Origin of the sequence: Flavobacterium sp. A45 (genome assembly GCF_002001005.1) — a bacterium.
Lineage (GTDB): Bacteria > Bacteroidota > Bacteroidia > Flavobacteriales > Flavobacteriaceae > Flavobacterium.
This window is the reverse complement of sequence record NZ_MUNX01000063.1, coordinates 1-57,671: the sequence shown is the minus strand read 5'-3', so window position 1 is coordinate 57,671 and position 57,671 is coordinate 1. Positions and strand designations below refer to the sequence as shown.

Here is a 57,671-nt window from a genome sequence, read left to right as displayed (position 1 = left end):
CAATCAAAGCAAGACAACTTCTTTGCTTTTGGCAACATTGGCTTTGGGGATTGGATTTGTAGTATTGCAGTTTGTTGGCTTTGGACAAATAGTGGAGAATGGATATTATTTTACTGGAAGTGCCAGCTCTATCACAACAACATTTTTATATATTGTGGTACTGGTTCATTTATTGCACCTTGCTGGAGGTATGATATCATTATTAATTATTATTTATAATCATTTTAAACAAAAATATAATTCAACTCAAACTCTTGGAATAGAACTAGGTGCAATGTATTGGCACTTTTTGGACTTCTTATGGGTTTATTTATTTTTATTTTTATATTTCTTTAAATAAGAAAAAAACGTAAATTTGGAAACTTTTTAACGAATAACTTTTATGGAAGCGACAGTTACTACTGCAAATAGTGAAAAAACTTGGGGAGGCGGCAATGAGCCAATGGGAGCAAGTTATGGTAAATTGATGATGTGGTTTTTTATCGTATCAGATGCCTTAACGTTCTCTGGATTTTTAGCAGCTTACGGGTTTTCTAGATTTAAATTTATTGAAACATGGCCATTAGCCGATGAGGTGTTTACACACTTTCCGTTTTTACATGGAGTATCTGCTCCAATGTATTATGTGGCATTAATGACTTTTATTTTGATTTTCTCATCTGTAACAATGGTTTTGGCTGTTGATGCAGGGCATCAAATGAAAAAGGATAAAGTAGCCCTTTATATGTTTCTAACAATCATTGGAGGTTTGATCTTCGTTGGTTCTCAAGCTTGGGAATGGAAAAACTTTATCAAAGGAGAATATGGTGCAGTTGAAACAACTGGTGGTAGTTTACTTCAGTTTGTTGACAAAGAAGGTCATCGTGTTGCCTTGGCAGATTTTGCTGCAAAATTGCCTGTAGAAAGAGAGCAATTGTCAAGAGATAAAGCAAAATGGTTCATGAGTGAATCTGCTATTCCTACTTACACAGTGGCTGAAGTTCAAGCTGGATTCAAAGCACATCCAGATGTTTTAGTGAGAATTGAAACTTTAAATAAAGACAAAGAGAAAATTGTACTTTCTAGAGAAGAATCTCTTGTGCGTTTAGATCAAGCCAAGATAGTTATAGAAGGAGCTAATCTGACTCATAATGAATACGGAAGTAAGCTTTTTGCTGATTTCTTTTTCTTTATCACAGGATTTCACGGGTTTCACGTTTTTTCAGGTATAGTAATCAATATTATTATCTTTTTTAATGTTCTTTTGGGGACTTATGAGAAAAGGGGTAGTTACGAAATGGTTGAAAAAGTGGGGTTATACTGGCACTTTGTTGATTTAGTTTGGGTATTTGTTTTCACATTCTTCTATTTAGTTTAATTTTAGATTTATCATTATGTCACACGAACATGTTTCTAATACAAAAAGAATTTGGACTGTTTTTGGTCTATTATCTTTAATCACAACTGTTGAAGTTGCTTTCGGTATCGTAAAACCTGATGCCTTAGCGATGAATACTTTTTTAACTATGAGTTTGTTAAACTGGTTGTTTATTATACTAACAATAGTTAAAGCATATTACATTGTATGGGCATTTATGCACATGGAAGGAGAAAAAAGAGTATTGCGTAATGCTGTTGTTTATCCTTTAATATTCTTAGTTTGTTATTTGCTTTTTATTTTATTGACAGAGGGAGACTATGTATTTGAGGTTTTTAAAAATTCTACGATTAAATGGAATTTTTAACAAGATATTAATTCAATGAAAAAGGTATCCGTCTAGACGGATGCCTTTTTTTATTTTAATACACTAAATTTTATAAAGTTCTAATGAAAAAAAATATTGTTCTTTTTGTATTATTTATATTGCCTATTGTTGCTTATTTGTTTTTTGCATCCGGGGTTAATAGCTTTACAAAGCTACCGGTTATAACTCCAAAGATTTCTGATCTTGGAGAATGGAAATCCTTAAATGGTGAAAAAGTAAGTTTGGACAATAAAATTACTATACTTGGTTTTTCGGGTACTGAGATTCTTAAAAATAGAGGAAATTATTTCAACTTAAATCAAAAAATTTATCAGCGCTATCATGATTTCAAAGATTTACAGTTTGTTGTTGTTGCTCCCTTGGGGACCGAAAATGATGTTAAATCTGTTGTTGATGCTTTAGGTGCATTTACCGATGTAAGCCAATGGCATTTTGTATTCGCAAATCCAGAAGAAATTATGACGTATTTTGGTCAGCTACAATTAAAAGGGAAATTGAATCCTGATTTTGGTACTCCTAATGTTTATATAGTTGACAAAGAAAGAAACTTGAGGGGACGAAAAGAAAGGAAAGACTATAAAGAAGGTTATAATACTTTTCATCCGGCAGAATTAAGCAATGAGATGTTGGATGATTTCAAGATTATACTTTATGAATACCGTGCCGCTCTAAAAAAGAATCATAACGCAACAAAACGATTATAAAAATGCTTAAAAATAAATCATATATAGGAATTTCTTTTGTGATACTTGTTTTTGGAATATATGCTGTTCCTAAAATTGTTGATAGAATGCAGAATGACAGTGTGATTCAAGGAGATCGTTTGGATAAGGTAAGCGGTTCTGTTGAAGAGAATGATAAATTAGTTAAAATTGGACCTGCTCCAAAATTTGAACTAACAAATCAGGACAATGTGAAAATCTCTAATGATTTCTACAAAGGTAAAGTATATGTTTTGGAGTTTTTCTTCGCGACTTGTCCTTCTATTTGTCCTAAAATGAATGCCAATATGTTGACACTTCAAAATGCTTTTTTTGGAAATCCAAATTTTGGAATTGTTTCAATAACAATCGATCCTGCCCATGATACGCCAGCTGTTTTAAAAGAGCATGCCAAAGTGTTGGGAGTAAAATCGTCTAATTGGAATTTCCTTACAGGGGATAAAGAGTATATCTATAGTTTATCCAATAAAGGTTTCAATATTTATGTTGGAGAAAACAATAAGGTTGCTGGAGGTTTTGAGCATTCAGGGCTTTTTGCTTTGATTGATAAAAACGGAAACATCCGATGCAGAAAAGATGAATATGGTAATCCGATTTTGTATTATGACGGTTTGGAGAAAAAAGGAATAAGAGATATTCAGCAAGATATTCAAGCTTTGCTAAAGGAATAAAGATAGGTTGCAGAATAGAATTTAGAACATAGAAATTAGAAAAAAAGATTGATAAAATAGAATGGAAGATAATACTATAGAAAAGAAGTATAATAAATGGATTGTGTTGCTGTCAATTGTAATTCCTCTTGCAGTTGCAGTTCTATTTAAAGTGAAACTAAAAGATTTTGGAATTGATGTTGCGCCTCTGTCGTTTTTACCGCCTATTTACGCCACTGTAAATGGAATAACTGCTGTGTTGTTGGTTGCTGCGGTATTGGCTATTAAAAACGGAAATAGAAAGCGTCACGAGCTATTGATGAAGATGGCTATTGGATGTTCAGTTGCTTTTTTGGTAATGTATGTTGCTTATCACATGACTGCAGATTCGACAAAATACGGTGGAGAAGGAGTTTTGAAATATGTATATTTCTTTATTTTGATTACTCATATTATTTTATCAATTGCCATAATACCATTGGTTTTGATAACTTACGTTCGTGCCTTGGCCAGTAAATTTGATAAACATAAAAAAATTGCCAAAATTACTTTTCCAATTTGGTTGTATGTTGCCGTTACCGGAGTAATTGTGTATTTAATGATTTCGCCTTATTATGTTTAAAAAAGTAAATCACAAAATCAAGACCGTTCTTTTTGGAATTTGTTTTTTCTTTATTGGGATTTCGTCTAATGCGCAATGTGCTATGTGCCGTGCAGCTTTAACTGGCGATGAAAACAAAAATCAAGCTGCTGCGGTTAATGATGGAATCGTTTATCTTATGGTGATACCTTATGTGCTTGTTGGAGCGCTTGGTTATTATATTTATAGAATGAAAAAGAAGAAACAGTAGATTAATATCAATTGCAATCACAATAAAAAAGTCAGTCTTGAAAACATTATTCGAGACTGACTTTTTTACTGGCTACTAAATACTGAAAACTGTTTACTCTTATTTCAGTCCATCGATTGCAATGTTTATGTTTCCGTTTACTTTTATAAAAGCAATCATTGCTTGGTTGGTTAGCTCTATTTTTTGAAATTGAATGTCTTCCATTTTTCCATTAATGAAAACGCCGGGCATAGGTGAATAGTTTTTAAGATAAATCATCATATTTTGTTTGGCTTCGTCTAGGTTTTGTTTAATCGAATAGCGGCAATTTTCTTCAATTTTCTTCAAAATAATTCCCTGTGCCAGCCAGTTTGCGGTTCGCATTAATCGGCTTTTGGTGTCCAATACATAATCCAATTTGTCAAAATAAATTTCTTTTGTTGTGTCATTGTACTGCGGAACTCCATTCAGATAAATTATTCCGTTTACAGAACCTAAAAGATCCAATGCGATTACTAATTTTCCGTTTTTGTGCCAAAGTGCCACATTTTTCACTGTTACTTTTTTGCTTCCAGTTCCAAATTCTTGCCCGGCAAAATTGGAAGTCATTATTTTTGAAGCCTCTTGATAGGTTGAAACAGCTGCGATATTAGCCGAAATTTGTTCTGGGATTTTTTCTACTGCTTTTAGCGCAATTTTATTGGCTTCAAATTTTGATTCGGGTTTTTTACCAATCGAAGTTTCCATGTTGCATTTCATACCCATATTGAGTAAAAAAGAATCATTCTTTAGTTTAGCATTGGTCGAATATACTTCTATCGGAACGATTCTGAGCCAGCTTTTATATTCGGCACTCATTTCAAGAGGGGTACATATCTTGGATAGCGCTTCCATTACATTGGGTTTGAAATCCATCGAATTTTCGATTGCTTTGTCAATGTTATTTTCAATTTTTGATTTAAAAAGACCTACAGCAGGATTGATAAGATAGGTTACGGGCATATTTTTTCCAAAAACAGTCATTGTTGGACTTTCAACCCAATCAAGTGATTTTAAAGTTGTTTTTGAGCTTAATCTCCAGTTGTTTAAACTTACGCTACTTAATAAAGTGACTACTCCGTTTAGATTGAATTCTTGAGTTTTATACAAATCAACTCCCATGGTTTTTGTTCCAATTCTGTATTTTACCCAAACTTTTAAAGGCAAAACGGTTTTTATTTTTTCGCCTTCTTTTCCATGGTCATTGGTAATTGTTATTGGAGCCTGTTTCCATACTTTAATTTCGATATTGTCATCTTCAATAGTGTTGTCTTCATAGATTAAACCATTCAGTAAAATGTTGGTCTGGTTTTCAATATCTTTTAGTTTAATATTTACAGGTAAGTTGATGTACGAGGGTACATTTGTGTAGGTAAGTGGCACCGCATCGTCCGGTTCGGGTTTTAAGGCTTCTAATTTTTGGGAAGTTGAGGAACAGCTAGTTGTTAGTGCTAATCCTGATAAGAAAATAATTAGAATAGTTAGTTGTTTTAGCATTTGTATGGTGTTTTGAGTACAAACTTAACAAATCAAATATATTTTTTCGTAAAGGGTGTAACATTTTAATGGGATATAAGTCTTATGAAATGTGCTTAAGAAATAATTGGTTGGAAGAAGTACTAATGATTTGCGAATTATGCGGCCAATTATAAAATAAATAAAAAGGTCTGTAGATTTAATTAGTAATTTTATAATCCATTTTTCTTAGTACTATTTTTAGAAGATAAATACTATTGCATCAAAAAACGAAATCATGATTGAAATTAAAGACTTACACAAATCATACAAAATGGGACATTCCGAGTTGCATGTGCTAAAAGGAATTAATTTCAGTATAAAAGAAGGGGAATTGGTTGCTATTATGGGTTCGTCCGGATCAGGAAAATCTACTTTATTGAATATTCTAGGAATTCTTGATGAAGCCGATTCGGGACTTTATACATTGGACAATGTGCCCATCAAAAAATTAAATGAAACTCTTGCTTCAAAATATAGAAACCAATTTCTTGGTTTTGTTTTTCAATCTTTCAACTTGATTAATTACAAAAGTGCATTGGATAATGTGGCTTTGCCGTTGTATTATCAAGGTGTAAAAAGGAAAGAACGCAATGAGATTGCAATGAAATATCTTGAGAAAGTTGGTCTAGCTTCTCATTCACACCATTTACCAAATGAACTTTCCGGAGGACAAAAACAGCGTGTGGCAATTGCCAGAGCTTTGGCCTCCAACCCAAAAGTGTTATTGGCCGATGAACCTACGGGAGCATTAGATACATTGACTTCTTATGAAGTAATGGAGTTGATTCAAGGGATTAATGATGAAGGTAAAACTATTTTGATAGTAACACACGAGCCTGATATTGCCGCAATGTGCAAAAGAAATGTAGTCTTGAAAGACGGACTAATCATTGACGATAAAATGGTAGAACAAGTTAGAGCTTCTTCTTATGTTTAATATAGAACGCTGGCAAGAAATATTTGAGGCAATCTCCAAGAATAAACTGAGAACCTTTCTTACGGGAGTTTCTGTGGCTTCAGGGATTTTTATTTTGGTGATTCTTCTTGGAGTTGGTAAAGGACTGCAAAATGGAATTGAAAAGCAATTTGAACGTGATGCTGCCGGAATTATAGAAGTTTGGTCGGGGGCAACTACAAAAGCGTATAAAGGGATGAACCCTGGAAGGCAAATACAGTTTAGAAATAGCGATTACGATATTTCGGTTCAAAAATATGGAGATAAATTTGATAAAAACACATCGACTTATAATGCTTGGGGTATAACCATGAGTTATGGTAAAGAGTCTGGGAACTACCAATATCGAGGCGTAAATCCAGATTATCAAGGTATTGAAAATGCTACGGTAGTTCAAGGTAGATTCATAAATGCAAATGACCTTTCAAATGACGAAAAAGTTGCAGTAATTGGGATGAAATTAAAGTTGGATCTATTCAAAGAAAAAAATCCCATAGGAGAACAGATTGTGATTAATAATATTAATTTCAAAGTGATTGGGGTTTTTACCGATCCAGGAGGAGAAAGAGAAGAAGCAAGAGCATTTTTGCCTTTGACCACTGCGCAAAAGGTGTATGGCGGAGGAGATAAAATCAACAATATGTTTTATACTCTTAAGAAGAAAGATACCTATGAAGAAGCTTTGGCTGAAGGAGAAAAATTCACTTCAGGTTTAGCACAGCTTTTAAGGGCCAAAAACGGAGTTGCTCCTGATGATGAAAGTGCTATAGGTATTTTTAACACCACTGTCGAAGCCAAGAAATTTTATGATTTGAACCTTTATATTCGATTGTTTTTTTGGTGGGTAGGAATCTGTACCATTATAGCTGGTGTTGTTGGGGTAAGTAATATTATGATGATTATTGTAAAAGAAAGAACCAAGGAAATTGGAATTCGAAAAGCGTTAGGAGCTTCTCCGATTTCAATTATTATAATGATTTTGCATGAATCTATTTTTATTACCACTATATCAGGTTTTCTAGGTTTATTAACAGGATTATCACTTTTAGAATTAATTGGACCCCATGCCCAAAGTGAATATTTTGTGAATCCGCAAGTAGATTTTACGGTGGCGATATCAACCTTAATCGTTTTGGTAGTGGCAGGTGCTTTGGCTGGATTTATACCAGCTTTTAGAGCGGCCAAAATTAGACCTATTGTAGCACTTAGAGACGAATAATTATGTTTGATAGAGAAAAATGGAATGAAATTTTAGAGGCATTAACTGCCAATACCTTCCGAACGCTGCTTACGGCTTTTGGAGTGTTTTGGGGTATATTTATTTTGGTGATTTTATTGGCCGCATCAAATGGTCTTGAAAATGGCATCAGAAAAGGATTTGACGGTATTGCAACAAATACCATGTTTATGTGGACTCAAACTACCTCAAAAGCGTATAAAGGATTACCAAAAACACGCCGATATGATTTTAGAAACAGTGATGTAGATGCCTTAAAACAAAAATTCCCAGATTTATTATATGTATCTCCGCGTAACCAATTGGGTGACTTCAATGGTGTGAGTAATGTAGTAAGAGGAATAAAAACAGGGGCTTATACTATTTATGGAGATTATCCAGAATTAGTAAAACAAGAGCAAATGGATATTGTTAAGGGGCGTTTTGTGAATCATCAGGATATATTGGCAAGACGAAAAGTAGCAATTATAGGCAGTGGCGTTATCAAAGAATTGTATGTAAGTGCTGAAGAAGTCATAGGATCTTACATCAAAATAAACGGTGTCAATTTTATGGTGGTTGGTGTTTACAAAAGTAAAGGCAATAATGGAAATGCAGAACAAGCACAAAAAAACATTTTCATCCCTTTCACCGCTTTTCAGCAAGCGTTTAATTTTGGAGATAAAGTAGGCTGGATGGCTCTTACTGCAAATGATGATGCCTCAATTACTGAACTTAGACCTGGTATTTTGGCATTCATGAGAGAAAGACATTCTATTCATCCGGATGATGAAAGAGCAGTTGGTAATTTTGATTTATTTGCCGAATTTCAAAAGGTGCAGGATTTGTTTAATGTTCTTAAATTCATTGCCTATTTTGTTGGAACTTTGGTTCTGTTATCGGGTATTATCGGGATTTCTAATATTATGCTGATTGTTGTAAAAGAACGAACAAATGAAATAGGAATTAGACGAGCGCTAGGAGCAACTCCTGGAGCCATTCGATCCCAGATATTATTAGAAGCAATTTTTTTAACCATAATTGCGGGAATGTTTGGTATCGCAATAGCAACTGGCTTGCTGGCCATACTGAATATGATTTTGTCAACGATGCCTACAGAAGGGATGATGTTTATTAATCCAAGCGTAGATTTAGTGGTTGTTTTTATTGCTTTACTAATTTTAGTGGGCTCTGGACTATTGGCTGGATTCATCCCGGCACAGACAGCCATAAATATTAAACCTGTTGATGCTCTAAGAGCTGAATAATAACTCAATCAAAAAACAATAATAATCGAATAAAAAACAATACAAAATGAAAAAAGGAGTAACCATAACCATATTGATTTTAATTGCAATAGTTTTTTTCGGGGCACTATATTATTTATATGCCAAAAACCAAGAATCGCCTATCGTTTTTGAAACCGATAAAGTAGAAGTGAAAACTATTGTAAAAAGTACATTAGCGACAGGGAATATTGTCCCAGACGAGGAGGTTTTAATCAAGCCAAATATTTCCGGAATTATTGAAGCTGTATATATCAAAGCTGGAGAATCAGTAAAAGCTGGCGATATGATTGCCAAAATTAAAGTGGTTGCCAATGTTTCAAGTTTGAACAATTCACAAAATCAAGTGAAAACTGCAAAAATTGAATTGGATAACCAAGAAAAATTATTTCAAAGACAAAAAACGTTGTTTGATAAAGGAGTAATTTCTGCCAATGATTTTGATGCAGCACAATTAGCATATAATCAGGCTAAACAAAATTATTATGCATCGACACAAGGATTTGATATCGTAAAAACAGGGACAGCTTCCGGATTAGGAAATTATGCCAATACTTTGATTCGTTCTACTGTAAATGGGATGGTGTTAGATGTTCCAGTAAAAGTGGGGAACCAAGTAATTGAAAGTAATAATTTTAATGAAGGAACAACAATTGCAAGTGTTGCTGATGTAGGTAGAATGATTTTTGTAGGTAAAGTGGATGAATCTGAAGTAGGGAAAATTAAGTTAAATATGCCTATCGAAATTACTGTTGGAGCCATTGAAAACAAAAAATTTACTGCTGTCTTGACCGATATAGCACCAAAAGGGAAAACAGAAAACGGAGCTATCCAATTTGAAATTAAGGCGACTTTAACCAATAGAGATAATACTTTTATTAGAGCAGGTTTAAGTGCCAATGCTTCTATCATTCTGGAAAAAGCGGATAAAGTACAAGCTTTAAAAGAATCGTTAGTTCAATTTGATAAAAAAACATTAAAACCATATGTAGAAATTCAAACAGGACCACAAAAGTTTCAAAGAAAAGACATCACATTGGGTGTTAGTGACGGAATTTATGTAGAAGTAAAAAGCGGTCTTAAAGCTTCAGACAAAATAAAAGTTTGGAATCAAGGATTGAAAACTGAGGAAGCAAAACCAAATTAATCACTGAAGTATTTTCGAAAAGCAAATTAAGTTAAATATATGCAGTGTATTTGCTGCGTTTTATTCCATTACAAATGAGAAAAATAAATTATATAAGTATCGCTTTTGTTTTCCTGATCGGACTTTCGGCTCAAGCGCAAACCAAGGCATGGACTTTGGAAGAATGTGTGAGATATGCCATAAAAAATAATATTTCCATAAAAAATACGGAACTGGATACAATATCATCCAATATTGATAAGAGAGATGCTTTTGGTAATTTTTTGCCAAGTGCTAATTTAAATGCAAGTCATTCATGGAATATTGGTTTGAACCAAGATATCACCACTGGTCTCTTGAGAAATCAGACTACTCAACAAACAGGTATTGGAGCCAATGTTGGGGTGGATATTTACAAAGGATTGCAAAATCAAAACATCATGCGAAGAGCCAAACTCTCGATAGTTGCCTCCAAATACAGATTAGTAAAAATGCAGGAAGATATTGCATTGAATGTTGCGAATGCATTTTTGCAGGTACTTTTTAATAAAGAAAATCTAAAAGTACAAAATGAGCAATTGGCAATTAACGAAAAGCAATTCAAACGTTCTGAAGAATTGGTCAAAGCAGGTTCTATTCCCCGTGGTGATTTATTGGATGTAAAAGCAACGGTGGCTACCAATAAGCAAAATGTTATCAATGCTGAAAATGCCTTGTTGATTTCTAAATTGAGTTTAGCGCAATTACTTCAGTTAAAAGAATTTTGGGATTTCGATGTAATTGATGACACCAATATTAATGACGAAAACAATATTATGTCGGTTAAACCGATTGATATATATGCCAAAGCAAAAGAAAGCAGAACTGAGTTGAAAATTGCCCAAGCAAATTTAGAAATTGCTGAGAAAGATGTTGCAATTGCAAAAGGTGCTTTTCAGCCAACTTTAACAGCTTTTTATGGTTTTAATTCAAGAGTTTCTTATGCTGATGTTGTTGCTTTTGATGACACTGGGATGCCAATAGGGACAAAACCCGCAGATTCTTTTGGGACGCAATTGAATGATAACAAAGGTCAGAATTTTGGACTGCAATTGAATGTTCCTGTTTTTAATGGGTGGTCTGTTAGAAATAATGTAGATCGTAATAAAGTTAATTTAGAAAAGTCTAAAATTGCACTAGAGAAAGAAGACCTAGATTTGCAACGAAATGTTTATACTGCTTTTACCGATGCAAAAGGAGCTATGAATGCTCATGAATCAGCCATCGTTGCATTAGAAAACAGGGAGGAAGCTTATAATTATTCAAAAGAAAAATATGCAGTAGGCTTAATGAATTCTTTCGATTTCAATCAATCGCAAACTTTACTGACCAATGCACAATCAGAAGTAATAAGAACCAAATACGATTATATTTTCAAAATTAAAATTTTAGAATTTTATTTTGGAATTCCAATTGACCAAATCATGAAAAAATAAGACCATGTCAAAAAAAACAATTTACATTATAATAGGATCTGCAGTAGTAATTATTGGACTATTAATAGGGCTTTCAAAAGCAGGAGTTTTAGGGAGTAAAGATAAAGGCAAAGAAGTTGAAATTGCCAATGTTGAAACTGGTACAGTAGTGGAGACCGTTTCGGCAACGGGTAAAATCCAACCCGAAATAGAGGTTAAAATTGCCTCTATGGTTTCGGGGGAGATTATAGATTTGCCAATAAAAGAAGGACAAGTAGTAAAAAAAGGAGATTTGTTGGTTAAGATAAATCCCGATTTATATACATCTGGATTGAATAGAAGTGTAGCTAATTTGTCAGGCTCTAAAGCAGGTTTAAGTCAGTCTGATGCATCGTTTAATGAGGCTAAGGCTAATTATGAGCGAAATAAGACATTGTTTGAGAAAGGAATTATTTCTAAATCAGATTGGGACAAGGCTGTTTCTGCTTTTGAAGTGGCAAAAGCTAGTAAACAATCGGCTTATTATAATGTGCAAAGTGCCTCGGCAACTGTAAATGAAGCTAAAGATAATTTAGGAAGAACAGTGATTTATGCTCCAGCGGATGGGACAATATCTGTTTTGAATGTTGAACTTGGTGAGAGAGTTTTGGGGACACAGCAAATGGCTGGTACCGAACTTTTAAGAGTTGCCAACTTAAACAATATGGAGGTTGAAGTAGATGTTAACGAAAATGATATTGTAAAAATAAAAGTAGGAGATTTGGCCAATGTTGAAGTAGATGCTTATTTGAAAAAACAGTTTAAAGGTGTTGTTACCAGTATTTCTAATTCTGCGAGTACGGCCTTAACTGCCGATCAGGTGACAAATTTTAAAGTAAAAGTTCGAATTCTTAAAGATTCTTATCAGGATTTGATTGCAGGGAAACCACTTTCATATTCTCCATTCCGACCAGGGATGACTGCTACTGTAGATATTATTACCACAACCAAAACAAATGTGGTTTACGTTCCAATCAGTTCAGTTGTTGTGAAATCGGATACGACAGCGGTAAAAATCGGTCAAGTTGAAGGTCCAGATTCTGAAAATAAAAAACCAGCCATTAAAAGTGATAAAAAACTGGAATGTGTTTTTGTGAAAGTAGGTAATAAAGCCAAAATCCGAATCATCAAAACAGGCATACAAGATGATACAAATATTGAAGTGATGTCTGGTTTGAAAAAAGGAGATGTGGTGATTACTGGGCCATACACAACAGTTGCTAAAGATTTGAATTCTGGTGATATGGTTTTTGTTCAATCAGAAGAAGTTAAGAAAAAGTAATTTTTGATTAAATCCATATTTTATTTCCAAATAAATAAAAACACGTCTTGAAGTTTTCAGGACGTGTTTCTTTTTTATAAAAGATATTTCAAAATTCGATGTAAATTTGCAAGCGCAATAAATTATAGATTTATAAATCTAAAACTTGCATTATAAATTCTAAAACCTAAAAAAGTGTCCTATATTCTCAACATTGAAACCGCTACCAAAAATTGTTCTGTTGCCTTGGCAAAAGAAGGGAAAACAATATTATGCAAAGAAATAGCTGAGGAAGGCTATTCTCATGCGGAACGTTTACATGTTTTTATTGAAGAAATTATCAATGAAGCTGGAATTGGTATGAAAGAGCTCAACGCTATTGCCGTAAGTCAAGGTCCAGGATCCTATACTGGCTTGCGTATAGGAGTTTCGGCTGCCAAAGGTTTGTGTTATGCTTTGAATATTCCTTTGATTGCAGTGGACACTTTACAGGCCTTAGCTTCAAAAGTTAAAATTGATAAGGGTTTAATTGTGCCTATGATTGACGCTCGCAGAATGGAAGTGTATAGTGCTGTTTTTTTTGCTTCTTTAGAAAAAAAACGGGAAGTCTTAGCTGAAGTTATTACCGAAAGTTCTTTTGAGGATATAGAAGAAACGGTTTATTTTATTGGTGACTGTAATGAAAAATGCAAAAGTGTTTTAACAAAAGATAATTTTGTGTTTTTGGATGATATTAAATATCCATCAGCTAATGAAATGAGTGCTTTGAGTTTTGATAAATACAAAAAAAGCGACACTGTTGATGTCGCCTATTTTGAACCTTATTATTTGAAAGATTTTTTAATGACTACTCCGAAAAAATAATCCGCTTTCTTTATTGTTACTATTTATTATTGGATAACTCGGAAATAAATGGTTGGAAAGTAATTCCTTCAGCATCAAAGGCCAATTTGCAGTTTTCCAAAGTATCTGCAACTACAAGCCCATAATCATCAATTTTTGACCAAGGTCTTACTGCCAGTTGAATGGCATTGTCAGTTAGGTTTTTAACTGATACTTCCGCAACTGGAGAGGTTAATACTTTTGGATTGTTTGCCAAAACTTTGGTTATGATGTCTTTTGCTTTTTTAAGGTCAGTACCGTAAGAAATGGCAATGGTTAAATCTGCTCTTCTGGTTCCCTGCATGGAATAATTGATAATGGTTCCATTGGATAAAGCGCCATTAGGGACAAAAATGGTTTGATTATTCGAAGTGATTAATTTAGTTACAAAAATTTGAATTTCCTGGACCGTTGCTATAACACCTTGAGCCTCTATCGTATCTCCCACTTTGAACGGTTTGAAAAGAATAATCAGCATTCCTCCTGCAAAATTCGATAATGAGCCCTGCAAAGACAAACCAACGGCAAGTCCCATTGCTCCTAAAATAGCAACAAATGAGGATGTTCCTATTCCTAATTTGTCGATGAAAGTCACAAACAATAATACTCTCAAAACCCAAAGTAAAATATCTGCCAGAAACTTGGTTAGGGTTGGGTCTAAGTCTCTTTTAACCATTATTTTTCGAATGAGTCTGTTGATTATTCGAATGGCATATAGTCCGATAAATAAAATGATAAGCGCAGAAACAACTTTTGGGGAATACTCTATGAGTGTTTCTATAAATGTATTAGCGTAGCCTGCAATGTAATTTGGATCTAAAGTCATGTTTTAATTCATAAAAAACCTTCTCGATAGAGAAGGTTGTAAGTTGAATTGCAAAAATACGGATTTAATATTTTTTACAAAAAGCTATTCGGAATCTTCTTCTTTTTTATTTGGGTTTTCAAGTTTTTTTGAGTCAGAGGAATTTGTTTTATCTTTCAGGTTGTTTATGACTTCAGTACCTTTTGCTTGGACATCTTCTATTATTGATTCCGCTTTTTCGATATATGGTGTTGCTACTTCTTTAGCTTTGGCGACTGCATCTTCTACAAATGCTTCGGCTTTTTCGATGTGAGGAGTTGCTGTTTCTTTGGCTTTGGTTACAGTTTCTTCCAGAAAAGTTTCTGCTTTTTCTAAATAAGGCTGAGCAGTTATTTTGGTTTCTTCAATAGCAGATTCTGCTTGGTCTACAACTTCGTTTGCGGTTTCTTTGGCAGAGCCAAATAAGTTCTTGAAAAATGAGGATAGTCCCATAGTTTATGTTTTTAGTTATGTAATCAAAAGTAATCTTTTTTTTGTGAATTTTAAATGGAATAATTTTTAAATTATTGATAATCAATAGTTTTTGTATGATTTTGGATACGGAAGTAGATTATTTTCTGAAAAGGGTTGTTGCCAAAAGAGTTCTTTTTTGGGAAATAAAAAAGCGTTTCCATATTGGAAACGCTTTTCAAGAAAATTTAAATTTGGTAATGTTTAAATTAAACAGCTTCAACTTTAATCCCTTCATCATTCAACATACTTTTTAACATGTTTTCAATGCCGCTTTTTAAAGTGAAAGTTGATGACGGACATCCATTACAGGCTCCTTGCATAATTACTTTTACTGTTTTTGATGAACTATCGTAGGAATCAAAAAGAATATTACCGCCGTCTGCAGCTACAGCCGGTTTAACGTATTCTTCCAAAATGTTAATGATTTTTTGAGACGTTTCGTCAAGTGAGTCAAATGATTCGTCTTTGGTTTTTTCGTCTTTAACGATGGTTTGAATTAAATCCTCATCCAGGACAGTTCCTCCGTTTTCAATAAATTGTTTGATAAAAGTTCTTAATTCCATCGTAATATCCTGCCATTCATTGATGTCATATTTAGTTACCGAAATATAATTTTCATCAATAAAGATTTCTTTTACATAAGGGAATTTAAATAATTCGGTTGCCAATGGAGATGGCGCGCTTTGATCTATGTTTTTGAATTCAACAGCATTTTTTGTAATCATTTTATTGATAACAAATTTTAGTGCTGCAGGATTTGGAGTTGATTCACCATAAACGGTAATTGGCTTTTTTTTGGTTTTATTTTCATCAACAGTGATTATAACGCCTCCTTTGTTTACATAAGCTTCAATTTGCTCGGCTACGGCTTCTTTTACATCATCCCATTCCACAATGCTGAATCTTTCAACAGCAATAAAATTTCCAGAGATATAAACCGTTTTTACAAATGGTAAATAAAAAAGTTGTTGGGCAAGAGGAGATGATTTGGCTTCATCTATATTTTTAAATTCAAAATTCTCATTTTGAGTGATAAAATCTGGAAATTCAAATTTTATTATGGTTGGGTTTTGCGTTTCTTTTATTGTTATTTTAGTCATGATTTTGTGATTTTATGCAAATTTACTAAAGTTATTTTCCACGATTAACTATATTTGGTATTTTAATGAATAAATTAACAAATGGTTTTTTTGTTCTCCCTAATTTCATAAAAGATACTTCCATGTGTTTTAAAATTAAGTCTATAATTGCGTTATTTTTTATAAGTTCATTTGCTTTTTCTCAAGAAGGAATTCCGGTATATTCTGATTATTTATCGGATAATTATTATTTGATTTTTCCTTCGATGGCTGGAGCTTCCAATTGTCATAAATTAAGACTGACTGCAAGAAAACAGTGGTTTGACCAAACGGATGCGCCTGCACTGCAAACCTTAAGTTACAATGGAAGAGTTGGGGAAAAGTCTGGAGTTGGAGCTATTGTTTTCAATGATGTCAATGGCTATCACTCCCAATTTGGTTTCAAGGCTACGTATGCACATCACATTATGTTTTCCAGAGATGCTGTCGATTTGAATCAGTTGTCATTTGGTGTTAATGTTGGAGTCAATCAAAGTCAATTGGATGAAACCGATTTTATGAATTCGGGGGATTATGATCCTGCTTTGGGTAATATAGTGCAACAAGCATCTTATTTTAATTTGGATATAGGAGCTTCCTATAATCTACTTGATTTTAGTTTTAATGCTGTTGTAAAAAATGTTTTGGAGACTAGGCAGGAACTTTATACCGAATATGAAAGTGATAATTTGCGAAAATTTATTGTAAGTGGAGGATATGTTTTTGGTAATGCCGACAAAATTTTATGGGAACCTTCACTTTTGTATCAATATGTGGATAAAACGAAGGAGAGTGCGTTGGACATGAATATGAAAGTCTATAAAAACTTAGATATGGGACAATTGTGGGGTGGTTTATCTTACAGAAGGAGTTTTGATGGAGCTGAATTCAGTAATGGCAGCGGTACCAATAGTCAAAAATTACAATATATTACACCAGTTTTAGGGTTTAATTATAAAAGTTTTATGTTTGCTTACACTTATACTCATTTATTGGGTGATGTTCAGTATGAGAGCTCAGGATTTCATCAACTTACTTTAGGAATTAACTTTTTGTGTAAACCTGAAAAATACGAATGCAATTGTCCTGCGATTAATTAATAATAAAAAGATAATGATATTAAAGGCTGTAAACGGAAAATCACCGGCTATTCCAGAAGATTGTTATGTAGCCGAGAACGCTACCATTGTGGGAGATGTTACTTTTGGTTCAGAATGTAGCGTATGGTTCAATGCCGTTATTCGCGGAGATGTTCATTTTATTACAATTGGTAATAAAGTAAACATTCAAGATGGAGCGATTGTGCATTGTACGTATCAAAAACATCCAACCATTATTGGGAACAATGTTTCCATTGGTCATAATGCGATTGTGCATGGTTGTACAATCCATGACAATGTATTAATAGGAATGGGTGCCATTGTTATGGATAATTGCGTTATTGAGAGTAATTCAATTATTGGAGCTGGTGCAGTGATTACACAAAATACAGTAGTAGAATCGGGGACTATTTGGGCGGGTGTTCCTGCCAAAAAAGTTAAAGATATTGACCAGTCTAATTTTGCTGGTGAAATAGAACGTATTTCCAATAATTACGTAATGTATTCGAGCTGGTTTAAAGAGGAATAGTTTTTTCCTAAATCAAGTGTTTAAAATCAAATGTTTATTTTTTCAAAGAATGAAGTTTTATAGCTTTCGCTGATTGGAATTCTTTTTTCAGCCATTAAAACTTTATTTTTTTGGATGGATTTCACATGTTTGATATTGATTATGTACGAACGATGAATTCTAGCAAAGCCTTTGGAAGACAATAGGTTTTCCAGTTTTATTAAACTAATTAAGGTTAGTGTGTATTTATTGTCGGTAGTGTGTATTTTGACATAATCTTTCAATCCTTCGATAAATAAAATATCTGCAAAATTGATTTTTACATTTTCATATTCTGCTCGGACAAACATAAAATCATGTTCAATTTCGGGCGTATTTGTTGCTGGAGTTTCTATTGGTAGGTTTTTTGGCGCAAAGATTTGTTGTGCTCTTAAAACAGATTTTAGAAAACGGTTAAAAGGAATGGGTTTTACCAAATAATCCACTGCACCAAGATTAAAACCTTCGACAGCATAATTTGAATAAGCAGTTGTGAAAATGATTAACGGTTTTTTTTCAATGGCATTGATGAAATCAATTCCTGAAAAATGAGGCATTTCGATGTCCAAAAAAATCAAGTCAATCTGGGATTGGTTAATTATCGATATGGCATCAATAGCATTCGTAAATGTGGTAACCAGTTCGAGCGAATCGACTCTTCCGACAAATTCTACCAATAAATCTACCGCTAATGGTTCGTCGTCTATAATGACACATTTCATCTGTTCTTAATTTATGATGTTGGTATAAAAGCTGGATTTGCTTGTAGTTGAATTTGGTCCAATTGTAGAATCAAATGTACCGTATACATTGTATCTGTAGCCGTTAGATTTAACTCATGTGCATTTGCGTAAAGCAAATTAAGTCTATTTTTAATATTAGACAACCCAATTCCTGAGTTTACAGGGTCTTTTTTGTTGTTTTCTATCTTATTCTCTACTCTAAAATCCAAAATATTTCCTTCGATGGTTATTTTGATTTTTACATAAGCGGTTCCTTTATAATCGGTTCCATATTTGAATGCATTTTCAATAAATGAAATCAGTAACATGGGTTCTATAAGCTTATTTTTGGTGTCGCCATGAACATTTATATAAATGTTTTCAATATTGTTGAGTCTTAATTTTTGTAATTCAATATAGTTTTTAATATAGTCAATTTCTTTTTCTAATAAAACGGTTTTATTGTCCGTTTCATAAAGCATATACCGCATCATTTCAGACAAAGTTACAATGGCATCCGGTACTAAATCTGATTTTTTATGTGCCAGCGAGTAGATACTATTAAGTGAATTGAATAAAAAATGGGGATTGGTTTGCTTTCTCAAATAGTTTAACTCAGTTGAAGCTCTTTGACTTTCGGCAATTAATTTGTTTTGTTGATCATTGTAAAACTCTGATAATATTTTGATTATAGTGCTAATGGCAACTATTAAAATATAGAAGAATGAAGGCACAAACTTGAAGAATAAAGGTTGTTCTCTTTTGTGGATTCTCTGCTCTATATTTTTATCTGTGAGAGATATTTTAGGATAATTCATGCCATTAGGTGGTTTCATTTCCCGAAATTCAGGCATGAAAAACTGAAACCTGCAGTACATGAAAATAACTATAAGAACAAGTAGAACGGCAAAGTAATATCCGTATTTTTTTTGCAAAAGTAAATGGGGAACAAAATAGATATAGTTGAGGTAAAATAGTAGTATTCCAGTTATCCATTGTATATAAAAATCGGTGTTGATATGCGATGGACTTTCATAGAATTGAATTAGTGAAGTACTGATAAAAAAACACCAAATGATACTGTGAATAAGTATTTTATTTGAGTCGGTATTTTTTATAGATACAATATCCATCTAGAGTCTTATTTTTAATAAAATTAATTCATTTTTTGTAATAGTTGGCGATTTATTGGCGTTCAATTTTTTTATTACCAATTGCCCTACAGTCATAGCTTCTTTCTCGGTTTGGAAACTTTTTTGTTCACTAATAACGGGGATAACTGTTTGCTTTATAATTACCCGATTATTGTTTGTAATAGTGTATCCCCAACCTTGATTTATCTTTAGGGTCTGTACGTTTAAACTTTTTTCCTTTTGACAAAAAATAAAAATTAAGAGGGCTATTACAAATAGAATTATGGATAAATTAAAAACAGAAGACAAATTCTTCCGGAGTTTCTTCCGGAAAAATTTGCTTTTGCGGTTAGTTGTCGTCGTCATTTTGTTCCTCGTTTGGTTTAAATTCCCACACATCATCAAAGTAAGATGTTCCAGCTTTTCCTAACATGACAAAGCCTCTCTGTTCACCAATTGTTACTCCTATTGCATCAGATCTTCCAGAGCCTTCCAGAGGTGTTTTTTCTTTCCAAATGTCTGTTTTTGGATTGTATTCCCAAATGGTATTTCCACTTTCACCACAAGTAACATATCCTAAACCATTAATTGAAAAACTAGTGGCATTGGCTCTTTTAATGGAGTAGGTATCATGATCACTCTCATCATCATCCAAATCTCTTTTTCTTGTCCAAACATCAGTGCTTGGATCAAATGCCCAAAAATCAGCTTGATTCACCCCGCTGTTTATTCCTGTTCCTAAATAGGCAATGTCGTCAATTACAAAAACGGTAGCATTTCTTCTTTTGTTGCCGCTAAAACCATTGACTTGTGTCCATGAATTATCCGTTGCATTATATTGGTAAAAATCTTTTAGATAATTACCATCATATCCTGTCCCCATAAAGGCTTTTCCTCCCACTTGAAAACCAACGGCTCCATATCTGGCAGTTCCAGCAAAATCTGCTTTTTGTGCCCAAATATTGGTATCTGGGTTGTATTCAAAGAAATCTTTTAATTTATTGGTTCCGTCATAACCCAGACCTACATATCCTTTTCCGTTCAATTCAAATCCTGATCCCGAACTTCTTGCAATACCAATAAAATCGGATTTTTGTTCCCAATAATCTCCATCAGAATTGTAAGCCCATAAGTCATTTAGATATTCATCTCCAGTATAACCAGTTGTAACATAAACATATGTTCCTATCACGAAGCTTGTAGCACTTGATCGTGCCGGTCCATCAAATGCTGATTTTTTTATCCAGTTTCCTAGTTTGTCTTCTTCATCATCATTGCTGCAACTGATTGAAATTAGACTGATAAGTAAAGTGCTAAGAAATATTCCTTTTTTTAAATGTTTCATAATGTGCATGGTGTTTATTAAAGTTTGTATTTTATGCTAACAGAAAAGATGCCTCCGTTTTTTAAAGTTCGATTCATTTCTTTGGTTTTATTTTCATCAGAAAATTTAAATTCTTTGTTCGATGAATATCCTCCTTTGAGGCTTATGTACCAAGACGTGTCCATATTTCTTTCAAATTGTAAAGTGGTTTCCATTTGTGAGAATCCTACTTTCGTCATAGTGCTTAAATCCTCTGTTATAATTGGGGAATTTAGATTGTAACTGCTTCCGCTAAAGTCATTGTTTAAGCTAAATTTATTCCGAATGGAATTGGAATAGGATAGTTCCGAATTTGGGAATCCTAATTTTAAATATGCTTCTTTGTTGAATTGATGATTGAAGGAGAATGTTGGCAATATTTCGGGTTTGCCAAAAATGGTCATCCTTTTTATTCCCAAATCAATACTGTTATTTTTGTTTAAAGATTGACTAAGCTCAATTCCTCCTAAAACAATTACATCCGAAATTTTAAAATTACTTTCATAATTGGCTGTTGGTTCTATTGCTATTTTCAACTTTGTTTTTTCTGTTAATTGATGAGAAAATTCAAAATTATTCTCAAAACTATTAAAGTGAGTGCTGCTATAATTTGTAACATAATTTTTTAATAGATAGGTTTCAATTTCATCAGTAACTGTTGTGCTTTTGTATTTAAAAGTATTTGTCAATTTGTTTTTAGTTCCAATGTCTTTAAAAAATAACACCCCAATTCCAGTTTGCTTTATGGAACCATTTTCTATGGGTTCTGTTTTTATGTTCAAATCAATTGTGAATCCTTTTTGTGCACTAACACTAAATATTGGAATCAGAATCAAAAGCTTTATAAAGTTGTTTATTCTCATTATTTAATTATTGGCTCAAAAGTAGTTGTGTTGCCAATGAATAAAAAAGAATATATATGCATGGGTTTATTCTATAGACAAACGGGCTATTATTATGGCTGAACCTGGATTTGAAACTAAATACTGAGTAATAGACAGTTTATCACTTTTTATAGATTGAAAGACCCGAACAGTATATGTTGTTAGGACTGCAGCAACGAGGGCTTCTATATTTGCTCAAAAAATTAGGTATGTACAAGTTTTTGATTTTGATGTTTTTTGGCTTATTGATGTTCTCCTGTGATTCCGATGTTGATGCTGGTGAATTTATTGTAGGTGCTGATTATCTGGCGATAAAAAATAAAGTTATCTCCATAGACACCGTGACAATTAATGTTTCTACCATAAAGCTGGATTCCTTGGTTACTTCCAGCGAAAGTAGAATTTTGGTAGGGAATTATGACGATCCTCTTTTTGGAAAAGTAAAGGCGGATAGTTATTTTCAGGTTTCTACCTCTTCATTCAATCTTTACAGTGAAAATTCGGATACAGATGCTACTGGATATGTTTTTGATTCAATAGCCATGATTTTAAGGTATGATGATTATTATTATGCTGATACTACCAAAGTTCAGACTTTAAACATACATAGGGTAACCAAAAAGTTCAAACCCAATGTAGATGATGATAGTTTTTATAATAATTCTGCTTTAGATTATAATTCTGCGAGTTTAGGAACGATAACATATAAGCCAAAGCCAATTGGTAAAGACAGTATCAATATAAAATTGGATAACGAATTTGGATTGGAACTTTTTAATAAGTTCAAGAATAATGAAATCTCCACAACAAGTGAGTTTACAGATTATTTAAAAGGGTTTGTATTGAAATCTGATTCCAATACTTCCGGTAGTGTGATTGGATTCAATTTGTCAAGCGTACTTCGATTGTATTATTCTAAAGGGAAAGGAGATACTGAAGATTTTTACGAAAAAGAATTTACCATTTCGGATGTGGCTAAACAGTTTAACTCTGTTTCTTCAGATCGGGCAGGAACTTTAATTCAAGATTTGCCATTATCTAAAATTAATCTATCCAGTTCGTACACCGGAAATAAAGGATTTATTCAATCAGGTACAGGAATAGTGTGTCGAGTGGATTTTCCGAATATAAAGCAACTAAAATATCTCTCTGATAAAGGTGCCATAGTCGATGCAAGGTTAATAATGAAACCCGCGAAGAATTCATACTCGAAAATGTTTCCATTACCTGAAAAATTAAGTGTTTATGTAGTTGATAGATTGAATCGGATAAAAACAACACTCACAGATTCCAGCGGTGAGAGTTTAGTTGCCACTCTGAATAATGAGAATGATGAATTTGATGAAAGTGTAAGTTATCAACTATCCTTGGGTGCTTTTTTGCAAAAAGAAATACTGAAAGAGTCGGATTCAGAGAGTGGTTTAGTTTTTACGTTGCCTATTTTATCTAAAGTTGTAGATAGAGTTGTATTGGGTGACCAGACGAATAAGGAAAGCGAAATGAAATTACAAATCTATTATATAACGTATTAAATGAAAAAGAGTAGTCCTTTTTTGGTTTTAGTTTTTTTTACTTCTTTTATTGCCTTCTCTCAAAGTATTGCGACTTCACCGTATTCACTTTATGGATTGGGAAGCTTGTATGAGGCTAATTTTGGATTGATTCCATCTCTTGGTACTGCTAGTATAGCATTGCCTTCGGATAGTTTTATTAATAATAAAAATGCAGCTTCACTTGTGAATATTCAGCAGAATAATTTCTTTTTTGAAATAGGAGGTAAAGGCATTCAATCCTCTTTTGAAGATAATCTGAAAAAAGAAAATCGAAATAATTTTCAGTTTTCCCATTTTGCTTTTGCCTTTCCGATTACAACTAAATCGGCAGTTAGTGTCGCTATGATGCCTTATTCCAGTTCTTCTTTTAAAATATCTGGCTTAAAAATTCCTGTAATCGATAGTGGTAATGAATATTATTATTTGGACGTAATAGGTACTGGTGGATTGAATAATTTGGATTTTTCATATGCCTATAAACTGACTAACAAATTATCATTGGGTTTATCTGCTTCCGTCCTTTTTGGGAACACTACCGATGAAAGAACTTATGCAATCAATAACTCCGTCACGACTATAGATAAAAAAGTGAGTTATAGCGGAATTCGTCCTATTCTGGCTTCGCAATTTAAAATGAATCCATCGCTAACTTTTGGGTTAAATGTAAAATCTCCAACTCGTGTTAATGCAACCAAAACCCAGTCTGTAACTGTTGAAAACGGAACTGGTACCGCTAATTTGGAGACAGATGAAAAATCAAATACAGATGATTTTTATTTGCCTTTGGAGATTGGTATAGGTTTCAATAAAGCCTTTAAAAATAAACTTAATGTAACTTTTGACTATGAAAAAAACTTTTGGGATGCTACCAATCAATCCGATATGTATGGTGATTTTTCAAATCAAGAAAAGTTTGCATTGGGTTTTTCTTATCAAAAAGCAAAAACATCTAGAATATATTTTGACAGAATAAAATATGCTACTGGCATTAATTACGATACAGGTTACTTAGAAGTGGACAATAAAAAAATTGAGGATAAAAGTTTTTCAATTGGAGCTTCATTGCCCTTGGATCATCTATCTTCAGCTTTGTTTATTTCTTATACCTATGGACAAAAAGGTCAAATAACAAATTCATTAGTTCAAGAGAACTATCATAAATTAACATTGAATCTCAATTTAGACGGAATTTGGTTTGTTAGAAAAAAGCTTGAATAGCCTAGAAATTTTTTTCTTCAACGCTGTATTTGTTTTCTAAAATTTCTTTTAAAACTTTTGGGTTAGTGTTTGTATAGAAAATTGGATTACTGCTTTTTGCGGTCGAAAAGCCAACCTTGTCTCTAAGTATGTTTTGGGTTTGTTTGGCAACAGCTTCTCCAGAATCAATGATATGAATGTGTTCAGGAAGAATTTTTTTTATTTGCGGAATTAAATAGGGATAATGACTGCAGCCCAATACGAGATAGTCAATGTTGGCTTCAATCATAGGAGTGAGATAGGAATTAAGCAATTCGGTCATTTCGGGAGAATTGATTTGACCTTCTTCGATTAATTGAACTAATCCATGACCAATTTGTTCAATGATTTTGATGTCTTGATATTTCTCGGTAGTCTTATTGAAAAGCTCACTGTTTAAAGTTCCTTTTGTGGCTAGGATTCCTATTGTTTGAGTTTTAGAGTGTGTTGCAGCAGGTTTTATGGCAGGTTCTATGCCAATAAACGGAATGCTGTATTTATCCCTTAATTCTTGGATAGCATTGGTTGTTGCGGTATTGCAGGCTACTACAATTAGCTTGCAACCCATTTCAATCAACAAGTCTGTGTTTTTCATGCTTAAGGCAATGATTTCAGCTTTTGATTTTTGCCCATACGGAGCATTTTTGCTGTCAGCAAGGTATATTGTTTGTTCATTTGGCAGTAAATCATGAATGGCTTTCCAGATGGAAGTCCCTCCAATTCCCGAGTCAAAAACACCAATTGGTCTGTCGTTTGTCATGGTTGCAAATTTAAAAGCTATAGTTTAAATATACTATAATTTTTTTTGTAAAAAAAAACTGCTCAACCAGTAATTTTGGAGGAGCAGTTTGCAATTGATTTATTTTAGATTAAAAACCTAAGTCTTTTTTTACGTCAACAGTGATGTTTGTTCCATCAGCAAGTAAAAGTGTAGATCCGTCAAGAACATATTGAAATCCTTTAGCTTTACCAACTTTTTGGATAGAAGCTCTTACTTTTTCCATAATTGGTTTAACGATTTCTTCTTGTTTTGTTTGTAATTCTTTTTGAGCATTGTCTCTGAAATCAACAATTCTTTTTTGCATATCTTGAACTTCTTTAGAACGCTCTTGATTTACAGCTTCAGTAACTGTTGCAGATTCAGCTTCATACTTTTTTAATTTTGCTTGATATTCATCAACCATCTTTTTGTAATCTGCATCATAAGTACCGCTCAATTTCTCTAATTGTTTTTGAGCATCAAGCATAGCTGGCAATTTAGACATGATTTCATTTACATCAACGTGAGCTACTTTTGTTTGAGCATTTGAAATTTGAGTTGCACCAATAAATAGTATCGCAGCAATTAGTAAAGTTTTGAATTGTTTCATTGTTTTAAAATATTTAATAATTAGAATTTGTTTAGTTTTTCTCTTTTAATTTTTCTTCATTAGCTTTTTTCAAAGCTTCTCTTTCTTGAATTTCTTTTAATCTTTTTTCTTCAGCTGCTTTTTTTGTAGCTTCTCTTTCTTCAAGTATTTTTTTTCTTTTTTCTTCTAAAGCTTTTTTACGTTCTTCCTGTATGTTTGGCTTAACCTCTTCGGTTGTTGTTGTCTTTGCTTCTGTTGCTGTACTCGTTTTTTCTGTTGTGCTGCCGGTAGTAGATGTGTTTTCGGTTACTGTTTTAGCTGGAGCAACAACTGTGCCATTTTTTTTTGCTTCCCTTTCGGCCAGTAATTGTTTTCTTTTTTCTTCGTACTGTTTACGGGCTTCTTCTTGAGCTGCTTTTTTATCGGCTACTAATTTTTCCCTTGCGGCTTTTTTATCTAATAATGCCTTTTCTCTTTCCGCTAAAACTGGGTTTTCGTCCAATTCGTCTTCTTTATTCTCTTTAGCTTCTTCTTCTTTTTGCTGTTTTTTGGTTAATTGTTCCCTTTTTTCCGTTCGATTTAATACCCGAATCACCTGATCACTGATATCAAATCTTTTTGCTGCAAAAAGAATAGTCAAATGTGAGGATTTATCAAATATAAAGTCATATTTTTTAGCTTCAGCGATGTCTTGAACAGCTGTAAAAACTTGGTCTTGAATCGGCTTAACTAATCCTGATTTTAGTATTATTAAATCACCATTAGGTCCAAATCTTTTTTGTTGATAATCTAATTTTTCAGACTCAAGGAACTTTATTTCGGTTTCTCTTTCTTCAATTAATTCTGCGGTTAATAGCGGTTTTTCGGCTTTTAAAGCCTCAGTCAATTTATTTATTTCTAATTTTTTATCTTCAATTTCTTGTTTCCATTTCTGTGCTTTTTGCTCTAATTGAGCTTTAGCTTCGATATAGTCGGGTACATTTTGCAATATGTATTCCATATCAATGTAACCTACTTTATTTCCTTTGGTTTGAGCGTTTATTGTCGTTGCAACAATAAAGGATAAAATTATAAATAAAAATTCTTTTCTCATAATTTTTAATTTTAGAAATTTTAAACCAAATTCATTTAAAACTGCTGACCTATGATGAAATGCGTTTGCCATCCACTTGGCTGTATCGCTCCAGGAACAGCATCAAACCCATAACCAAAATCAATACCCAATAGACCAAAAGCTGGCATAAAAACCCTTAAACCAACACCTGATGAACGCGCTAAGTTAAACGGTTGGTAATCTGATAAGGATTCGTATGATTGACCTGCTTCTGCAAATGCAAGAGCATAAATGGATGCTGAAGCTTTCAACGTAATTGGATAGCGTAATTCTAATGAAAATTTATTGTAAATAGTGGCTCCATAAGCATCTCCAGTTGAACTTGCAGGTGTCAAAGCTCCATTTTCATATCCTCTTAACTGGATGTTTTGTCTTCCGTCAATTGAACTTCCGGCCATACCGTCTCCACCTAAATAGTATCTTTCAAATGGAATAACACCTCGGTCTTGATTGTATGCACCTAAAAATCCAAATTGCATTAGTGTGCGTAATACTAATTTTTTATACAAAGTAGTAAACCAGTCTCCTGTTACTTGTACTTTATAATATTCTAACCACTTGTATTTTTCCTGATCTACTTTTGCAGGATCGGCAACACCATCTTGATAATTATCTACTTTATTTGGAACGCCTCCTCCAGAATTTGGTAATTTGTCAAGATAATCTCCAGCATTTACAACTCTGTCGTTATTATCTACATAAGAAGTTCCCGCATAAATATATTTATATTTTTGTTGTTCTCCTAATGTGGCATAATCTATATTGGTAAATGCAGAGTAAGGAAGTGTGAATTCACCGGTTATTCCAAATTCAGCTCCATAAGTTGGAAATATAGGGTTGAAACCTTTACTGTTTCTTGTTAAGCCAACAGAATAGGATAAATTTCTAGATGTTCCATTTGCAAATGTAAACAATCCATAAAGGTAATTGTTCAAATCGTATTGTTGATAACTAATGGATTGTGAAAGCGTGAAGAAATCATCAGGTACAGTTAATCTTTTTGCCATTCCTACAGATAAAGAGGTGATGTTAATGTACCTTGATTTATCTACGTTTTGCAATTGATAGTTCGCACTGTATTGTTGGCTAAAAGCAAATGAGCTGCTAAATTGTATAGGTTTTTTTCCTCCAAACCAAGGCTCAGAAAATGATAAGCTATAGGTTCTGTAGTAAGAACTTGCCTGAAGACGTAAAGCTACTTTTTGTCCATCTCCCATAGGAAGCGGACGATATGCCTCTTTGTTGAATATATTTCTTACCGAAAAGTTATTGAAAGACAGTCCCAAAGTTCCTACGAAACCACCACCACCATAACCTCCTTGAAGTTCGATTTGGCTGGCTCCTTTTTCTACTACGTGGTATTCGATATCTACAGTTCCTGCACCTGAATCAACATTTTTGAATTGAGGGTCGATCTTTTCAGGGTCAAAAAAGCCTAATTGACCGATCTCTCTGATGGTTCTCACCAACTCTGCTTTGTTGTATTTTTCTCCAGGTTTTGTTCTTAACTCTCTGTAGATAACTTCATCGTTTGTTTTGTCGTTTCCAACAACGGTAATTTTGTTAAAATACGCAATTGGACCTTCAGTAACACGGATTTCAAAATCAATTACGTTGTCTGTAGTTTTAGTTTCTACAGCATTTATGTTTGAAAACAAGTATCCGTTATTTTGGTATAGATTGGTGATGTCATCTCCGTCTGGTTTTGATTTGTCAGCAATTCTTTCCTGTAGGAGTACACCATTATATACATCACCTTTACGAAGACCAAGCATACTACTTAAACCTTCATCAGAGTAAACAGTGTTTCCGATAAATTTAATGTTTCCAAAATAATATTTAAGCCCTTCTTCAACTTTGATTTTGATATAAATTGCATTTTTTTCTTTATCATAAGCAACAGAATCACCTATAATACGTGCATCTCGGTATCCGATTTTTTTGTAGTCGTTAACTATTTTTTCTAAATCTTCTTGGTATTTGTCTTCAATGTATTTTGATCTCTTCAAAAAGTTAATTGAGTTTTTAACTTTTGTGTTTTTCATAGAGCTAAGCAGTTTCTTGCTTGGGATTTCTTTATTTCCTTCAAAATCAATTTTGTAGATTTTGACTTTGTCGCCAATGTCAACTTTTACAAGCATATTAACTTCATTAGAAGTAAGGGTGTCTTTAGTGGTAGTTATGTAAACTTTGGCATTGAAAAAACCATCTTTTTTGTATTTTTTTTCAATGTAGTTTTTTGTCGTAGTGATTAAGTTCTCGGTTACAATTTTGCCATTGGTTAGCCCGTTGTCTTTGATGAAAGATTCGGTTTTGCTTTTGGAAACCCCAACAAACTTTACTTCGTTGATTTTCGGCAATTCTTTAATATTCAAGTCTAGGTAGATACTATCGTTTTCTATTCTATTTACATAAAATGAAATTTCATCAAAAAGCCCTAGCTTTCCTAATTTTTTTATAGAACTACTGATTTGTTCTCCTGGAATTGTAATTTCTTGTCCTTTTTCCAATCCTGCAAAAGTAACTACAGTTTGAGGATTGAAACTAATATCTCCAACTACTTTTACATCTGCTAATATGTATTTTTTACCTTGGTCAAATGGTACTCTGTCTTGGGCTTTAATTTGAGTAAAAGTTCCTAAAATTAAAAAGGTAAGGACTAGTTTTATGCTTTTATGTAACACTAAAAAATTATTTAATTTGTTCACTTGTTTTTCCAAATCGACGTTCTCTTTTTTGATAACTAATGATAGCCTCATGTAAATCTTGTTCTTTAAAGTCGGGCCATAATACATCAGTAAAATACAATTCTGCATAGGCTATTTGCCACAGCAAAAAATTACTTATTCTGTGTTCTCCACTAGTTCTTATTAATAAATCAACATCCGGTAAATTATGCGTGTAAAGATGCTCATTTATAATTGAATCGTCAATACTGTCTATTGAAATTATATTATTTTTAACTTTATCGCTTATTATTTTCACAACATTTACTAATTCTTCCCTAGATCCGTAGCTTAAGGCGAGAGTTAGTGTCATTTTCGTATTGTCTTTTGTTTTGTCCAGCACATCAAATAATTGCTTTTGGGCTTTGCTTGGTAATTTTTCTAGATTACCGATAGCGTTCATCTTAATGTTGCCTTCCTGCATTGTTTTTAGCTCTTTCTTTAATGAATTGATTAAAACTCTCATTAAAGTGTCTACCTCAAGCTTGGGTCTGTTCCAATTTTCTGTTGAAAAAGCATATAGAGTTAAGTATTCTACTCCTAAATCTAAACATTCTTGAATGATTTTTTTTACAGATTTTGAGCCGCTTTCATGTCCAAGTGTTCTTAGGAAGCCTTGTTGTTTTGCCCAACGACCATTTCCGTCCATGATAATGGCGAGGTGTTTGGGAATATTATCTGTGTTTATTTTGTCTCTTAACATCTTATTTTAATCTGCGCAGTAGCAAGGTTTGTTTCCAAAAGTATATGTTAATGTTGCTCCTGTGAATACATACCAATCATTATTATTTATATTTCCAAATTTTGGTAAATTACTGTTACTTGGATTACTGCCGTCAATATTGTCGGTAAAAGTATATCGAGCTCCAACTTCTAAACCTAAAACGAAACGCCTTGAAAAATTTGTTTTTACTCCAACGGTCATCGGTATGGCAATAGTACTTTTTGTATCGTTTTTACGTGTAACCCCAGAAATTACATATAAATCATCGTAAAGGAAATAACTTAAACCGGAATATACATAAGGAGTGAATTTTGGTCTTTCTTCGTGTAAATTAAAATCAAAAAAGTTAAATTCCAATCCAGCTGATAATTCTTTTATGTTGTTTACAAAGCTATAACCTCTATTGTTCCTTCCCGAGTCTTTTGAATCATGGTCATTTCCTGAAACTTGTGACTGTGTGTAGGAAAATCTATAAGCATGTCTTGCACTTTTATTCCATTTGTATAAAATACCAAAAGCAGGTTCGTTTGGGGCGATATAAGTTGTCGAACCTACATCTCCTATATAATTACTGCCTCCAAGGAAAACTCCTATTTCATTAATTTGAGAATGAATAGAGGAAAAGGTAAAAAAACATAAAAATGAAATAAAAAGTTTACTCATAAATTATAAAATTGCCTGCAAATATAATAATTATCAATAGTATTCAATACGTATATTAGGAATACTGTCTTTTTTTAGACGAGATCCCTTTTTTGATATACAAAGCTTTTGATAGTAACGATAAAAAAGATAGAATTCGTATGGGTTCTGTTTTAATTCCTTCTGTCTTCACCCCAAAGTAATTTTGTTCTAAGGGTTTTCAAAAAAGTTTCTTCCGGAATCTCCACCATATTTATTTCGAAATTCGTTTTTTTAATGGTTAAAATCGAATCATTAGCTACACTTGTGATTCTAGAGTCCAAGGATACTAAATATTGTTCTTCTCTTCCAGAGACTTTGAGACGAATTTCAGTTGTATCTGGAATCACAAGAGGTCTTGCGTTTAAATTATGAGGAGCAATAGGAGTAATGACTAGACTTTTTACATCGGGTGTAAAAATAGGGCCTCCACAACTTAAATTATAACCTGTTGTTCCAGTAGGTGTGGCAATAATTAACCCGTCTGCCCAATAGGAATTCAAAAACTCATCGTTCAAATAGGTGTCTATCGTAATCATCGAAGTTGTCTCTTTTCGACTTACAGATATTTCATTCATTGCAAAGTTAAGCCCTTCTATGGCTTTGTTTTCAGGAGAACAGGTCAAGCTCAATAATGTTCTTTTTGAAATTTTATATTTTTTGTCAATAACAAACTGCATGAACTCGGCTATGTTTTCTTTTTGTACTGTTGCCAAAAAACCCAGTCTTCCAGCATTTATACCCAAAATAGGAACTCCAGAATTACGAACTAGTGTAACGGCTCGAAGTATTGTTCCATCGCCTCCAATGCTAATTAGCATATCAAAACTGGAATCCAGTTCGTCATGAGAAGAAAAAGTGTTGTATTCGTTTTCAATGATTTTTTTTTCATACAACATTTTCAAGAAATCAGATTCAATAACCATTTCTACATTATTATTGTTGAAAAACACAAAAATGTCTTTGATGATAGGTTCTGTGCTTACTAAATAATATTGGCCGTAAATAGCTACTTTCATTTCTTTTGGTTTTGATATTTTTTAAATGGTATAATCCAAATAATTACATGTTCAAATATTTGTCTAAATAATCCGAACGTTCTTTTAAATTTTTGATGTAGTTGTCTTCGTTGTGTTCTGAAACGATATCATAATTATATCTTCTGAAAGTTTGAATAATCTCATTCAAAGAACCAACACTAATTTTGATAGTGACTTCAATTGTATTTACATCGGAATTTGAAATGAAAAGCCCCAAGAGTTTACCGTTGTTGCTCTCTACAATTTGTACAATTTGACTCATCGAATAGTCGATAGTATTTTTGCTCACTATTATGATGGCTCCTTGTTCTTTTAGGAAAGGGGTTTCGTGAAAAAATTTAATAACATCCTCAATTTCATAGTATCCAATGTACTTATTGTTTTCGTCCAAAATAGGAACTAAATTAGTATGGTTTTTGGCAAAAACTTCCAAAACATCTAACCAAATCATATTAGTTCTAGCAAAAAAATGTTCTAGTACATACTTATAATCGTTAACTTTTTTATCGCTGTCAAAGGTTTCAATATCGTCAGCTGCAATACTTCCTACGAAAATGCCTTCCTCAATAACTGGGAAGTGGGAAAAAGTTAATTCGTCAAAAAAATCTTGAACTTCTCCAATGGTTTTTTGAGAATCAATAGCTTTGAAGTCGTTTGTGATGTATTCTTTTATATCTGTCATAAATCTATCCTCAATAATCGACGCAAAATAATCAAAAATATACAAAATCTGCTAGGTTTTACTTTGTATTTTTGTCTTATCAAATATAATTAGATACCTATTAATACCTTTTCTATGACAAAACTTAGCGTTAATATAAATAAAATTGCCACTTTGCGTAACGCGCGTGGAGGAAATGTGCCTGATTTGCTAAAAGTAGCTGCTGATATTCAGAAATTTGGAGGTCAAGGAATTACGATTCACCCTCGCCCAGATGAGCGTCACATTCGTTATCAAGATGCACGAGATTTAAAAGCAATTGTTTACACTGAATATAATATTGAGGGAAATCCTCAGCATAATTTTATCGATTTAGTTTTAGAGTGTAAGCCAGATCAAGTAACCTTGGTTCCAGATGCTATTGGGGCAATTACTTCGTCTGCAGGCTGGGATACTATAAAAAATCAGTCGTATTTATCGGAAGTTATTCAGGAATTTCAACGTAATGGAATTAGAACCTCCATTTTTGTTGACCCAATTCTTGAAATGATTGAAGGTGCCCAAAAAACAGGAACCGATAGAATCGAATTATACACTGAAGCTTTTGCACACCAATACGGTTTAGGGAATGAAAAGGGAATTGATTCGTATGTTAAATCGGCAGTTTTGGCAAACGAATTAGGCTTAGGAATTAATGCTGGTCATGATTTGAGTTTGGATAATGTTCAGTTTTTTAAACAAAATATTCCAGGATTATTGGAAGTTTCCATTGGTCACGCCCTTATTTCCGAAGCTATTTATCTTGGTTTGGACAATGTGGTAAATATGTATCTGCAAAAATTAAAATAGTTTTTAATAGATTAATGATTCGGAAATGTAGGGTTTGAATTCTGCAATCTGCAATCTAAAATCTGCAATCTAAAATCAAAATGCTCTACTCAAAAATTGAAGGTTCTGGAAAAGCTTTGCTTATAATTCACGGTTTTCTCGGAATGTCCGACAATTGGAAAACATTAGGAGTCCAATTTGTCGCCGATGGTTTTCAGGTGCATCTGTTGGATATGCGCAATCATGGACGCAGTTTTCATTCGGATGAATTTAGTTATGAAATTATGGTTCAAGATGTTTTCGATTATTGTCAGCAAAACGGTCTTGAATCGATAGATGTAATTGGACATTCGATGGGAGGGAAAACGGCCATGCTTTTGGCTACGTCCTATCCTAATTTAGTTGATAAATTGATAGTTGCTGATATTGGTCCCAAGTTTTATGCTCCTCATCATCAGGATATATTGGCGGGATTGAATGCTGTTGATTTTTCAGTTAAACCAAGTCGGACTGAGGTTGAGGAAATAATGAAAAAGTATATACCCGATTTTGGGACTCGTCAATTTTTGATGAAAAGCTTGTATTGGCAAGAACCAGGGCAATTGGCTTTTCGATTTAATTTGAACGCTTTTAATAAAAAAATTGATGAAATCGGTAAGGCATTAGCTTCGGATTTGATTTTTGAAAAGCCAACACTTTTTATACGTGGAGGAAGTTCTAATTATATACTTGATAGCGATTTTGATGAAATTAAAAAACATTTTCCAGTATCTACAGTAGCGACAATTCCTAATGTTGGACATTGGTTGCATGCCGAAAACCCTACAATGTTTTATGAATTAGCAAGTGATTTTTTAAAATAAATTAGTATAGTATTGAAAATTTATTATATTTATTAAAATTTTAAAAGACTTGATTATGAATTTAATTATAAGAATAATTGTTACCGCTGTATTGGTTTTTGGAATTGCTCATTTTTTGCCGGGAGTACAAGTAGCTGGGCCCTACACAGCAATGGTCGTTGCTGTTGTTTTGGGGTTGCTTAATATTTTTATTAAGCCTATAATGGTACTGTTGACTTTGCCCTTTACAATTGTGACTTTAGGGTTGTTTTTATTGGTGGTAAATGCCTTGATTATTTTATTATGCACCAAGATTGTGGGAGGGTTTACCGTCGATACATTTTGGGTCGCTATGTTTTTTAGTATTATATTGTCATTATCCCAGTCTATTATTTATTCTATTATTGGTGATAAATAGTTTTGGTATTTTTAAAACTGTTAATGTTGCTTCTTATTTTGAAGTTGGGATAATGTAATTTTGTTCAAAGATTTTAATAGAATGAACAACATGAACTCTTGATATAAATATTGACTGCATTTAGTATTCTATGGAATGCCGAATGCAGTTTTTTTATAATTATTATTCGATAAAGATTTTCAACTTAACAATTAAAAAAGTAATTCAAATAAAGTTTAATCAAAAATAATAATAAAATCATGAAAACATTAATTATTGCCTTAATGGCTTTCTTTGCTATGGGGACAGCCGCGTCAGCTCAAACGACTGCTACAGCCCCTAAAAAAGAAGTTCAAAAAACAATGTATACTTGTCCGATGCATCCCAAAGTAGTGAGTGATAAAAAAGGAAAATGCAGTAAGTGTGGAATGGATTTGGTGGCGAGTAAAGAAACGGTACATGCCACTACTGCAAAAGAAAATAAAGCTACTACTGTCGCAAAAAGCAAATATGTTTGTACTATGGATGGATCTGCATCTGACAAAGCAGGTAAGTGCCCAAAATGTGGTATGGCTATGACCGAAAGGAAGAGTGATAAAAAATAAATTAAATTTCGAAGATTGATTTTTCTAACAGCCCTTTGATAAGGCTGTTTTTTTTGTTTTAATTTTGGGAATGAACAGTATAATGCGTTTTTAAGGGTCTCTGTGTAGTAATAAGTATTTTTAAAGTAAATGAATAATAATTTGAAGGAACTTGCTCAATTGTTTTTAAAATTAGGGACTATTGGTTTTGGTGGGCCAGCGGTTCATATCGCAATGATGAAAGAGGAAGTAGTTACCAAGAAAAAGTGGATAACCGAACAACACTTTTTGGATTTGGTAGGCGCTACCAATTTGATTCCTGGTCCCAATAGTACCGAAATGGCAATTCATATTGGTCAGGAAAAAGCCGGTTGGAGAGGATTGATAGTTGCCGGACTTTGTTTTATTTTTCCGGCAGTATTGATAACGGGTTTTTTTGCTTGGGTGTACAAAAAGTACGGACAACTTCCAGAAATTCAGCCGTTTATTTATGGAATAAAGCCGGCTATAATTGCGATAATTCTTTTTGCTATTTTTCCTTTGGCTAAAAAATCATTAAAAACAGCTGAACTATACATAATTGGAATCCTAGTTTTGATATTATCATTGTTGAATTTTAACGAATTGTACTTATTGTTTGGTGCTGGGTTTTTGGCTTTATTCGTGTTTGGAATAAAAAATAAACCATTTCAAAATATTGATCAAAATTTTTTGCCCATTGTAGCTTTTCCTTTTTCAATTTCTCCTAGTGCTTCGGTTTCCAATTGGAGTTTGTTTTTAATATTTCTAAAAATTGGAGCCATTCTCTATGGAAGTGGTTATGTTTTGTTTGCTTTTTTGGATAGCGAATTAGTTACAACAGGAATTTTATCGCGTCATCAATTAATAGATGCGATTGCGGTAGGACAGTTTACGCCTGGCCCGGTATTTTCTTCCGTTACTTTTATTGGGTATCAAATTAATGATTGGACTGGGGCTTTACTGGCAACTGTCGGAATCTTTTTGCCTTCGTTTTTGTTTGTTGCTTTGTTGAATCCGTTGGTGAAGAAAATGAGGAATTCTAGACTATTCGCTGTTTTCTTGGATGCGGTAAATGTTGCATCTGTAGCAATTATTTTGGCAGTCTGTGTGGATCTGGTAGTGACAACAATTACAGATTGGAGAACCATCTGTATCGGATTAACGAGCCTTGCTATTGCTTTTTGTTTTAAAAATATCAATAGTAGTTTTATCGTAATTGGCGGTTCTGTTTTAGGGTATTTATTGACTCTTGTGTAGAAGTTTAATTTGTAGATTTGAAAAAAAAATAATGTTATGTTACAGCTTTCAGAAATTTGGGTTTATCCTGTGAAATCATTAGGAGGAATCCCATTGCAGGAATCCAAAGTTACCGATCGTGGTCTGGAATTGGACCGCCGCTGGTTATTAGTAGATAATGACGGAAGGTTTTTGTCACAAAGAGAATATCCTGAATTGGCTCTTTTTAAGCCAGAAATTGCAGGAGATTTTTTGAGGATTACGCACAGAGTGCTTTTGGAATCAATAGATATTCAGTTGCAACCTGTTTTTTTTGACGCAGCTTCTAAAATTGAAGTTACAGTTTGGGATGATACGATTGAGGCTTATGAAGTGAGTCAAACGATTACCGACTGGTTTACCAAACTTTTGGGGTTTTCGGTCCGGTTGGTGTATATGCCGGATGAAAGTGAACGAAAATTAGATCCAGATTATGCTATTACGGGTAATGAAATCACTTCTTTTTCGGATGCCTATCCTTTTTTGATTATTGGACAGTCTTCATTGGATGATTTGAACGGGCGATTGGAAGTTAAAGTTCCAATGAATCGTTTTCGACCGAATTTTGTTTTTACCAATGGAGAAGCTTTTGAAGAGGATGCTTGGAGAGAATTTAAAATTGGAGGTGTTTCTTTTATTGGTGTAAAGCCTTGTGACCGATGTGTGATGACGACTGTGGATCAAGAAAAGGGAATGGTTTCTGGAAAAGATCCATTGAAAACATTGGCTCAGTATAGAAATTTTGGCAATAAAGTTTTATTTGGTCAAAATGTCATTGGACTGGGATTAGGGACTGTTTCAGTTGGTGATACGGTTCGGATTTTAAGTTATAACTCAAAAATTTAACCGCAGATAGTTCAAAGGAAGCGCAATGTTCGCAAAGCTTAGTGATTCTTTTACGGTTAATTTTTGACAATGTTGAGAGATATATTTTCTCCTGATTTCATTAAATAATTGTCTAAAATTCAAAATCTTAAAATACTTGTTTGGGTTGCAAAAAATTCATAATTTTGCAACCCAATTTTATAATGTAAATTAAAGAAGAAGATGGATATCAAAAGAGTAGCAATAGACGCTGTGAATGAAACGATTGTAATGACAGTTGTTCACATGGATTACAAAGGACAAGTAGCAAAAAGAATAAACGAAAAAATGCCTTTGGCGACTGTAAAAGGTTTTAGAAAAGGTGCTGTGCCTAAAGACCTTGTTGAAAAACAATACGGTAAGGCTATCAAACAAGAAGAAGTAAAGAAAGTTGTTGATTTGGCTTTAGAGCGTTTTGTGCAATCTGAAAGATTAAATCTTTTGGGAACTCCACTTCCTAAAGTTAACGAAAACTTTAACTGGGATGCTGAAGAATTGGTTTTCGAATTCGAAATTGGTTTAGTGCCAAGTTTTGAATTGGATCTTGAAGCTAAAAATGATATCGTAAAATATGTTGTTACTGCTGATGATAAATTAATTGATGGTCAAGTAGCACGTATCCAAAAACAATTTGGAAATGCAAATCCTGTTGAAAAAGTTACTGCAGATTCTGATATCGCGGGTACTTTTGTAAATACAGAAAACGGAATTGATAACCAAACGACTTTCTCTTTAGATGTATTTAAAGATAAAGCGACTGCTGATTTGTTCATCGGAAAAGAAGTTGGAGATGTTGTAACAGTAAATACAAAAGGTTTATTTCAAGACGATCACCAATTGATGGATTACTTGAAAGTAGGTCACGATAATGTACATGATTTGGCAATTGATGTTGATTTCACTATCAGCGCTATTAATGTTTCAGAGCCAGCTGAATTGAACCAAGAATTATTCGACAAATTATTCGGAGAAGGAAAAGTTGCTTCTTTGGAAGATTTAAAAGCAAAAATTAAAGAAGATGCTGAAGCTCAATTTGCACAGCAAGCTGACCAAAAATTATTGGCAGATGTTCAGGAATTTTTGATTGAAAACACAAAATTCGATTTACCATCTGAATTCTTAATCAAATGGTTGCAGACTGTAGGAGAAAAACAATTGACTCCAGAAGAAGCAATCGTAGAATATGCAAGATCTGAAAGAGGATTGCGTTTCCAATTGATTGAAGGAAAAGCAATGGCTTCAAGCAATATCCAAATTACTTTTGAAGATTTGAAATCATTTACAACAAATGCAATCAAACAGCAAATGGCTCAATTTGGACAAACAAATCCAACTGACGAAGAAGTTCAAGGAATTGTAGCAAGAGTATTGTCTAATCAAGAAGAAGTAAAAAGACTTTCTGACCAAGTTGTTGCAGCTAAATTACTTGAATTATTCAAGGAAAAAGCGAACCCAACTACTAAAGAAGTGACTTATGAAGAGTTTATTGCTGCTTCTTACGGAGAATAATTTATAAAAAAATAAGTATATTTGAGCGTCAAAAGATTTTTGTTTTGACGCTCTTTTGTTTGAATAGGTATTGATATAATGAAAAACGAGACAGTTTGTCACAAAAAACAAAAAGGAACAACCTTTGCTTTACCATTTGGACAGAAAAATATTAAAAAATATACCTTATAAACATATAAACTTTTTAAAATGGACTACGGAAAAGAATTCAAAAAATTTGCTATTAAGGGTCAAGGTGTAAATGCAATGTACTATGATAAAATAGTGGCTGCGATGAATCCAAAAAATATGACTCCTTATATTATAGAAGAGCGTCAGTTGAATATTTCTCAATTGGATGTTTTTTCGAGATTAATGATGGACAGAATTATTTTTCTTGGCACGGGAATTGATGATCAGATTGCAAACATCGTTCAGGCGCAGTTATTGTTCTTGGAAAGTGCTGATGCTTCCAAAGATATTCAGATTTATTTGAATTCACCTGGAGGAAGTGTTTATGCAGGTTTAGGGATTTATGATACGATGCAATACATCAAACCGGATGTAGCTACAATTTGTACAGGAATGGCCGCTTCTATGGGAGCAGTTCTTTTGTGCGCAGGAGCTGCAGGAAAACGTTCGGCTTTGCCTCATTCAAGAGTAATGATTCACCAACCATCAGGTGGTGCTCAAGGAGTTGCAACTGATATGGAAATCAACTTGCGCGAAATGTTGAAATTGAAAGATGAGTTATATCAAATTATATCTCAACATTCAGGACAAACTTTTGAAAGAGTACACAAAGACAGTGAGCGCGATTATTGGATGATTGCTGACGAAGCCAAAGAATACGGAATGATTGATGAAGTGTTGAGAAGAAGTTAAATTAGATAACAGATAACAGATTTTAGATAGCAGTTTATTGCAATCTGAAATCTGCAATCTGAAATCTGCAATCTAAAAAGATGGCAAAACAAGTATTACAATGTTCTTTCTGCGGAAGGAAAAAACCAGAAACCAATTTATTGATTGCGGGTATCGATGCTCACATTTGTGATAAATGTATCGAACAGGCGCACGGAATTGTTCTGGAAGAATTAAAAACGAATAGAGGTTCGAAACTAGTTGGTGATTTAATTTTAAAGAAACCAAAAGAAATTAGAGCTTTCCTTGATCAATACGTTATTGGACAGGAGCAAACCAAGAAAGTGATGTCCGTTGCGGTTTACAATCACTACAAACGTTTAATGCAACAGCAATTGGACGATGAAGTAGAGATTGAAAAAAGCAATATCATCATGGTGGGGCAAACTGGAACAGGGAAAACATTGGTAGCCAAAACGATTGCCAAAATGTTGGATGTACCACTTGCTATTGTTGATGCAACAGTGCTTACCGAAGCAGGTTATGTTGGAGAAGATGTTGAAAGTATTCTAACTCGTCTTTTACAAGCTGCCGATTATGATGTAACCAAAGCCGAAAGAGGTATCGTTTTTATTGATGAAATTGATAAAATTGCACGTAAAAGCGACAACCCTTCAATCACTCGTGATGTTTCGGGAGAAGGAGTGCAACAAGCTTTATTGAAATTATTGGAAGGGACTGTGGTTAATGTGCCGCCAAAAGGTGGTCGTAAGCATCCTGATCAAAAATTTGTTGAGGTAAACACTCAAAACATTTTGTTTATTGCCGGTGGTGCTTTTGATGGAGTGGAACGTATTATTTCAAAACGTTTGAACCGTCAGGCTGTAGGTTATTCTACATCCAAAAATGTGGATAATATCGACAAAGACAATTTGTTGCAATACATTATCCCAAAAGACATCAAAGATTTTGGATTAATTCCTGAAATCATTGGACGTTTGCCTGTTTTGACACATATGGATCCTTTGGACAGAGAAACTTTGCGTGCCATTTTGACCCAGCCTAAAAATGCTTTAATCAAGCAATATCAAAAGTTGTTTTTAATGGATGAGGTTGAATTCACCATTACTGATGAAGCTTTGGATTTTATTGTAGAAAAAGCTTTAGAATACAAATTAGGAGCCCGTGGACTGCGTTCGTTATGCGAAGCAATCCTTACTGATGCGATGTATGAATTACCAAGTTCTGATGATAAAAAATTAGAAATTGATATGGAATACGCCAAAGAAACTTTGAACAAAAATCTATTGAAACGTTTGGAGATAGCTTCATAAGTTTAATAATAAATAGATAATACTAAACCTGCTTTGTCAATAAAGCAGGTTTTTTTATTGTTAAAAAAGAGTTTTCGTTTAGATTATTTGTAAATTTATGGGAAATAATTTGCTATGATAACGGTTAAATGCAAAGTAGAAGCTTCAATTGAAGAAGTTTGGAAATTCTGGACTACTCCAGAACATATTACAAAATGGAATAATGCATCCGAGGATTGGCACACACCTTATGCTGAAAATGATTTGAGAGTTGGCGGAAAATTCAAGTCAATTATGGCTTCAAAAGATGGAACAATGAGTTTCGATTTTGAAGGAGAATATATAGAGATAAAAACACATTCATTTATAGAGTATAAATTGGCTGACGGCCGGAAAGTAGATGTTTACTTTATTGGTCTGGAAGATGGAGTAGAAATTATTGAGAGTTTCGATCCCGAAAATGAAAATTCAGAAGAAATGCAAAGAGCAGGCTGGCAAGCGATTTTGGATAATTTCAAAAAGTATACAGAGTGTCTTTAAATGTAAATATAGAGATGCTAATTGCATATTACCAATAAAAATAATAAATATATCTGCATGAAAACTTTAGAATTTAAAATTACTATCGATGCTCCAAAAGAAAAAGTTTGGCAAACTTTATGGGATGACAAAAGCTATCGCGAGTGGGCTAATGTTTTTTGTGAAGGGACTTATGCGGAAAGCAATTGGAACGAAGGGGATGTTATTCTTTTTTTGACACCAGATGGAATGGGCATGAACAGTGTTATTTCTAAGAAAGTGGAAAATGATTATATGGCTTTTAAGCATTTATCAGAGATTAAAGATTTTAACGTATTGCCCGCTGATACATCTGAACAAGGATGGTCTGATGCCATGGAAACCTATCGTCTGACATCTACTGAACGTGGAACTTTGCTTGAAGGCACGATGGATATGGTTGAAAAATATATTGAATACTTTGGGGAAGTTTTTCCTAAAGCATTTGAAAAAATAAAAGAACTTTCAGAAAAAAAATAAACTAGAGACTAAGCCTCTAAGAATCTTAGTGACTAAATAAAAACAATTTAAAACTTAAAAATTTATGGCAGCAGTAAATCCGTATTTAATTTTCAATGGAAATTGTGAGGAAGCATTTCTATTTTATAAGTCAGTTTTTGGAGGTGAGTTTCCGTATATCGGAAAATTTAGTGATATGCCTTTGGATGGAAACAGCCCGAAATTGTCAGATGCAGACGCAAATAAAGTCATGCATGTATGTTTGCCGATTGGCGATACTATGTTAATGGGAAGCGACAGTAATGATGCTAGCGGAGAAGCTGTTTTTGGATCAAATGTATCGATTTCAATCAATTCAGAAAGCACTGATGAAGCCGATAGGATTTTCAACGGACTTTCAGCGGGAGGAAATCCTTATATGCCGATGAGTAAAACCTTTTGGGGAGCTTATTTTGGAATGTTTGTGGATAAATTCGGGATTCATTGGATGGTTAATTTTGATGAAGCCCCAAATAAATAATCGAATTTTATGAAGATACTTAAAATTTTAGGTATAGTGGTTGTTGGACTCATAGCTGTGTTGTTATTGATAGCACTTTTTATTCCAAACGATTATACTGTTTCGGTTTCGACAACCATCAACAAGCCAAGGAAAGAGGTTTTCGATTATGTAAAAATGGTCAAAAACCAAGAGAATTACAGTATTTGGGTGATGGAGGATCCCAATGTAACTATGAACTATCAAGGTGTTGATGGAACTGTTGGATTCAAAGCTTCTTGGGATAGTAAAGATGATAATGTTGGAGCAGGTTCACAACTAATTACTGCTGTTTCTGAAGAGAGAATTGATGTCGATTTGCATTTTGAAAGACCAATGAAAGGGGATAATAAGGCCAGTACTTTATTGGAGTCTATCTCAGATAATCAGACAAAAGTTACTTTTGAGTTTTATGGAAACTCTTCTTATCCAAAGAATTTGATGAATTTCATTGGAATAAACATTATAGAAGATGCTGAAACTCAAAATTTGACAAACCTAAAAAAGATATTGGAGAATCAGTAATCAATCAGTTATTAGGTAATTGTTTTTAAAATAAAAATTTAAAATCGCTTTAAATCAATTCTTTGAAGATATTTTCAAAGGATTGATTTTTTTTTTAAGCAGTTTAATTTTGCATCTTTTTCAATTGTTCAAGATAATCTCTTTTATTGGATAATCTTGGGATTTTGTGTTGACCTCCAAGTTTGTCACTTTCTTTAAGCCAGTCATAAAACAATCGTTCTCTTGCCACGTTAATAACCAGTGGATTAAGAGTCATGTTGTTGTAACGCTTGGCTTCGTAATCGGAGTTTAAAGATTGTAAAGTTTCGTCCAGAGCTTTTTGAAAAGCGACAATGTCTTTTGGATTTTTTTTAAATTCAATCATCCATTCGTGACCTCCTTTTTCTTTGTCTTTCATAAAAATAGGGGCAACGGTATAATCAACCACTTCGGTTTGGGTGATTTGGCAGGCTTTGGCAATAGCCTGATCGGTGTTTTCTACCATTAATTCTTCGCCAAAAACATTTATGTGATGTTTGGTACGTCCTGTAACTCGGATGCGATACGGATTCAAGGAAGTAAATCGAACGGTATCGCCTATTAAGTATCTCCACAAACCACCATTGGTAGTAATCACCATGGCATAATTCTTAAACAACTGCACATCCGCTAATCGAACAGCTTTTTGTTCAGGAGTACCAAAAGTATCCATCGGGATAAATTCATAAAAGATTCCGTAATCCAGCATTAGCAACAAATCACTGGAATTATTCAAGTCCTGAATGGCAAAGAAACCTTCAGAGGCGTTATAAATTTCGTAGTATTTAAATTGGTTGTGAGGCAGTATTTTGTGGTATTGTTCTCTGTAAGGATCAAAACTTACACCACCGTGAAAGTACACCTCCAAGTTGGGCCAAACTTCCATCAGATTTGTTTTCCCAGTTTCTTCCAATACTTTATTCATTAAAACCAGCATCCAAGAAGGAACACCCGCAAAACTGGTTACATTTTCATTTATGGTTTCATTGATAATGGCACTTATTTTGGTTTCCCATTCGCTCATCAAAGAAATTTTACTGCTGGGCGTACTGCTGAATTCTGCCCAAATAGGCATATTCTCAATCAAAATAGCCGACAAGTCTCCAAAAAAAGTATTGTTGTTTTCATAAATTTGAGAACTTCCTCCCAAACGAAGGCTTTTGCCTACAAACATTTCAGATTCTTCGTTATTATTCAAGTACATGCACAACAAATCCTTGCTCCCTTTGTAATGGCAATCTTCAAGAGCTTCGTTACTTACCGGTATGAATTTGCTTTTTGCATTGGTCGTGCCACTCGATTTGGCAAACCATTTTATTGGGGTTTCCCAAAGTACATTTTGCTCGCCTTTTCGGGTACGATCTATATATGGCTCCAAATCTTCGTAGGTCGAAATTGGAATTCTTTCGGTAAAGGTTTGGTATGATTTTATGGATGAGTAATCGTATTGTTTGCCAATAACCGTTTCTTCCGATGAACGGATTAAATTCATTAGCAATTCTTCCTGTACCTCGTTGGGATATTTGAGGAACAGTTCAATCTGGTGAATTCTTTGTTTTAAAAACCAAGAAGCAATGGAATTGATAATTGATAAAGGCATGGGTTTTGATTTTAATTTATGATTGCCAATTTAAGATTTGAAAATAGATTCACAAATGCTAACTTTGCAATAGTACCAAAAATAGTGTTTTTTTATAAAAAAAACACTTCTATTTGTGGTAAAGATTCCAATTTAGGAATTGAAATCAAATAATCAAAAATCGTTAATCTTCAATCAATAATCTCAATGACTTACCAAGGCGTACTTTCTAAAATGCAAACCGAATTTGGAGATCCTATTCAATATTATTTGGTTTTCGAAAATAGTTTTTTGAACATGAATCAAGTATTGAACAAAGAGTTGGAAATCAGCTTCGAGGGATACCAATGTTTGAATTGTGGCAAAAAGAAAAAAATATACCGTCAAGGATTCTGTTATGATTGTTTCTATTCGAGTCCAGCAGTGGGTGATTGGATTATGAAACCCGAATTGAGCACCGCCCATCTTGGGATTGAAGATCGTGATTTGGCCTACGAGGAACAAGTACAATTGCAACCCCATATTGTTTATTTGGCATTGTCGAGTGAAGTAAAAGTAGGGGTGACCCGAAAAACTCAAGTACCCACACGATGGATTGATCAAGGCGCGAGCCAGGCCATTTCCATTGTTGAAGTACCCAATCGTTACTTGGCTGGAATTACCGAGGTAGCGCTCAAAAGCCATTATACGGATAAAACCAATTGGCGAAAAATGATCCAAAACGACATAGTTCATGTGGATTTAGTAGCCGAAAAATTAAAACTCGAAAAGTTAATCCCCGCCGAGGTGCAGGAATTTTATCATTTGGAGAAAAATGACGTTTACCAAATGCATTTTCCAGTATTGAATTATCCCAAAAAAGTAAACAGTCTAAACCTTGACAAAGAACCTAATTTCAAAGGGAAGCTCTTAGGGATCAAAGGGCAATACCTCATTTTTGAAGAAGGGACCGTTTTCAATGTCCGAAGTTTCGAGGGTTATGTAGTGAGGTTGGAAATTTAAAACTATAATTTCTAAAAATATTTTGGGGTCTGGCTATCCGCGCTACTCCGGTAGCTAGCTTCAAATGAAATTCACTGAACTCCTATGAGAATAAATCTATAGTGAAGTGATCCCTCACGTGGCATTAGGGCGTAAAATATGTTCTTCAATAATTTCACAGGTAAAATCCAATAAAAAATAACGTTTCGCTTTGAGATGGAGTGTACTTCGTAAGTTTTCAATTTCGGCTTTGTAGAAAATATTATGAGAAACGTATTTCCGCTGAATCATTCACTAAGGCAAAACGGCTATTAGTGGCTACCCTTTTATTCCACTGTTAATATTCTTTCTCCTTTATTATTCCAAAGTATTATTCTTTGTTCCAAACTTGATGTAATTATTCTGTTTCCTTTTTCATTCCAAGAAACACCCCATAAATAGTCTTTCGAATTACCTACTGAAATAAGGTTTCCTTTTGTGTCCCAAATTCTTAATGCGTCACTTGCCGATGCAAGCCTGTCACCTTTTGGATTCCAAGCCAAATTTCTATATTCCCCTTGACTGATGTCAATGGTTTTTAAAAGTTCGCCTTGGTCATTCCAATATTGTAGTAATGATTTGTCTTTTTCATCTCCATAATCTCCCGTTACAAAAAATTTGCCTGTTTTGTGCCAAGCGATACTTAACAACATTACTTCTTCTTGTCGATGTTTTATTGATTTTAATAAATTTCCTTCAATGTCAAAAAAGCGTATTTTGTCTGTTACAGTTGTAAGAATGTTTTTTTTAGGATGCCAATCAAGTGCTGTAATTCCTTTGGTTGAGTTAACTTGATTTACAAATTTTCTGATTAATTTACCTTTAATATCATAAATTAATATTTGTCCATCATTGTCTGTAATACCTAAATATTCACCTGTATAGTTCCAACCTAGTCCCCTTGCCCCGTCTGGTGAGATGTAATTTAACTCAATTCTCTCATTTGTTTCTAAATTGAGAATAAATGATTTTTCGTCAGACATTTGAGTTGTAACTGCAATAATGTTCATTGACGGATGCCATTTAATACGTGTAATAGTGTTCTTTATTGGAAATGACTTGTATGTTTTTAGACTTCCTTCGTTATAGATTTTTAAAGTGTCAATATTGCCTCCAATTGCAATGTGCTTTCCGTTAGGACTCCAATCTGTTGTCCAAAGTATTTCCTTTGTCAAGGTATTTTGTCCGAAAATCTGATTAGATAGAGCAATAGTCAGAAAATATAGGATGACTAATATTTCAATTCTTTTTGTCATTGTGCAGTTATTTTTTAGAGCTCTCACTAACTAAATTATTTGTTTGTATTCATTTTTGCTTTATCAAAAAAAACATAATCCAAACTAAATTTTCCTGAACCAAAAAACAAAAACAAAAGGAACAAAAGAAAAAATGTAGAAGCAGTTCCTCCGTTAAAGAAATTACCATCTGACATATACCATACTATTGTTGACATAGTCATCATTAGTGGGAATACTACAATTCGAGTAAATAGACCTACTATTAGGAAAGCTCCTCCAATCAACTCAGTTAATTTTGCAAGAGTTAGCATAAATCTTGGTGAAGAAAAACCAACATCAGTAAGAAATTTGGTGTAGTCATTCATTGTTGCTTCATCAAAGATTTCTTTGCCAAACATTATAATCATTATCCCTGCACAAATCCGTATTAAAGAAATTCCATTTTCCCAAACAGGTTTAGAGGTTAAAATTTTTGAATTCATTATTTTTTGATTTATTGTTATTAAGCAAAATTATTTTCTCTATACTTAAATGGTATAAAAAATATGTAAAAGGATTGTAAATAAATGTAATTTTTTTTTTTGAAGGCTAAAAGTAGAATAATCATTGCACTTAGTCAATGTGATTAAAATTTTGCAGATGTAAAAAAAAGCAGCGAAATATTAGTCAGTAAATTGTCTATTATATTTCTGGTTGTTTTTAGTTTACGATGCCTCTTTTAGGGTTTCTGGTACTAAAGCGGGTTTAGGACTAAATTAAACTTTATTTTTCGGATTTGCCATTCGAGCAATAGCGAACAGGCGAAGCAAATCAGATCAAATACAAAAACTACTTTTCATTAAGTCAATTGACCAAATCCGTTGTAAGAGCTGTTAGCAACAGTTATTTTAGTTCGTCCAAGTTTCTTTGTCTTTAGCATTCAAAATTATTTTTCCATCATAAATACTTAATCCTTGCCAGCTTCCAAACCATACTTGGCCTTTGTTATCTTCGAAAATACTTTGTGTGACATTGGATGTCAAGCCATCTTCAGTTGTGAATTGTTTGAAATTATTGCCATTATAACGGTAAACGCCATAACCTTCAGCCGTAAACCAAATATTCCCTTTGCTATCTTCATAAAAATTATAAGATTCTACACCTGCAATAATTTCATCCTTTGTGAAGTTGGTATATGTTTTACCATCAAATTTGCTCACACCGCCATTAAAAGTTCCAATCCAAATATTTCCTTGTTTGTCTTCTAAAATATCTGCAACGTTATTGTCGGTAAGTTCATTTTTAGCTGTTAAATGAATAAATTCTCCATTTTTATATTTAAAAATCCCATTCCCATCAGTAGCAAACCACATATTTCCATTCTTGTCTTCTATGATTTTAAAAACCAATTTGTCAGATAGCATTGGTTTTGCATTTTCGACTTTTGAAACTGGCAACAAAAAAGGTATAAACTTTTCACCGTTAAAATGACTAACTCCTCCTGTCGCCCCAACCCAAATAAGTCCGTTTTTGTCAATTGTTAAACCCCAAATTTCCGCATTCACACCTGGCAGTCCTTCTTTGAATGAAAATGTTTTAAATTTTATACCATCGTATTTTATGAGTCCTTCGGATGTTCCAAACCAAATATTACCTACTTTATCTTCTACAATCTCTAAAACCCTAAAATGTGGACTAATTCCAACAATGGTGATTCTTTCAAGTATTTGTCCATTATAGCGTATAATTCCATCTCCATTTGTTCCAAACCAATAGTTCCCTTTTTTGTCTTGATACATTGTCCTTACAAACTCCCTTACCATTCCATTTAAATTGGTGTGAATTTGCGGAAAGGTTGTACTTTGATTTGAATTGATTGGTTTATTGTTTATTCCATTTTCTGTTGTATGATTAACCGGTTTTTCTTTAACTTGTCCAATACAAGATGATATTTGTAAAGACAAAACAATTAGAATTAAATTTCTTGTTCTAGATATTTTATTGCTTTCAATGTTTGTCATATTGTTGTCTTATAATTGTTGATAACTCCTAAATATGCTCTACAAACCTTCGGATACACACACAGAATTGGGGTAGATTGGTGAAAGTTTGTTTCTTTTATCTTATATCAAATATAAATAATAATTATTGCAATCGCGTTAATCCTAATTTTAGTTGGATAATGGTAAAAAAACAAATCTTTCTGTCCAAAATCAGGCTAATAAAAAACCGCCTCACAACATAAAAATTGTAGGCGGCTTATAGTTTTGATTAAAACAATTTATGGTGTTGCAGGTGTTGTAGGTTCCGCGGGTTTTTTCTTTTTGAACAAACCGTTGATTAAACTGCTGGCTTTCTGTTTAATGTCTTCTTTTTGTGCATTGGTTTTAGTGGTGTCAGTGCCTGGTTTTGCGTTGGTATTTAGGTATTTATCCAATGCTGTGCCTCCCTTTTTAAGCAATTTATCCGATTGTTGTTTGGCTAACTGCATTGTTAAGTTAGTCACTGCCGTTTTCATATCCGATGAGATTTTTGGATTGCTGAATGTTCCGGTCATCAATGCTGTTACAGGAATGTTCTCAAATTTGGCAGCATCAGCTGGTGACATTTTTGAGATATAGGCATTGGCTTCTTTGCCAAGGTATTTGGCAGGAACATTAAATTTGATGTTGTAGTCCATATTTTGGTCAAAACCATGAGAACCGCCCACAACCGCTTTGATGTCTTGGTATTTGATTTCAAATGGTTTTACGTTTACTTTTCCGTCTTTGAAAGTAAGGGCTGCTTTGATGTCATTAAGATTTACTTTGTTTAAATCAATAAATTTCAAATTAGAAGTCAATGCTGTTAACAAAGTCGAATTGTTGGAGTTTATGGTTGTAGAAAGCAATTGTCCAATCAAATCACCTGAAATTGTTTTCAAATCTGGTGTCATTTCAGTAGCATCAAGATTTCCATTTAATTTGATGGTGGTGTTTACTTTTCCGTTTACGATTCCGGCAATTGGCGCTATTTTTTTCAACATATCCAATTGAGTAAAACTTTGTTGAATATCGACTTGATTTAAATTAAGATTCATGTCAAAAACCGGTGTTTTTCCTTTTGTGGAAACAGATCCACTGGCGCCTATATTTCCTCCAAAAATGGAAGTTTTTATATTTTCCAAAGTAATTTTCTCGTCTTTGATAATCATTTTTCCCGAAACATCTTTCAGTGTTAAGTTGTCATACAAAACGGTATTGGCTTTTGCGGTAAGCGTACAATTTAAGAAAGCCGGGATTTTCAATGGTTCTGATTTCTTTGTTTTTGCCGCTGTAGCTTCAGTTGTTCCTGTAGCCGTTGGAGCAGTGCTGGTTGTCATGAAATCACTAACAGCAAGTTGGTTTGAAGACAGATTGAAATTCCCTTTCAACTCCTGTTTTCTGAACATGAAACCATAAAAATTATCCAAAACTCCTGTTACGCTAAGATCACTTTTTCCTGTTTTGGCATTGAATTGTTTCAGATGCACTTGGCTTGGGTTGAATTGTACTAAGGCATTGCTGATGGTCATATTCTTGCCATTGGCGTCAGCATAATTAAATCCAGTTAAACCGATGGTCCCCGCATTGTTTATGTTTTGGTACTGGCTTTTCTCTACCGAAGCCATATCAAATTTTGTTGTCACATCCGCTTTCAAAATTCCGGTAAGCGGTTTGTCTAGTTTGATAGGGTATGCCTTAGAAAGATTCGCCAAGTTGATGGTTCCTTTCAAAGCTGCATCAACCAAAGCATTGGTACTGATGTTTTTGATTTTAGCTTTTGCATTAAAAACATCTTGATCTATTCGGAATGAAAGTTTGTCTAGATTAACGTAAGTGTCATTCATGATACCCGTTTCGTTCACAATTTTGGTATCGATTATTATACTTTGAACTGATTTCGGTAAGCTCGGATATTGGAACGAACCGTTGTTCGAAGCAATAGCGATGTTGAATTTTGGAATCGTCGTATCGGTAAGCATACCTTTGGCAAAACCGTTAACCGTAAAATCTCCGGTTGTTTTCACACCATCTAAGCTCGAAGAATAGGCAGCTGGAATCAACCCCAAAAAGTTCTTGAATGAGGAAGTTGGTGTCTTGAATTTCAAATCATAAACTTGTCCTGCATCGACCATTTGAATGAAACCGTCAAACTCCAATGGTAATTGATTGATTAAGGCTTTGTTTTCTTTAAAAGTGTATTTGCTTTTCTCTAAATCAATTCCAAGAACAGCATCCAATGACAAGGCGACATTCTTCATGTAATTGATTTTGCCCATGTCAAATGAAACTTTAGCCGTTGACTTGGTATCTAAATCCAATTTTGAGTTGCTAAAATCTCCGGTTCCTTCATGGTTCAAGCTGTCAATGACCATTCTCATTTGTGAAGATTCGTCGAAGTATTGAAACTTGAAATTCTCAATTTGATATTTCTGAATTTTCAACAACATAGGCTCGCTTTTACCTTCTTCTTTTGGTTTGTTATCTTTCAGGGCAATGTCAAAATTTCCGATTCCATCTTTGTTGAAAATAATATTGATAAAACCGTTTTTCGAAGTTATTCCTTCAATTTCCATTGCTTCTTCCTTGCCTTTGAATAATTCTTTGATTGACATTTTTAAATTCAATTCGCCTAAAGAAACCAAAGTGTCTCCTTCAAATGGAGCCTTATTGATAATCAGTAATTTGTCTAAGGTTACAGTTGCTTTTGGGAAATTTTTGAATAAACTCAAATCTGCATCTGCAAAAGAAACTTTAGCATCTACTTTTTCGTTGATGGCCTCAGTGATTTTGGCTTTTATTTGGTCTTTAAAGAAATAAGGAATTGCAAATAAGGAAGCTGTAAATACAACCAATACAATTCCAACGATTTTTAAAATTTTCTTTAGCATAGAGATTTAGTAATTTGGGTTATTATTTACAAAAATAAAGGTTTATTAATTAGTTGTTTTGTAAAATTATCATAAAAAGAAACCCTTTCAGTTCAAAAACGGAAAGGGTTTGAGTTTTATTATTAAAAAAATTAATGGATTGAAATCTCAAAAGGCATTCGAGCTTGTATTCCTTTTTGCATTTGAATTGTTTTAATTTGTTGCAAAATAAAATAATTTTCTTCTCCTAATTCTTCTTTTATAAAAGCTTCTTTTGATTTTGCAAAAGGGAAATTGGCAAAAACATCGGCAAAATCTTTTTCATAAACCGGGAAGTTTTGTGTGGAATAATCCTTGATTTTTGCTAATGTTGCGGCTTCTTTCAGAGCGTCATTTAAATTTCCAATTTTATCCACCAATCCAATTTTCTTGGCTTCCGAACCAGTCCAAACTCGTCCTTGAGCAATTGAATCTACTTGGGCAAATGTCATTTTTCGTCCTTCGGCAACGTGAGTTACAAATGTTTTATATACTCTCTCAACACCTTCCAGTGTTACGCCTTTGAATTTTTCATTCAAAGGAACAAATGGGCTGTAATTAGCATTCTCATTGGTCATTACTTGCTCTGTGTTGATTCCTATTTTTGTAGACAAGCGGCTAAAGTTGGGTAAAACTCCAAAAACGCCAATTGAACCTGTTATGGTGTTATTTTCTGCAAAAATGGTATTGGCATTACAAGCGATGTAATATCCTCCTGAAGCAGCATAATTTCCCATCGATACTACAACTGGTTTTACTTTTTTAGTTAATTCAATTTCTCTCCATATTAAATCAGATGTCAAGGCGCTTCCACCAGGACTATCAATACGAAGTACAATGGCTTTTATGTCTTTGCTTTTTCTGGCTTCTTGCAATGAACGTCGCATAGAACCTTCTCCAATTACATTGACATCACCTTCACCGCTTTGAATTTCGCCCTGCGCATAAATTACCGCAATTTGATTGTCTGTGTCTGAAATTAGGGATGTTGTAGCTACTTTTTGTGCATAATCCGTTATTGAAACTTTGTTGTAATCTTCATCATCTTTAACTTTCAAAGCTTTTTTGATGGCATCATGATACATATCTTCATAAGCGACAATGTCGATAAGTTTGTTGGCTTTGGCCATTTCCGGAGTACGAGCCAATAAACCAGTTGCGATTTCATTTAATCGCACGATGGATATATGACGACTTGCTGAGATGTCTTTAAGGATTGAACTCCAAACAGAATTTAACAAAGCGGTAGTCTGCTCTCTATTGGCATCACTCATTTTGTTTTCTAGGAAAGGCTCAACGGCACTTTTATATTTCCCATGACGAATAACTTCCATTTTTACTCCTGACTTTTCCTGTAAATCTTTGAAAAACATTATTTCTGTAGATAGTCCTTTAAAATCAAAATCACCGACAGGATTTAAGTAAATGGTGTTGGCAACAGAGTTTAAATAGTAATCTCTTTGGGAATAATTATTGGCGTAGGCCATAACAAACTTTCCTGATTTTTTGAAATCATTCAAAGCTTCTCTTAACTCTTTGGTTTGGGCTAATCCCAATGATGAATCTTCATTCAAAATTGAAATACCTTTAATGTCACTATCTGTTTTTGCGGCAGCAATGGCATTGATGATATCGGTAAGGCCAATATTTTTTTTCTCTGAAAAGACATCCATCCAAGGGTCTTTATATTTTCCGGCATAATCATTGGAGATGTGCTCTAAGTTTAATTCGATAACCGAATTGTTTTTGACCTCAATCCCCTCAGATTCTCCTCCAAAAATAGTTCCGATGAGAACTATACCGAAGAAAGACAACATGAAAAAAATAAAAATACCAATAATGGTAGCCATCACATTTCCTAAAAATCTCATATAGTATATTTTTTTTAATAAGTAGTAAAAAGTGCTGATTTGTTACAGTTAATGCTGAAAATAAATTGAAACACTCTGGGCAAATATACTGTTATTATAAAATTCTTTTCCTTAATTTGTGCCTAATATGGAATCACAGCATCAAGTTATTTTATCTCTAGGGAGCAATCAAGGCAATCGTTTGAAAAACATAGAATTATGTCTTGAATTGATTCATCGTGAAATCGGTACTATTATAAAAGTTTCGAATTTATATGAAACTCCTTCTTGGGGTTTTGAAAGTGAGGCGTTTTATAATTGCGCCTTGGTTATGCATACCGCTTATTCTGCTCAGAAAATCTTGGAGTTGGCTTTGCAAGTGGAAAAAAAACTGGGTCGTATTCGCAATGAAAATGTGGGCTATCAATCTAGGATTATTGATATAGATTTGATTGCTTTTGATGATGGAATTCTTGATTTTGAGCATCTTAAAATTCCGCATCCGCTAATGCAAAACCGAAAATTTGTTCTGTTGCCTTTTCAGGATTTGAAATTAGATTGGGTACATCCTGTTTTAAAAAAAACAATTTCAGAGTTAATCCTGATTACGCCTGATGACAGTATTTGTAAAGTAGTCCAAAAATTGAAATGTCCTTTGGATGCAGTAATATTGAACCAGTATAATTACATTGCAATAGAAGGTAATATTGGTGCGGGAAAATCAACTTTGGCACTAAAAATGGCTCAGGATTTTAATGCGAAAACAGTTTTGGAACGTTTTGCCGATAATCCGTTTTTGCCTAAATTTTATGAAGATCAAGGGCGATATGCTTTTTCGCTAGAAATGTCTTTTTTGGCGGATAGATACCAGCAGTTATCGGATGATTTGTCACAATTTGATTTGTTCAAAGATTTTATTATTGCCGATTACCATATTTTTAAATCGCTACTGTTTTCTAAAATTACATTGGAAGAAGACGAATTTCGATTGTATCGAACACTATTTGATATTATTTATAAAGAAATGCCAAAGCCTGATTTGTATATTTATCTCTATCAAAATACAACTCGTTTATTACAAAATATAAAAAACCGAGGCAGAAGCTATGAACAGGATATTACGGCTGATTATCTGGAAAAAATAAACAGAGGTTACTTGGAATACATCAAAAACCAAACGGATTTGAATGTTTTGGTGATAGATGTTTCCGATCGTGATTTTGTAAACAATCAAGAAGACTATCTTTTTATTTTGAATAAAATTCAAGAGAAAAAGAATCTGTAATTATCTCTTCAATGAAAAATGTCCTTTGACTTCTGGGCTATTTGAATCCAATTTTAATACATACCAATAATCCGTTGCAGGTAAGGGACTTTTGTTAAAAGTGCCATCCCAGCTTCGATTACGATTATTGAGTTTGGTAATTAATTTTCCATAACGATCAAAAAGAGTGACTTCAGCCAAGGGATAGTTTAATAATCCTTTTATTTCCCAGACATCATTAAATCCGTCATTGTTTGGAGTGAAATATTTTGGCACAATGATGACTATGAAAGGTTCGCTATCAAAACTACATTGATTAATTTCTCGAACATTAGCAGTCTGTAATCCGCTGGGAGCATTCGTAAAAATATTTGAACTTTGATAATTAACGCCGTCTATTGAATACTCAAAATAATCTTCACTTTTTATTAGTTCTATGGTTACGGTTGTTTCGTTAACTTTTATATTCTTTATTTCGGGTTTGTTGTTCTCTGCTACGGTAATTTTTTTTGTGTTAGTGCAGTTTTCTGGGGCTGGACTGGTTACATCTACTGTATAAATTCCAATTGTTGAAACGTCAATGGTTTGAGAGGTTTCACCGGTGTTCCAAAGATAAGTCATGTTGGGAATAGAGGCATTCAACTCAACTGAACCAGGAATGCATATTGGGACTTGTTGATCTGTCACTGGAGGAAGCGGATAAATCTCAATTTTAAATGGTGTTCTTGTTAATGATATGCAGTTATTGTTGTTTGCTTCTGCGTAAAAAGTGGTGCTTGTAGAAACTTGTGGCGTAATGTAAGTGAATCCAGTTCCTAAAATAGTACCTCCTGAATTTGTTGGAAACCAATTTATTATTCCTTCATTAGCTGTAGCTTTTAAGAAAAAAATACCTAAACCACAAACAGGAGAAAGTACAGTTTCAGAAGTTATGTTTGGGACAGAATTTACTATTACATCAATTGGAGTTCTTTGGGTTTTGCAACCGGTAATAGTGCTCTCTACATAATAGGTTGTTAAGGTGTTTAAGATTGGTGTTTTGAAATTTGTACCAGTGGCAATTGTATTTCCGCCAATTGCAGTGTCATACCAATTGATTGTTCCTGCAGAGGTTGTGGCCTCGAGATTGCTACTCCCTGAATTGCAAATTTGAGGTGCTGTCGTGCCGGTAATTGCAAGCATTGTTAAAGTAGTGCTGGCTGACATTTGTAGTGGGGGATCTCCAGGCATACCTCCATATTCTACAATGTATCCTTTTGGATGGTTGAACTTTGTTGGGTCTTTCACGCCATAAAGTTCTATGTCGTTCCATGTCCCTTTTTTACCATTGTCTGGATCTGTTATATAGGTGTAATTTTCAATTCCTGTTATGAAGTCTTTTATAACTCCTCCATTATTAGGTTCTTTATAGTTATTCCAATATGCGAAAGTTGAGGTGTAACCTGCTTCATATCCGTTCCAAAAAATTGTTCCTGTTTCTGGTCCAGATTCCCATCTCCATTCTCCTTCTTTTAGAGCGTCACTTCCAGCTAACCAGCCGTTTCCGGAGAGTTGCTCTCCCACAAATTTGGCTTCGTCTAATGTGGTAATAGTTGCTAAGTATCCTTTTAATCCATAGTAAGAACTTGATTCGGCAGCTCTTTTAGCATTTCCCCATGAAATACCAGGATTGGAAACAAATTGATAGTAATGGTTGGTTGAGGGAAGGTAATTTGATTTGCCTAAATTTATGGAGAAATTTCGAATGCCACTTGGTGTTGCAGAACTGTTTCTAAATTCGACATCCTTTGCAGCCTTGATAAAATCTGAATGAGGTAGTGGATTTCCATTTAAACTCGTAAGGGATAGTTTTCCTGTTTCTGTATCCCAATTTGATATTATGCTTGGATGTGAGCCTGTAAGAGTTAATAAATCTTCACCTATTACGTATCCTGAGGATATCTGGATATTTATTGCGTTAATGCTATTCTCTGCAGGGTCATTAATACTTATATCTGTGACTATTTTAATGCTGGATTTGGGACAATATATTTGATTTCCAGTTGCTTTGATTATGGGGGAGTCTGTTATGAAAATAGACGTAGATAAGTAGGTGTTTTGAAGGTAGTTTTTTTTAAATTCTTTTTTTGGAGAATTATGATCATTGATTGTAAATGTCGTATTGAAAATTATTACAACAAAAAGAGAAAGTATTTTTTTTTTGAATGCAGTTTTCATTACAATATAATTTACTTTAAATGAATGA

Annotated in this window: 57 protein-coding genes (1 of these 57 running past the window's edge); 33 read left to right on the top strand and 24 right to left on the bottom strand. The window is 33.6% G+C overall.

The annotated features are described in order from the left end of the window. From B0E44_RS05730 to B0E44_RS05700, 7 genes are all read left to right on the top strand, one after another. Window positions 1–340: the 3' portion of a cytochrome c oxidase subunit 3 gene (locus B0E44_RS05730; protein ID WP_077371358.1), read on the top strand. Its footprint begins 248 nt before the window's first position; the window shows 340 of its 588 coding nt (coding positions 249–588); its start codon lies off the left edge, out of view; the stop codon is at window positions 338–340. A gap of 42 nt (window positions 341–382) precedes the next feature. Beyond that, complete coding sequence (locus B0E44_RS05725) at window positions 383–1,357, top strand: cytochrome c oxidase subunit 3 (RefSeq protein WP_077371355.1); 975 nt, start codon at window positions 383–385, stop codon at window positions 1,355–1,357. A 16-nt stretch (window positions 1,358–1,373) separates the two neighbouring features. After that, window positions 1,374–1,724, top strand: coding sequence for a cytochrome C oxidase subunit IV family protein (locus B0E44_RS05720; protein ID WP_077371352.1), 351 nt, complete (start codon window positions 1,374–1,376; stop codon window positions 1,722–1,724). A gap of 83 nt (window positions 1,725–1,807) precedes the next feature. Continuing rightward, the gene (locus B0E44_RS05715) at window positions 1,808–2,449 is read left to right on the top strand and encodes a hypothetical protein (RefSeq protein WP_077371349.1); all 642 of its coding nucleotides are present in this window, start codon (window positions 1,808–1,810) and stop codon (window positions 2,447–2,449) included. A gap of 2 nt (window positions 2,450–2,451) precedes the next feature. Beyond that, the gene (locus tag B0E44_RS05710) at window positions 2,452–3,138 is read left to right on the top strand and encodes an SCO family protein (RefSeq protein ID WP_077371345.1); all 687 of its coding nucleotides are present in this window, start codon (window positions 2,452–2,454) and stop codon (window positions 3,136–3,138) included. 61 nt (window positions 3,139–3,199) lie between these two features. After that, window positions 3,200–3,739 (top strand): DUF420 domain-containing protein, encoded by a 540-nt coding sequence (locus B0E44_RS05705; RefSeq protein WP_077371342.1) that lies wholly within the window; start codon window positions 3,200–3,202, stop codon window positions 3,737–3,739. Next, entirely contained in the window at window positions 3,732–3,968 is a 237-nt protein-coding gene (locus tag B0E44_RS05700; protein WP_077371339.1) for a hypothetical protein, read from the top strand. Before B0E44_RS05705 ends, B0E44_RS05700 begins: the two co-directional genes overlap by 8 nt. 99 nt (window positions 3,969–4,067) lie before the next feature. On the opposite strand, the gene B0E44_RS05695 is transcribed toward B0E44_RS05700, so the two are convergent. Then, window positions 4,068–5,483, bottom strand: coding sequence for a DUF4403 family protein (locus tag B0E44_RS05695; protein WP_077371337.1), 1,416 nt, complete (start codon window positions 5,481–5,483; stop codon window positions 4,068–4,070). A 256-nt stretch (window positions 5,484–5,739) separates the two neighbouring features. Here B0E44_RS05695 and B0E44_RS05690 point away from each other — a divergent pair, with 256 nt between their 5' ends. The 7 genes from B0E44_RS05690 to tsaB all read left to right on the top strand — a co-directional run bounded on the left by B0E44_RS05690 (window position 5,740) and on the right by tsaB (window position 13,705). Then, complete coding sequence (locus B0E44_RS05690) at window positions 5,740–6,441, top strand: ABC transporter ATP-binding protein (protein WP_077371335.1); 702 nt, start codon at window positions 5,740–5,742, stop codon at window positions 6,439–6,441. Continuing rightward, a complete protein-coding gene (locus B0E44_RS05685) occupies window positions 6,434–7,678 on the top strand; it encodes an ABC transporter permease (RefSeq protein ID WP_077371333.1) in 1,245 nt (414 codons plus the stop codon). Before B0E44_RS05690 ends, B0E44_RS05685 begins: the two co-directional genes overlap by 8 nt. A gap of 2 nt (window positions 7,679–7,680) precedes the next feature. Beyond that, entirely contained in the window at window positions 7,681–8,943 is a 1,263-nt protein-coding gene (locus B0E44_RS05680) for an ABC transporter permease (protein ID WP_077371331.1), read from the top strand. A 46-nt stretch (window positions 8,944–8,989) separates the two neighbouring features. Next, complete coding sequence (locus B0E44_RS05675) at window positions 8,990–10,108, top strand: efflux RND transporter periplasmic adaptor subunit (RefSeq protein WP_077371329.1); 1,119 nt, start codon at window positions 8,990–8,992, stop codon at window positions 10,106–10,108. A 74-nt stretch (window positions 10,109–10,182) separates the two neighbouring features. Beyond that, entirely contained in the window at window positions 10,183–11,562 is a 1,380-nt protein-coding gene (locus tag B0E44_RS05670) for a TolC family protein (RefSeq protein WP_077371328.1), read from the top strand. 4 nt (window positions 11,563–11,566) lie between these two features. Next, window positions 11,567–12,862 carry an efflux RND transporter periplasmic adaptor subunit gene (locus B0E44_RS05665; protein ID WP_077371326.1) on the top strand — a complete coding sequence of 432 codons (1,296 nt, stop codon included), beginning with the start codon at window positions 11,567–11,569 and terminating at the stop codon, window positions 12,860–12,862. Between the two features lie 174 nt (window positions 12,863–13,036). Beyond that, entirely contained in the window at window positions 13,037–13,705 is a 669-nt protein-coding gene (tsaB, locus tag B0E44_RS05660; protein ID WP_077371324.1) for a tRNA (adenosine(37)-N6)-threonylcarbamoyltransferase complex dimerization subunit type 1 TsaB, read from the top strand. Window positions 13,706–13,724: 19 nt separating this feature from the next. On the opposite strand, the gene B0E44_RS05655 is transcribed toward tsaB, so the two are convergent. The 3 genes from B0E44_RS05655 to B0E44_RS05640 form a co-directional block, all read right to left on the bottom strand. Then, window positions 13,725–14,549 (bottom strand): mechanosensitive ion channel family protein, encoded by an 825-nt coding sequence (locus tag B0E44_RS05655; protein WP_077371322.1) that lies wholly within the window; start codon window positions 14,547–14,549, stop codon window positions 13,725–13,727. A gap of 84 nt (window positions 14,550–14,633) precedes the next feature. Then, the gene (locus B0E44_RS05650; protein WP_077371320.1) at window positions 14,634–15,020 is read right to left on the bottom strand and encodes a hypothetical protein; all 387 of its coding nucleotides are present in this window, start codon (window positions 15,018–15,020) and stop codon (window positions 14,634–14,636) included. A 227-nt stretch (window positions 15,021–15,247) separates the two neighbouring features. Further along, window positions 15,248–16,141 carry a NifU family protein gene (locus B0E44_RS05640; protein ID WP_077371313.1) on the bottom strand — a complete coding sequence of 298 codons (894 nt, stop codon included), beginning with the start codon at window positions 16,139–16,141 and terminating at the stop codon, window positions 15,248–15,250. A gap of 122 nt (window positions 16,142–16,263) precedes the next feature. Here B0E44_RS05640 and B0E44_RS05635 point away from each other — a divergent pair, with 122 nt between their 5' ends. Both B0E44_RS05635 and B0E44_RS05630 read left to right on the top strand, forming a co-directional pair. Next, window positions 16,264–17,259: a type IX secretion system membrane protein PorP/SprF gene (locus B0E44_RS05635; protein ID WP_077371398.1), complete on the top strand. Its 996-nt coding sequence runs from the start codon at window positions 16,264–16,266 to the stop codon at window positions 17,257–17,259. Window positions 17,260–17,272: 13 nt separating this feature from the next. Then, window positions 17,273–17,788 (top strand): gamma carbonic anhydrase family protein, encoded by a 516-nt coding sequence (locus B0E44_RS05630; protein WP_077371311.1) that lies wholly within the window; start codon window positions 17,273–17,275, stop codon window positions 17,786–17,788. A 26-nt stretch (window positions 17,789–17,814) separates the two neighbouring features. Here B0E44_RS05630 and B0E44_RS05625 read toward each other — a convergent pair whose 3' ends face one another. The 5 genes from B0E44_RS05625 to B0E44_RS05605 form a co-directional block, all read right to left on the bottom strand. Next, the gene (locus tag B0E44_RS05625) at window positions 17,815–18,528 is read right to left on the bottom strand and encodes a LytTR family DNA-binding domain-containing protein (protein ID WP_077371309.1); all 714 of its coding nucleotides are present in this window, start codon (window positions 18,526–18,528) and stop codon (window positions 17,815–17,817) included. Between the two features lie 11 nt (window positions 18,529–18,539). Continuing rightward, on the bottom strand, window positions 18,540–19,364 hold the full coding sequence (locus B0E44_RS05620; RefSeq protein ID WP_254423256.1) for a sensor histidine kinase: 825 nt from the start codon (window positions 19,362–19,364) through the stop codon (window positions 18,540–18,542). A 297-nt stretch (window positions 19,365–19,661) separates the two neighbouring features. Further along, entirely contained in the window at window positions 19,662–20,027 is a 366-nt protein-coding gene (locus B0E44_RS05615; RefSeq protein ID WP_077371305.1) for a DUF4907 domain-containing protein, read from the bottom strand. Continuing rightward, window positions 20,011–21,006, bottom strand: coding sequence for a kelch repeat-containing protein (locus B0E44_RS05610; protein WP_077371303.1), 996 nt, complete (start codon window positions 21,004–21,006; stop codon window positions 20,011–20,013). Before B0E44_RS05610 ends, B0E44_RS05615 begins: the two co-directional genes overlap by 17 nt. Window positions 21,007–21,023: 17 nt before the next feature. Next, window positions 21,024–21,887 (bottom strand): DUF6268 family outer membrane beta-barrel protein, encoded by an 864-nt coding sequence (locus B0E44_RS05605; protein WP_077371301.1) that lies wholly within the window; start codon window positions 21,885–21,887, stop codon window positions 21,024–21,026. Between the two features lie 230 nt (window positions 21,888–22,117). Here B0E44_RS05605 and B0E44_RS05600 point away from each other — a divergent pair, with 230 nt between their 5' ends. Both B0E44_RS05600 and B0E44_RS05595 read left to right on the top strand, forming a co-directional pair. After that, window positions 22,118–23,440, top strand: coding sequence for a DUF4270 family protein (locus B0E44_RS05600; RefSeq protein ID WP_077371395.1), 1,323 nt, complete (start codon window positions 22,118–22,120; stop codon window positions 23,438–23,440). Next, entirely contained in the window at window positions 23,441–24,679 is a 1,239-nt protein-coding gene (locus B0E44_RS05595) for an aromatic hydrocarbon degradation protein (protein WP_077371299.1), read from the top strand. 1 nt (window position 24,680) lies between these two features. Here B0E44_RS05595 and murI read toward each other — a convergent pair whose 3' ends face one another. The 8 genes from murI to B0E44_RS05555 form a co-directional block, all read right to left on the bottom strand. Continuing rightward, window positions 24,681–25,457, bottom strand: a complete 777-nt coding sequence (murI, locus tag B0E44_RS05590; RefSeq protein ID WP_077371297.1) for a glutamate racemase — start codon at window positions 25,455–25,457, stop codon at window positions 24,681–24,683. A gap of 109 nt (window positions 25,458–25,566) precedes the next feature. After that, window positions 25,567–26,067: an OmpH family outer membrane protein gene (locus tag B0E44_RS05585; protein ID WP_077371295.1), complete on the bottom strand. Its 501-nt coding sequence runs from the start codon at window positions 26,065–26,067 to the stop codon at window positions 25,567–25,569. A 31-nt stretch (window positions 26,068–26,098) separates the two neighbouring features. Further along, window positions 26,099–27,139 (bottom strand): OmpH family outer membrane protein, encoded by a 1,041-nt coding sequence (locus B0E44_RS05580; protein WP_077371293.1) that lies wholly within the window; start codon window positions 27,137–27,139, stop codon window positions 26,099–26,101. A 35-nt stretch (window positions 27,140–27,174) separates the two neighbouring features. After that, window positions 27,175–29,919, bottom strand: a complete 2,745-nt coding sequence (locus B0E44_RS05575; protein WP_077371291.1) for an outer membrane protein assembly factor — start codon at window positions 29,917–29,919, stop codon at window positions 27,175–27,177. Beyond that, window positions 29,852–30,589, bottom strand: coding sequence for an isoprenyl transferase (locus B0E44_RS05570; RefSeq protein ID WP_077371289.1), 738 nt, complete (start codon window positions 30,587–30,589; stop codon window positions 29,852–29,854). The genes B0E44_RS05575 and B0E44_RS05570 overlap by 68 nt, the downstream gene beginning before the upstream one ends. A 6-nt stretch (window positions 30,590–30,595) precedes the next feature. Beyond that, window positions 30,596–31,273 (bottom strand): DUF6089 family protein, encoded by a 678-nt coding sequence (locus tag B0E44_RS05565; protein ID WP_077371287.1) that lies wholly within the window; start codon window positions 31,271–31,273, stop codon window positions 30,596–30,598. A gap of 152 nt (window positions 31,274–31,425) precedes the next feature. Next, window positions 31,426–32,310: an NAD kinase gene (locus tag B0E44_RS05560; protein ID WP_077371285.1), complete on the bottom strand. Its 885-nt coding sequence runs from the start codon at window positions 32,308–32,310 to the stop codon at window positions 31,426–31,428. Window positions 32,311–32,353: 43 nt separating this feature from the next. Further along, entirely contained in the window at window positions 32,354–33,013 is a 660-nt protein-coding gene (locus tag B0E44_RS05555; protein ID WP_077371283.1) for a CBS domain-containing protein, read from the bottom strand. Between the two features lie 114 nt (window positions 33,014–33,127). On the opposite strand from B0E44_RS05555, the gene B0E44_RS05550 reads away from it, so the two are divergent. The 13 genes from B0E44_RS05550 (at window position 33,128) to B0E44_RS05490 (ending at window position 43,548) form a co-directional block, all read left to right on the top strand. Beyond that, the gene (locus tag B0E44_RS05550; protein ID WP_077371281.1) at window positions 33,128–33,841 is read left to right on the top strand and encodes a pyridoxine 5'-phosphate synthase; all 714 of its coding nucleotides are present in this window, start codon (window positions 33,128–33,130) and stop codon (window positions 33,839–33,841) included. A gap of 80 nt (window positions 33,842–33,921) precedes the next feature. After that, window positions 33,922–34,683, top strand: a complete 762-nt coding sequence (locus B0E44_RS05545; protein ID WP_077371279.1) for an alpha/beta fold hydrolase — start codon at window positions 33,922–33,924, stop codon at window positions 34,681–34,683. Between the two features lie 55 nt (window positions 34,684–34,738). Further along, a complete protein-coding gene (locus B0E44_RS05540) occupies window positions 34,739–35,080 on the top strand; it encodes a phage holin family protein (protein ID WP_077371277.1) in 342 nt (113 codons plus the stop codon). Between the two features lie 239 nt (window positions 35,081–35,319). Then, window positions 35,320–35,664 carry a heavy metal-binding domain-containing protein gene (locus tag B0E44_RS05535; RefSeq protein WP_077371275.1) on the top strand — a complete coding sequence of 115 codons (345 nt, stop codon included), beginning with the start codon at window positions 35,320–35,322 and terminating at the stop codon, window positions 35,662–35,664. A 129-nt stretch (window positions 35,665–35,793) separates the two neighbouring features. Then, the gene (gene chrA, locus B0E44_RS05530) at window positions 35,794–36,921 is read left to right on the top strand and encodes a chromate efflux transporter (RefSeq protein WP_077371273.1); all 1,128 of its coding nucleotides are present in this window, start codon (window positions 35,794–35,796) and stop codon (window positions 36,919–36,921) included. A 36-nt stretch (window positions 36,922–36,957) separates the two neighbouring features. Next, window positions 36,958–37,785: an MOSC domain-containing protein gene (locus tag B0E44_RS05525; RefSeq protein ID WP_077371271.1), complete on the top strand. Its 828-nt coding sequence runs from the start codon at window positions 36,958–36,960 to the stop codon at window positions 37,783–37,785. A 201-nt stretch (window positions 37,786–37,986) separates the two neighbouring features. Beyond that, a complete protein-coding gene (locus B0E44_RS05520; RefSeq protein WP_077371269.1) occupies window positions 37,987–39,312 on the top strand; it encodes a trigger factor in 1,326 nt (441 codons plus the stop codon). A 189-nt stretch (window positions 39,313–39,501) separates the two neighbouring features. Further along, window positions 39,502–40,176, top strand: a complete 675-nt coding sequence (gene clpP, locus B0E44_RS05515) for an ATP-dependent Clp endopeptidase proteolytic subunit ClpP (RefSeq protein WP_077371267.1) — start codon at window positions 39,502–39,504, stop codon at window positions 40,174–40,176. An 80-nt stretch (window positions 40,177–40,256) separates the two neighbouring features. Beyond that, window positions 40,257–41,489: an ATP-dependent Clp protease ATP-binding subunit ClpX gene (clpX, locus tag B0E44_RS05510; protein WP_077371265.1), complete on the top strand. Its 1,233-nt coding sequence runs from the start codon at window positions 40,257–40,259 to the stop codon at window positions 41,487–41,489. Between the two features lie 114 nt (window positions 41,490–41,603). Beyond that, entirely contained in the window at window positions 41,604–42,008 is a 405-nt protein-coding gene (locus tag B0E44_RS05505) for an SRPBCC family protein (protein WP_077371263.1), read from the top strand. Between the two features lie 57 nt (window positions 42,009–42,065). After that, a complete protein-coding gene (locus B0E44_RS05500) occupies window positions 42,066–42,506 on the top strand; it encodes an ATPase (protein ID WP_077371261.1) in 441 nt (146 codons plus the stop codon). A 64-nt stretch (window positions 42,507–42,570) separates the two neighbouring features. Then, window positions 42,571–43,005: a VOC family protein gene (locus tag B0E44_RS05495; RefSeq protein ID WP_077371259.1), complete on the top strand. Its 435-nt coding sequence runs from the start codon at window positions 42,571–42,573 to the stop codon at window positions 43,003–43,005. Window positions 43,006–43,014: 9 nt separating this feature from the next. Beyond that, window positions 43,015–43,548, top strand: coding sequence for an SRPBCC family protein (locus B0E44_RS05490; RefSeq protein WP_077371257.1), 534 nt, complete (start codon window positions 43,015–43,017; stop codon window positions 43,546–43,548). A 103-nt stretch (window positions 43,549–43,651) separates the two neighbouring features. Here B0E44_RS05490 and B0E44_RS05485 read toward each other — a convergent pair whose 3' ends face one another. Continuing rightward, window positions 43,652–45,166: a GH3 auxin-responsive promoter family protein gene (locus B0E44_RS05485; protein WP_077371255.1), complete on the bottom strand. Its 1,515-nt coding sequence runs from the start codon at window positions 45,164–45,166 to the stop codon at window positions 43,652–43,654. 186 nt (window positions 45,167–45,352) lie between these two features. Between B0E44_RS05485 and B0E44_RS05480 the strand changes: the two genes are divergently transcribed. After that, window positions 45,353–46,147 carry a DUF2797 domain-containing protein gene (locus B0E44_RS05480; RefSeq protein WP_077371253.1) on the top strand — a complete coding sequence of 265 codons (795 nt, stop codon included), beginning with the start codon at window positions 45,353–45,355 and terminating at the stop codon, window positions 46,145–46,147. A gap of 305 nt (window positions 46,148–46,452) precedes the next feature. Here the strand turns inward: B0E44_RS05480 and B0E44_RS05475 are convergent, their stop codons facing one another. The 5 genes from B0E44_RS05475 to sppA all read right to left on the bottom strand — a co-directional run bounded on the left by B0E44_RS05475 (window position 46,453) and on the right by sppA (window position 54,183). Beyond that, window positions 46,453–47,421, bottom strand: coding sequence for a WD40 repeat domain-containing protein (locus tag B0E44_RS05475; protein WP_077371251.1), 969 nt, complete (start codon window positions 47,419–47,421; stop codon window positions 46,453–46,455). A gap of 35 nt (window positions 47,422–47,456) precedes the next feature. Next, a complete protein-coding gene (locus B0E44_RS05470) occupies window positions 47,457–47,885 on the bottom strand; it encodes a DoxX family protein (protein ID WP_077371249.1) in 429 nt (142 codons plus the stop codon). Window positions 47,886–48,290: 405 nt separating this feature from the next. Continuing rightward, the gene (locus B0E44_RS05465; RefSeq protein WP_077371247.1) at window positions 48,291–49,403 is read right to left on the bottom strand and encodes a two-component regulator propeller domain-containing protein; all 1,113 of its coding nucleotides are present in this window, start codon (window positions 49,401–49,403) and stop codon (window positions 48,291–48,293) included. Window positions 49,404–49,663: 260 nt separating this feature from the next. Continuing rightward, window positions 49,664–52,294: an AsmA-like C-terminal region-containing protein gene (locus B0E44_RS05460; RefSeq protein WP_077371245.1), complete on the bottom strand. Its 2,631-nt coding sequence runs from the start codon at window positions 52,292–52,294 to the stop codon at window positions 49,664–49,666. A 131-nt stretch (window positions 52,295–52,425) separates the two neighbouring features. Beyond that, window positions 52,426–54,183: a signal peptide peptidase SppA gene (sppA, locus tag B0E44_RS05455; protein ID WP_077371243.1), complete on the bottom strand. Its 1,758-nt coding sequence runs from the start codon at window positions 54,181–54,183 to the stop codon at window positions 52,426–52,428. A 127-nt stretch (window positions 54,184–54,310) separates the two neighbouring features. Here sppA and folK point away from each other — a divergent pair, with 127 nt between their 5' ends. Beyond that, window positions 54,311–55,447 (top strand): 2-amino-4-hydroxy-6-hydroxymethyldihydropteridine diphosphokinase, encoded by a 1,137-nt coding sequence (gene folK / locus B0E44_RS05450; protein WP_077371241.1) that lies wholly within the window; start codon window positions 54,311–54,313, stop codon window positions 55,445–55,447. Here the strand turns inward: folK and B0E44_RS05445 are convergent. Beyond that, on the bottom strand, window positions 55,448–57,671 hold a 2,224-nt coding region (locus B0E44_RS05445), incomplete at its 5' end, for a T9SS type B sorting domain-containing protein (protein WP_371594688.1).

Bases quoted from the DNA above. Each gene is read 5' to 3' on its own strand.
- B0E44_RS05665 (WP_077371326.1), top strand. From the start codon at position 11,567: ATGTCAAAAAAAACAATTTACATTATAATAGGATCTGCAGTAGTAATT.
- B0E44_RS05470 (WP_077371249.1), bottom strand. From the start codon at position 47,885: ATGAATTCAAAAATTTTAACCTCTAAACCTGTTTGGGAAAATGGAATT.
- B0E44_RS05710 (WP_077371345.1), top strand. From the start codon at position 2,452: ATGCTTAAAAATAAATCATATATAGGAATTTCTTTTGTGATACTTGTT.
- B0E44_RS05570 (WP_077371289.1), bottom strand. From the start codon at position 30,589: ATGTTAAGAGACAAAATAAACACAGATAATATTCCCAAACACCTCGCC.
- B0E44_RS05495 (WP_077371259.1), top strand. From the start codon at position 42,571: ATGGCAGCAGTAAATCCGTATTTAATTTTCAATGGAAATTGTGAGGAA.
- B0E44_RS05610 (WP_077371303.1), bottom strand. From the start codon at position 21,006: ATGAAACATTTAAAAAAAGGAATATTTCTTAGCACTTTACTTATCAGT.
- B0E44_RS05595 (WP_077371299.1), top strand. From the start codon at position 23,441: ATGAAAAAGAGTAGTCCTTTTTTGGTTTTAGTTTTTTTTACTTCTTTT.
- B0E44_RS05560 (WP_077371285.1), bottom strand. From the start codon at position 32,310: ATGAAAGTAGCTATTTACGGCCAATATTATTTAGTAAGCACAGAACCT.
- B0E44_RS05525 (WP_077371271.1), top strand. From the start codon at position 36,958: ATGTTACAGCTTTCAGAAATTTGGGTTTATCCTGTGAAATCATTAGGA.
- B0E44_RS05640 (WP_077371313.1), bottom strand. From the start codon at position 16,141: ATGACTAAAATAACAATAAAAGAAACGCAAAACCCAACCATAATAAAA.
- murI (WP_077371297.1), bottom strand. From the start codon at position 25,457: ATGACAAACGACAGACCAATTGGTGTTTTTGACTCGGGAATTGGAGGG.
- B0E44_RS05480 (WP_077371253.1), top strand. From the start codon at position 45,353: ATGACTTACCAAGGCGTACTTTCTAAAATGCAAACCGAATTTGGAGAT.
- B0E44_RS05600 (WP_077371395.1), top strand. From the start codon at position 22,118: ATGTACAAGTTTTTGATTTTGATGTTTTTTGGCTTATTGATGTTCTCC.
- B0E44_RS05655 (WP_077371322.1), bottom strand. From the start codon at position 14,549: ATGACTTTAGATCCAAATTACATTGCAGGCTACGCTAATACATTTATA.
- B0E44_RS05605 (WP_077371301.1), bottom strand. From the start codon at position 21,887: ATGAGAATAAACAACTTTATAAAGCTTTTGATTCTGATTCCAATATTT.
- B0E44_RS05465 (WP_077371247.1), bottom strand. From the start codon at position 49,403: ATGACAAACATTGAAAGCAATAAAATATCTAGAACAAGAAATTTAATT.
- B0E44_RS05485 (WP_077371255.1), bottom strand. From the start codon at position 45,166: ATGCCTTTATCAATTATCAATTCCATTGCTTCTTGGTTTTTAAAACAA.
- chrA (WP_077371273.1), top strand. From the start codon at position 35,794: ATGAATAATAATTTGAAGGAACTTGCTCAATTGTTTTTAAAATTAGGG.
- B0E44_RS05475 (WP_077371251.1), bottom strand. From the start codon at position 47,421: ATGACAAAAAGAATTGAAATATTAGTCATCCTATATTTTCTGACTATT.
- clpP (WP_077371267.1), top strand. From the start codon at position 39,502: ATGGACTACGGAAAAGAATTCAAAAAATTTGCTATTAAGGGTCAAGGT.
- sppA (WP_077371243.1), bottom strand. From the start codon at position 54,183: ATGAGATTTTTAGGAAATGTGATGGCTACCATTATTGGTATTTTTATT.
- B0E44_RS05630 (WP_077371311.1), top strand. From the start codon at position 17,273: ATGATATTAAAGGCTGTAAACGGAAAATCACCGGCTATTCCAGAAGAT.
- B0E44_RS05625 (WP_077371309.1), bottom strand. From the start codon at position 18,528: ATGAAATGTGTCATTATAGACGACGAACCATTAGCGGTAGATTTATTG.
- B0E44_RS05550 (WP_077371281.1), top strand. From the start codon at position 33,128: ATGACAAAACTTAGCGTTAATATAAATAAAATTGCCACTTTGCGTAAC.
- B0E44_RS05695 (WP_077371337.1), bottom strand. From the start codon at position 5,483: ATGCTAAAACAACTAACTATTCTAATTATTTTCTTATCAGGATTAGCA.
- B0E44_RS05460 (WP_077371245.1), bottom strand. From the start codon at position 52,294: ATGCTAAAGAAAATTTTAAAAATCGTTGGAATTGTATTGGTTGTATTT.
- B0E44_RS05705 (WP_077371342.1), top strand. From the start codon at position 3,200: ATGGAAGATAATACTATAGAAAAGAAGTATAATAAATGGATTGTGTTG.
- B0E44_RS05615 (WP_077371305.1), bottom strand. From the start codon at position 20,027: ATGACGACGACAACTAACCGCAAAAGCAAATTTTTCCGGAAGAAACTC.
- B0E44_RS05680 (WP_077371331.1), top strand. From the start codon at position 7,681: ATGTTTGATAGAGAAAAATGGAATGAAATTTTAGAGGCATTAACTGCC.
- B0E44_RS05555 (WP_077371283.1), bottom strand. From the start codon at position 33,013: ATGACAGATATAAAAGAATACATCACAAACGACTTCAAAGCTATTGAT.
- B0E44_RS05675 (WP_077371329.1), top strand. From the start codon at position 8,990: ATGAAAAAAGGAGTAACCATAACCATATTGATTTTAATTGCAATAGTT.
- B0E44_RS05500 (WP_077371261.1), top strand. From the start codon at position 42,066: ATGAAAACTTTAGAATTTAAAATTACTATCGATGCTCCAAAAGAAAAA.
- B0E44_RS05620 (WP_254423256.1), bottom strand. From the start codon at position 19,364: ATGAAACCACCTAATGGCATGAATTATCCTAAAATATCTCTCACAGAT.
- B0E44_RS05540 (WP_077371277.1), top strand. From the start codon at position 34,739: ATGAATTTAATTATAAGAATAATTGTTACCGCTGTATTGGTTTTTGGA.
- B0E44_RS05685 (WP_077371333.1), top strand. From the start codon at position 6,434: ATGTTTAATATAGAACGCTGGCAAGAAATATTTGAGGCAATCTCCAAG.
- B0E44_RS05490 (WP_077371257.1), top strand. From the start codon at position 43,015: ATGAAGATACTTAAAATTTTAGGTATAGTGGTTGTTGGACTCATAGCT.
- B0E44_RS05575 (WP_077371291.1), bottom strand. From the start codon at position 29,919: ATGAGGCTATCATTAGTTATCAAAAAAGAGAACGTCGATTTGGAAAAA.
- B0E44_RS05700 (WP_077371339.1), top strand. From the start codon at position 3,732: ATGTTTAAAAAAGTAAATCACAAAATCAAGACCGTTCTTTTTGGAATT.
- B0E44_RS05725 (WP_077371355.1), top strand. From the start codon at position 383: ATGGAAGCGACAGTTACTACTGCAAATAGTGAAAAAACTTGGGGAGGC.
- B0E44_RS05670 (WP_077371328.1), top strand. From the start codon at position 10,183: ATGAGAAAAATAAATTATATAAGTATCGCTTTTGTTTTCCTGATCGGA.
- B0E44_RS05720 (WP_077371352.1), top strand. From the start codon at position 1,374: ATGTCACACGAACATGTTTCTAATACAAAAAGAATTTGGACTGTTTTT.
- B0E44_RS05580 (WP_077371293.1), bottom strand. From the start codon at position 27,139: ATGAGAAAAGAATTTTTATTTATAATTTTATCCTTTATTGTTGCAACG.
- B0E44_RS05635 (WP_077371398.1), top strand. From the start codon at position 16,264: ATGTGTTTTAAAATTAAGTCTATAATTGCGTTATTTTTTATAAGTTCA.
- B0E44_RS05535 (WP_077371275.1), top strand. From the start codon at position 35,320: ATGAAAACATTAATTATTGCCTTAATGGCTTTCTTTGCTATGGGGACA.
- B0E44_RS05520 (WP_077371269.1), top strand. From the start codon at position 37,987: ATGGATATCAAAAGAGTAGCAATAGACGCTGTGAATGAAACGATTGTA.
- B0E44_RS05585 (WP_077371295.1), bottom strand. From the start codon at position 26,067: ATGAAACAATTCAAAACTTTACTAATTGCTGCGATACTATTTATTGGT.
- folK (WP_077371241.1), top strand. From the start codon at position 54,311: ATGGAATCACAGCATCAAGTTATTTTATCTCTAGGGAGCAATCAAGGC.
- B0E44_RS05690 (WP_077371335.1), top strand. From the start codon at position 5,740: ATGATTGAAATTAAAGACTTACACAAATCATACAAAATGGGACATTCC.
- clpX (WP_077371265.1), top strand. From the start codon at position 40,257: ATGGCAAAACAAGTATTACAATGTTCTTTCTGCGGAAGGAAAAAACCA.
- B0E44_RS05505 (WP_077371263.1), top strand. From the start codon at position 41,604: ATGATAACGGTTAAATGCAAAGTAGAAGCTTCAATTGAAGAAGTTTGG.
- B0E44_RS05545 (WP_077371279.1), top strand. From the start codon at position 33,922: ATGCTCTACTCAAAAATTGAAGGTTCTGGAAAAGCTTTGCTTATAATT.
- B0E44_RS05565 (WP_077371287.1), bottom strand. From the start codon at position 31,273: ATGAGTAAACTTTTTATTTCATTTTTATGTTTTTTTACCTTTTCCTCT.
- B0E44_RS05715 (WP_077371349.1), top strand. From the start codon at position 1,808: ATGAAAAAAAATATTGTTCTTTTTGTATTATTTATATTGCCTATTGTT.
- B0E44_RS05650 (WP_077371320.1), bottom strand. From the start codon at position 15,020: ATGGGACTATCCTCATTTTTCAAGAACTTATTTGGCTCTGCCAAAGAA.